Source organism: Actinoplanes sp. NPDC021490 (assembly GCF_055562135.1).
On the sequence record NZ_JBVHFW010000021.1, the window covers coordinates 185431 to 226888 of the forward strand.

Consider the following 41458-nt stretch of genomic DNA (forward strand, 5'->3'; position numbering starts at 1 on the left):
ACTGCTGCGCGGCATGGTCAATTTCACGCCCGCGCCGACGGCCCTCGAGACGATCGCCTGGCTGGCGTACGGCATCCCGGTTCTCGTGATCTTCCTCTGGCCCCAGCGGCCGACCCAACCCGCCCGTACGCACGAGCCTGCACTGAGCAAATAGGAGAACCATGCGCACCCCTCGTCTGCTCGCCCTCGTCGCGGCCGCCGCGTCGACCGTTCCCCTCGCCGCCTGCGGTGGCGACCAGGATTCGGCCGCCGGCGCCAGCGACAAGATCACCGTGGACGCGTCGGACACCGAGTGCAAGGTGGCCACGTCCGAGTCGGATGCCGGCACCGTGCAGTTCACGATCGCCAACAAGGGCGCCAAGGTCACCGAGTTCTACGTCTACGCCCCGGGCGACCGGGTCATGGGCGAGGTCGAGAACATCGCGCCCGGCCTGTCGCGCGAGCTGATCGTCGAGCTGGCCGCGGGCACGTACGAGACCGCCTGCAAGCCGGGCATGATCGGCAAGGGCATCCGGAACGGGTTCAAGGTCAGCGGTTCGGCGGCGGCCCTCACCGAGGACGCGAAGCTGGGCCAGGCCGCGACCGACTACCAGCGGTACGTGAAGAGCCAGACCGGCGCGCTGATCGACAAGACGACCGAGTTCGTGAACGCGGTCAAGGCCGGTGACGCCGAGAAGGCCAAGGCGCTGTTCCCGGTCGCGCGCACCTACTGGGAGCGGATCGAGCCGGTCGCGGAGATCTTCGGCGACCTCGACCCCAAGATCGACGGCCGCGAGGGCGACCAGGAGCCGGGCCAGGAGTTCACCGGCTTCCACAAGATCGAGAAGGACCTGTGGGTCACCAAGGACATCAGCAAGTCGGGCCCGATGGCCGACCAGCTGCTGACCAACGTGCAGAAGATCGTCGACGAGGCCAACAAGGCCACCCTCTCGCCGGTGCAGCTGGCCAACGGGGCCAAGGAGCTGCTCGACGAGGTCGCCACCGGCAAGATCACCGGTGAGGAGGACCGCTACTCGCACACCGACCTGTGGGACTTCGCGGCCAACGTCGAGGGGTCGCAGGCCGCGATCGCGGCGCTGCGCCCGGCCCTCGAGGAGAAGGACGCCGCGCTGGTCAAGACGCTCGACGAGCGGTTCGCCTCGACCGAGGCCGCGCTCGAGAAGCACCGCAGCGGGGACGGCTGGAAGCTGCACAACGAGCTCAGCCAGGCCGACCTGAAGGCGCTCAGCGACGAGATCAACGCGCTGGCCGAGCCGATCAGCAAGGTCGCCGGGCTGGTCGCCGGCAAGTAATGGCCACGGTGGCCGGGCCCGATCGGGGGCCCGGCTTCCGGCGTACGCGGGAAGGGGTCGGAAAATGCGGCGGCGCAAAGTGATCGGGCTGGCCGGTGCGAGCGTGCTGGGGGTGACGACCGCCGGGGCGGTGGCGTTGCAGACGGCCGGCGGGCATGAGGCGACGCCCGTGGCCGCGACGACCGATGCCATCAAGTTCTACGGCGAACGGCAGGCGGGGATCGTCACGCCCGCGCAGGACCGGCTGCATTTCGTCGCCTTCGACGTGATCACCAAGGATCGGGCCGCGCTGGTCGACATGCTGGAATCGTGGACCGCGGCGGCGGCCCGGATGACCGCGGGGCTGGACGCGGGCACGATCGGCGCGGTCGGCGGCATCCCGGAGGCGCCGCCCGACGACACCGGCGAGGCGCTGGGACTGCCGCCCTCGGGCCTCACCCTGACCATCGGTTTCGGTCCGAGCCTGTTCACGAAGTTCGGCCTGCGCAACAAGAAGCCGGCCGCGCTGGCCGACCTGCCCAAGTTTCCCGGTGACACGATCGACCCGGCCATCTCGGGTGGCGACATCTGCATTCAGGCGTGCGCTCACGATCCTCAGGTGGCGGTCCATGCCGTACGCAACCTCGCGCGGATCGGCATGGGCGTGGTGAGCGTGCGCTGGTCGCAGCTCGGCTTCGGGCGTACGTCGTCCACCTCGACCTCGCAGGCGACACCGCGCAACCTGTTCGGCTTCAAGGACGGCACCGCCAACCTGAAGGCCGAGGAGCCCGCGCTGCTCGACGAGCATCTGTGGGTGCGCGAGGGCGACGGACCGGACTGGATGACCGGCGGTTCATACCTGGTCACCCGCAAGATCCGCATGATCGTGGAGACGTGGGACCGCACCTCGCTGCTCGAGCAGGAGACGATCGTCGGCCGCAACAAGGGCGAAGGCGCGCCGCTGAGCGGGGGGCGCGAGTTCGACGAGCCGGACTTCACCGCGGTCGACGACGAGGGCGAGCCGCTGATCGCCAAGGAGTCACACGTACGGCTGGCTCATCCGACGGTGAACAACGGCGCGCGGCTGCTGCGGCGGGGCTACAACTTCGTCGACGGCTCGGACGGTCTGGGCCGGCTCAACGCGGGGCTGTTCTTCATCGCGTACCAGCGGGATCCGCGGAAGCAGTTCGTGCCGATCCAGACGAACCTGGCCCGGCACGACGTGATGAACGAGTACCTCCGGCACGTCTCGAGCGGCCTGTTCGCGTGCCCGCCGGGGTTGCGCGCGGCGGACGACTTCTGGGGCCGGTCGCTGTTCGCGTAGGCGGCTCACCGATCGCACAGGATTCGTCGATATGGTTTTTCGGTGATCACACCGACGGGAGGCGGCCGTCGCCGGCCCGGGCAGTTGGAGACCGAGATCATGACGGTCCTCGACGAGGCGGTGCGGCCGATGACCCCGGGCGAGGTCCGCGATCTTCTCGAACCGGACGGATCGCTCTCTTACAGCACGGTTGTGACGACTCTCACGCGTCTGTTCGAGAAGGGCGCGGTGGTCCGTCATCGGGACGGAAGGGCCTTCAGGTACGGAGCTCTGAGCGCACCGGCAGGCTTGGTAGCGGACCGGATGAGCCGTCTGATGTCGGTAGAACCCGACCGTGCGACGGTATTACGGCGATTTGTCGCCAACCTCAGCGCGGACGACGAGCAACTGCTGCGTGAACTTCTCTCCGAAGATCCCTCGGCCGACTGAAAGCGGGCGGGTGACCTCGTTCCTGAGGGCATGCTGAAAGCGGGATGCTGCCGGTAACGCATCAGTGGCAGCATGGACGTTTCCGCGCGCGCGACGACTGCGCGCCGCCCGTGACCGGGCAAAAAAGCTGGGGGAGTTCTCTCGTGACCGATCAAGCCGCCGCGCCTCCGGGCAAGCTCGACGCCGCGGTCCTCAAGATCGCCGGGGTGGTGGTCCTCGGCGCGATCATGTCGATCCTCGACATCACCGTCGTCAGCGTCGCCCTTCCGACGTTCCAGAACGAGTTCAACGCGACGTACGCACAGGTCGCGTGGACCATGACCGGATACACCCTGGCGCTGGCCACGGTGATCCCGCTGAGCGGATGGGCCGCCGACCGGTTCGGCACCAAGCGCCTCTACATGATGGCCCTGCTGCTCTTCACGCTCGGCTCGGTGCTCTGCGCCACCGCCGGATCGATCGAGCAGCTCGTCGCTTACCGGGTGCTCCAGGGCCTCGGCGGCGGCATGCTCATGCCGATCGGCATGACGATCATGACCCGCGCGGCCGGTCCCGAGCGGATCGGCCGGCTGATGGCCGTGCTGGGCGTCCCGATGCTGCTCGGCCCGATCGGCGGCCCGATCCTGGGCGGCTGGCTGATCGAGGCCGCGAGCTGGCACTGGGTGTTCCTGATCAACCTGCCGATCGGTGCGATCGCCCTGGTCTACGCGCACTTCGCGCTGCCCAAGGACGAGCCGCACCCGTCGGAGTCGTTCGACTTCGTCGGCATGCTGATGCTCTCGCCCGGCCTCGCCCTTTTCCTGTACGGCGTCTCGTCGCTGCCCGAGGAGGGCACGATCACGGCGACCAAGGTGTGGGTGACCATGCTGGTCGGCGCGCTGCTGGTGATCGGCTTCGTGCTCTACTCGTTCAAGCCCAAGCACCCGCTGCTCGACCTGCGTCTGCTGAAGAACCGCAACCTGACCGTCGCGTCGCTCTCGCTGTTCGTTTTCGTGATCGCGTTCATGGGCGCCGGCCTGCTCTTCCCGAGCTACTTCCTGCAGGTGCGGGGCGAGTCGACGCTGGACGCCGGTCTGCTGATGGCGCCGCAGGGCATCGGCGCGGTGCTGACCATGCCGATCGCGGGCATGCTGGCCGACAAGATCCCGGTGGGTCGCACGGTGCCGTTCGCGATGGCGCTGATCGCCGTCGGGTTCTTCGGGTTCACCCAGGTCGGCACGGACACGTCGTACCTGTTCCTGTGCGGTTCGCTGTTCGTCATGGGCCTCGGCATGGGCGGCACGATGATGCCGATCATGACCTCGGCGCTGCGCACGCTGCAGCCGGTCGAGGTGGCCCGCGGCTCCACGCTGGTCAACATCCTGCAGCAAATCGGTGGCTCGATCGGCACCGCGATCATGTCGGTGATCCTGACCAGCCAGCTCAACGGCTCGGCCACCATCCCGGGCGTGACCAACCCGCAGACCGGCGAGCCGCTGACCGAGGCCGGCGCGGCGATCGGGGTGCAGCAGGGCGCGCAGATCCCGCTGCCGCCCGATGTTCTTCAGCGCGGTCTGCAGTACGCGGCCGACTCGTTCTCGACCACGTTCTGGGTGGGTTTCGCGCTGGTGCTGGCGACGTTCATCCCGATCGCGTTCCTGCCGCGCAAGCGCAGGGCGACCCCGTCGGGCGCACCGGGTGAGCCGGCCGTCGACACGCCCATCCTGATGCACTGAGAATTATTCATATCTGCTTTTCGCGCCCCGTCTCCCACTGGGAGGCGGGGCGCTGTTACAAAGGCGGACAACGGGTGCCGCCAAAACGATCGATAAGGGTCTGTACACCGGGCATTCACCGGCCACAATGCTCAACCGTTACCCGAACGAGAATCGATCGTCATTCGGCATCCTTAACCTCCGGCGAATCACCTTCATCGGAGGACAATCTTCCATGCATCAATATTTACGCCGCGGCCCGTCCGCGGCGGCGCTGCGAGCGATCGGCGCCGCCACGCTCGCGACCGTGATCGGCGTCAGCCTGGCCGGACCGGCCGTGGCCGCCGAGCCGGGCGACCCGTTCCTCAGTGAGATCCACTACGACAACGCCGGCGCCGACAGCGGTGAGGCGATCGAGGTGCAGGCCCCGGCCGGCACCGACCTGACCGGCTGGCAGATCGTCCTCTACAACGGCAGCGGCGGCGCGCCGTACCAGACGGCCACGCTCAGCGGGGCCGTCCCGGCGGCCGGCGTGGTCGTCCAGACCTACCCGGCCAACGGCCTTCAGAACGGCGCCCCCGACGGCGTGGCGCTGGTCAAGCCGGACGGCTCGGTCGCCGAGTTCCTCAGCTACGAGGGCGTGCTGACCGCCGTCGGTGGCCCGGCCAACGGCCGCACCAGCACCGACATCGGCGTCTCGGAGATCGACTCGACGCCGGTCGGGCACTCGCTGCAGAAGATCGACGGCACGTGGCAGGCCCCGGCGGCTGCCAGCTTCGGCAAGCTCAACGCAAAGGCGCCCGAGGAGCCCGAGGAGCCTCCGGCCGACTGCGACACCGCCGTCACCCACACGATCGCCCAGGTGCAGGGCACCGGCGCGGCGACCCCCGTGGCCGGCGCCAAGGTCACCGTCGAGGGTGTCGTCACGGCCGACCACCGTACGGGCGGCTACAACGGCGTCTATGTGCAGACCGCGGGCACCGGTGGGGACCGCCCGGTCGCGGCCGGCACCGCCTCGGACGCCGTCTTCGTCTACTTCGGCGCCAGCGCCGCCAACGCGCCCGCGGTGAAGATCGGCGACCAGGTGCGGGTCACCGGCACGGTCGCCGAGTTCAACGGCCTCACCCAGATCACGACCGCGGCCAAGGGTGACACCGCGGTGTGCGCGAGCGGCGTGGCCCGGCCCGCCCCGGTTGCGCTGAGCCTGCCGCTGGACGACGCGGCCCGCGAGTCGGCCGAGTCGATGCTGGTCGCGCCGGTGGGGGCGTACACGGTCTCGGATATCTACAACGCCAACCGGTACGGCGAGATCATCCTGGCCGCCGGCAACGAGGTCGCCCGGATCCCGACCGACCTGGCCCGCCCCGGCTCGGCCGAGGCCCTGGCGATCAAGGCCGAAAACAGGGCCCGCCGCGTGCTGGTCGACGACGGCCGGACGACCAACCTGGCCGATGCCGGCCTCGCCCCGGCCTATCTGACCAAGGACGACCCGGTCCGGGTCGGCGACGCCGTGGAGAAGTTCGGCCCGAGCGTGCTGAGCTTCGGCTTCAGCGAGTGGCGCCTGCAGCCGGCCGACCCGGCCTCGCTCGAGACCACCTTCAAGAACACCAACCCGCGTACGCCGGCCCCGGCCGACGTCGGCGGTGACATCCGCGTGGCCAGCTTCAACGTCCTCAACTACTTCGTCCACTTCGGTGGCGAGGCGCGGGGCGCCACGGACGCGGCCGCGCTGGCCAGGCAACAGGCGAAGATCGTCTCGGCGATCAGCGCGCTGGACGCCGACGTCGTCGCGCTCATGGAGATCGAGAACTCGGTCCGCTTCGAGCCGGACGACCCCCAGGTGGCGCTGAAGACCCTGGTCGCGGCGCTGAACGCCAAGGACGGCGCGGGCACGTGGGACTACGTGCGCTCCCCGGCCGACCTGCCGGGCGCCGAGCAGCAGGACTTCATCACCACGGCGATCATCTTCAAGCCGGCCGCGGTCACGCCGAAGGGCGTCGCGCGTTCGGTGAACGACGAGTCGGTGTGGTCGAACGCCCGCGAGCCGATCGCGCAGACCTTCACCGCCGGGTCGGCCACGTTCACCGTGGTCGCCAACCACCTCAAGTCCAAGAGCGCGTCGACCCCGCCGGCCGGGGACAACGTCGACACCGGGGACGGGCAGGGCGCGTACAACGGGGACCGCAAGCGGCAGGCCGCCGCGCTGGCCGCGTTCGTGAAGTCGCTCGGCACCTCCGACGTGCTCCTGCTGGGCGACTTCAACGCGTACAGCCAGGAGGACCCGATTCAGGTGCTCGCCGACGCGGGCTTCCGGAACATTGCGGGCGCCGACGAGAAGTCGTACGTCTTCGGCGGCGAGTCCGGCTCGCTCGATCACGCGCTGGCCTCGGCCTCGCTGGCCCAGCGGGTCACCGGAGTGGACGTCTGGAACATCAACTCGGTCGAGTCGTTCGCGTACGAGTACGACGGCTACGCGCCGTTCTTCGACGCCGGCCCGTACCGCGCCAGCGACCACGACCCGGTAGTGGTGGGTCTCAAGACCGGCGCGAGCGGCCCGGTCGACCTGCAGCTGCTCAGCATCAACGACTTCCACGGCCGCCTCGAGCAGCCCACGGCCGGCAACGGAGGCGCCGCCCAGCTGGTCGGCATGGTCAACGAGCTGCGTAAGGCCAACCCCAACACGGCGTGGATCTCGGGCGGCGACAACATCGGCGCGTCCACCTTCATCTCGGCGATCGACGACGACAACCCGACGATCGACGCGCTGAACGCGGGCAAGCTGGCCGTCTCGGCGGTCGGCAACCACGAGTTCGACAAGGGCCTGGCCGACCTGCAGGGCCGCGTCTCCGCACGCGCCGACTTCCCCTATCTGGCCGCCAACGCCTACAAGAACGGCGAGCGAGTGCTGCCCGGCTACAGCGTGCAGACGCTGGGCGGGGTCAAGGTCGGCTACATCGGCGTCGTCACCGAGCAGACCGCGTCGCTGGTCAGCCCGGACGGCATCGCGGGCGTTGAGTTCCGTGACCCGGTGGCCGAAGCCAACACCCTCGCGGCGCAGCTCTCCGACGGCAACGAGGCCAACGGCGAGGCCGACGTGCTGGTACTGCTGGCCCACGAGGGCGCGGCGACCGAGAACATCGGCTCGGCGGCGGCACTGCAGGCCGACCCGGTCTTCGGCGACTTCACCCGGGTGAGCGCCGAGATCGACGCCATCTTCAGCGGGCACACCCATCAGCCGTACGCCTTCCAGGTTCCCGTCCCCGGCACCGACCGGACCCGCCCGGTCATCCAGGCCGAGGACTACGGTCTGCGGCTGGGCAAGGCGGTCCTGACGGTCGACCCGGCCACCAAGACGGTCACCAAGTCGACCGCCGAGCTGCTCAACGTGACCGGCTTCCCGGCCGACGCCGCGGTCGCCGACATCGTGGCCAAGGCCAAGGTCACCGCGGACGAACTGGGCAAGCGGCCGCTCGGCAAAATCACGGCAGACATCAAGCGGGCCTACAGCGCCGCCGGCGCCGAGGACCGCGGAGCCGAGTCGGTGCTGGGCAACTTCATCGCCGACGTGCAGCTCGACCAGACCAGCGCGGCCGGTCGCGGCGGCGCCCAGATCGCCTTCATGAACCCGGGTGGTCTGCGAGCCGACCTGCTCTACGGCGCCGACGGCACGGTCACGTACGCCAACGCGTTCTCGGTGCAGCCGTTCGCCAACGACGTGGTCACCCAGACCCTGACCGGCGCGCAGATCAAGCAGGTGCTCGAGGAGCAGTGGCAGCCGGAGGGCGCGTCCCGTCCGGTGCTGCACCTCGGCTCGTCCAAGGGCCTGACCTACTCGTACGACGTCAGCCAGGCGCGGGGCTCGCGCATCATCGCGTCGACCCTCAAGCTGAACGGCGTCGTCCTCGACCCGGCCGGCACCTACCGGGTCACGTCGAACTCGTTCCTGGCCGCGGGCGGCGACAACTTCACCACCCTCGGGCAGGGCACCAACCGCGTCACCACCGGCGACAACGACCTGACCATGCTGGTCAACTACTTCGCCGCCAACACCCCGATCACCGCCGACCCCGCGCCGCGCAGCACGCCCGGCACGGCCACCCCGGCCGACACCACGCCGCCGACGGGCTCGTTCAGGCTGGGCGCGACCGCGCTCTGGCCGGGCCAGCCGGTGACGCTGACCCAGATCGCCCTGGCCGACGACGTCAGCGCGGCCGCAAAGATCAAGCGGGTGGTCAACTGGGGCGACGGTTCGGCGCCGTCGGACAGCCTGACCCACACGTACGCCAAGGCCGGCACCTACACCGTGTCCGTCCAGCTCACCGACGAGGCCGGCAACTCCGCGGCCGCCACGTTCGAGGGCGCGGCGACCGTGCAGGTCACGGCCCAGCCGACCGGCAAGTACCTGCTGGCCCCGCAGTCCATCTGGGCCTCGCAGTTCACGGTGCTCGCGGTGAGCAAGGTGGACGGCGCCTCCAAGCTGGTCATCAACTGGGGCGACGGCGCGACCGCGAGCATGTCGGCCAACGGCAGCCTGATCTCGCACACCTACACCAGAGCCGGCACGTACGCGGTGACGGTCACGCCGCACAACGCGGCTGGTGCGGGCACGCCGGTGAAGGTCGGCTCGGTCAAGGTCACGGCCGACACGTACGCCCCGGTCGTGCGCTTCGCGGAGCCGCGCAACCCGTCGTCGGCCTCCTCGTGGCGGTCGCTGTCAGGCCTGGCCACCGACACGGGCCGGGGCGTCGCTACGGTCTCGGCCACGCTGATCCAGGAGCGTGCCGGCCACTGGCACTACTTCGACGGCGCCAAGTGGGTGCGGGCGGCCTCGCAGTCCGAGGCCGCGGCCAAGGCCAAGGTCCTGACCGACACCCCGCTGCCGATCCTCGGCGTGTGGAGCATCGGCCTCAAGGGCGTCGAGAAGGGCACCCTGAAGGTCTCCTACTGGGCAACCGACCGGGCCGGCAACTCCGCGGCCAAGCAGTCCTACACGGCAAAGATCACCAGGTAACGCACTAGAAAGCCCCTGTCTCCCGCTCGGGGGACGGGGGCTTTCGCAGAAAAGATCATGACTACGGCGACATCATCGAGATGGTCGGTTATGCTGTTGGTGTTATATTGGAACAGTGTTGATCGATTGGTCGAGCGCGTTTGATGGGTGGCTGACCGAGCTTGAGCGCCGAGCCGCCGAAGGACACGGCCGGGCATCAGAACAACTGGACCTTGTCAACGCGATGTTGGAGTACCTGCAGGACCTCAAAGACCCGCCGACGGACGAGACGCCGACCCCTGAAACGCGTCCGGCAATCCCGCGGCTATCAGGTCTGGCGGGTCTCGCACCCCTTCCGAGATGGCATCGCGATCCGTCTCATCGTCTGGTTCCCGCCGGACGCGCCGCCGGTGATCGTATTGTTCGGCAACGACAAAGCTCAGATGGGCGATGTGTTCTACAACAGCGTCGGCAGCCGCGCCGACCAGATAATCGCGGCCTATCTCAGCCTGACCGATGGAGGCGACGATGACTGACCAGCCTGCCGAGCAGCCCATCACTTTTGTCGGCACCGACGCCGCCCAGGAACGCATCGCCCGCCTACGGTCACGGCCCGGCGCCGCCGAGCGCATCGACAGCATCCACGCCGAGATGGCCGAAACCGACCGCATCTACGCCGAGAACCTCGCGGCAGTACGCAAGGCAGCAGATCTCACGCAAGTCGAGCTGGCCAAAGCCATGGGCGTGGCTCAGTCGGAGATCAGCCGCATCGAAAGTCGCCCCGACATGCTGCTGTCAACACTCGCCAGCTATCTGGCTGCCGCCGGCGACCGTCCCCGCGTAGTCGTAACCATCGCCGGACACGACATCGAAGTGGACCTCACGCCGCTGATAAGGCACTGAGCGCCCTCCAACTGCGCAAACTGTGCGACGGTCGGCAAAGACCACTTTCGACGTTTTCGGCCGCTCTATCCTTCTGAGCTACCAGGCCCCAGCAGCGCGGACGGGATTCGAACCCGCACGTGTCCCGGGTGAAAGCCGGGCGACTCTACCTTTCGTCCACCGCGCCAAGACAACAAACCAACGTAGGCCGTACGGGATTCGAACCCGTGATCTCCTGATCGAGAGTCAGGCGAGTTGACCGCTACTCCAACAGCCCTCGAAAACCGAAAAAGCCGCCCTTCCCGTACGGGGAGAGGCGGCGCAACCACACAAATAGCGGCTACCCGCGTCTGCCCCCGAAAGACCGTTCAGTGTTCGTCATGGAAACCAAATTAGGGCCGTTCCACGACCGCCGCAACGCCTTTTCAACCCGCATACTGCCTGCGTGCACGAGGAAACCAGCTCGGAACGGCTCGTCTTCTTCACCGACGCGGTCGCGGCCATCGCGTTGACGCTCCTCGTCCTGCCCATGCTCGACGTCATCACCGATCTGTCCGAGGACCATCCTGGCCTGGACGTCCTGCTACGCGAGCATCGCCTGGAGTTCGGCGCTTTCCTGCTCAGCTTCAGCGTCATCTTCCGGATCTGGTGGGCCCACCATCGGATCTTCCAGCACGTGTCTCTGGTCCGGCCGCGCCTGGTGTTCCTGAGTGCGTTGTGGACGTTCGCCATCGTCTTCCTGCCGATTCCGACGGCCCTCATTACGGCGTATCACCCGTCGCCGGGCACCGTGGGCCTTTACGGCGGAACGTTGGCCCTGGCCAGCGGTTCCCTCACACTGCTTTCGGCGTACGCCCGCCGGCATCCCGAGCTGAGCAAGGGCCGCACCCCGGTCCCGGCCGAGCAGGTGCTGGGCAACCTGACGACCTTCGGCACCCAACTGGTCGCCACCCTGATCGGCGCGATGTTCGCCGACTCGATCAACTTCTGGGCGTTCCTTCTGATGTTCCTGACCCCGCTGCTCGAACGCGCCTTCAGGGCCGCCGGCGTCCTCGGCGCCCGCTCGCCTCGAGGATCAGCAGCCGAATCAACCGGACCGGCAGAACGACCATCCAGGTGAGCAACTGGCAGTAGCCACGCCAGAGCGCGTCACCCAGCCCGGGGATCAGCCTGCGCAGGATCAGCATGAGGACGGTCGGAACGAGCAGCACCGAGGCGACACTCAGGATCAGCCCGACCAGGGCATCGCTCAGGGCCTGCACGTCAGCCTCCGAAGACGAGCTTGTCGCCGTCGACGCGGTCGCCCTGATACTTGTCGCCGGCCACCAGGTCGCCCTCGATGTGTTCGACGTGGATCGCGTATTCCATGGCCGGGTTGTCGATCGCCTCGGCCACCCGCCGGGTCAGGTCGTGGATCAGGCTGCGGTCCTCGCTGACCAGCGCCGCGCGGGCGGTTCCGGCGGTGGCGACGCTCAGCACGTACAGCGCGGGCCGGGTCAGGAGCCGCACCGCGCCGGCGGTCTGCATGACGAACGCACCCAGCAGCACGACCGCGAACACCCCCGTCAGCCAGTTCGGCACGGCGGTGCCGGCGCAGCTCAGGCACACCAAGGCCAGCGCGCCCAGCCCCAGCAGGGCCGCCGCCCTCCGGGCGTACGCGAGAAGGATCTTGGATCGGTTCGGCGTGATCTCAATGGGCCGCACCCGGGTGACCATCTGGAGGGGGTACGCCTCCATGTCGACCCACAGCATCCGGCGGCTGATCCGGAATTCCACATCCCTGTGTCTCGCCCTCATGCCTGGTTCTGACGGACACGTCCGTCAGAACCAGGCATGGGCGACTTCGTGCTGGGCGACAAGTACGGCGGTGACCGCGTGCACGGCAACAAGTTCGTGCAGCAGGGCCGGCCGGAACCGCCGCCGCGCCGGGTGATCCTGATGTTGAGCGCCAACCCGGTCGACACCCAGCGGCTGCGGCTGGACGAGGAGCACCGGGCGGTCGATCGCGCCGTGGCCGACGCGCAGGCGAGCGACCGTCTCGACGTGCGCATCGCCGACGCGGTACGCCTGGAGGATCTGCCTTACGCCCTGCTGCGTCACCGGCCGGCGGTCGTTCATTTCAGCGGCCACGGCGATCCCGTACGCGGTATCCAGGTCATCGATCAGCGCGGTCTGGCCCGGCCCGTCCCGCCGGACGCGCTGCGCGAACTGTTCCGGATTCTGGCCGACGGTCTCGACTGTGTGGTGCTGAACGCCTGCTGGACCGATTCGCAGGCCCAAGCCATCGCCGAGCACGTGCCCTGCGTGGTCGGCATGCGTCGCGGGGTGCTCGACCAGGCGGCTGTCCGGTTCGCGTCCGGGTTCTATCAGGGGCTCGCGCACGGCCGCTCGATCGGAACGTCGTTCGGCCTGGCCCGTAACGGCCTCAACCTGCACGGCATCCCGGACAGCGACGTCCCGCGCCTGATCGCCCGGCCGGGCGCCGACAGCCGTCCGGTGACGGGGTAGCCGACCTTCTACCGGCCCGGGGTGAGCACCACCCGGTAGTGCGCGTCGCCGGCCAGCATGCGGTCGTACGCCGCCTGCACGTCGCTCAGGGGCATCGTCTCCGTACGGGGTCGGATGCCCGTCAGCGCCGCGAAGTGCAGGGTCTCCTCGACGTCGCGCGCCGTGCCGGACGGGTGGCCGTGCACGGTCCGCGAGGTCGAGATGATCTGGTACGGGCTCACCTCGATCGGCGCCGGGTCCGCCCCGACCACGATCAGCTGGCCGTTCGGAGCGAGCCCGTCGAGGGCCGCGGTCATCGCGGCCGAGTTGCCCACCGTGGCCAGCACCACTTGGGCCCCGCCCAGTTCCTGCAGCCGCTTGGCTACATCGTCGGCCGCACTGTCGATGTAGTGGTGTGCGCCGAGTTTGCGGGCGTCGGCCTCGCGGGCCTCGCCGCGGGCGATCGCCACGGTCTCGAAGCCCAGCTTGGCCGCGAACTGCACGCCCAGGTGGCCGAGCCCGCCGAGGCCGAGCACGGCGACCAGCCGGCCGGGACGGGCCGCGCTCTGCCGCAGCCCGTTGAACGTGGCGACACCGGCACAGCCCATCGGCGCGGCCTCGACCGCGGTGATGGCGTCGGGGATGCGGGCCAGGGCGGTGGCCGGCACGACCAGCGCGTCGGCGTAGCCGCCGGGGTAGGCCCAGCCCGGCACCTGGAGGCGTACACAGTGGATGAAGTCGCCCGAACGGCAGGGAACACAGACGCCGCAGTTGCCGCCGAACCAGCCGACGGCCACCCGGTCGCCGGGCTGCCATTCGGCGACGTCCTCGCCCACGGCGTCCACCCGCCCGGCGATCTCATGACCGGTGACCAGTGGGAACGACACGGGGAAGGCCGCGTTGACGAAAGCCGCGTCGGTGCGGCACACCCCGCAGGCCTCGACGGTGACGCGCACCTGGCCCCGGCCGGGCTCGGGCCGCGGCGACTCGACGATGCGGAACGGGGCGCCCGGCTCGGCGACCTGGGCGGAACGGAACGTGCTCATGGGGAACCTCTCTTTCGGTTTCCTCCATGAGACGCTCCGGAAAGGGCTCGTGGGCGGCCCGAACAGGCCAGGCGCACCCTAGGAACAGCAGAACCAGGTTGGGCCTTCTTCCGGCGCCCGGGCACGTCGATACTGGAGCACGTGACCCACAATGCGGATCTCAGGGAGTTCCTCCGCTCGCGCCGCGCGCGGCTGCGCCCCGAGGAGTTCGGCCTGGGTGACACGGCCGGCGCCCGTCGTGTGCCCGGGCTGCGGCGCGAGGAGCTGGCCGCGCTGGCCGGCGTGAGTGTCGATTACTACGTACGCCTCGAGCAGGGCCGCAACCTCAACCCGTCGGAGGCGGTGCTCGACGCGATCGCCCGCGCGCTGCGCCTCGACGACACCGAGCGGGCCCACCTGTCCGACCTCGCCCGGCCCCGGGAGGCGCGCCGCCGCCCGCCGCGCCGCCCGCAGCGGGTGTCCCCGGCGACTTACCAGTTGCTCGAGACCCTCGACGAGGCCGACTCGCCCGCCTTCATCGTCGGCCGCCGCATGGACATCCTCGCGATCAACCACACCGCCCGGGCGCTGATCTGCGACTTCAACGCGTTACCGGCCCGAGAGCGCAACTACGCGCGGTTCATCTTCCTCGACGACAACGCCCGCGACCTGCATCCGGACTGGGCCGTCATCGCCGCCGAGACGGTGGCCACGTTGCGTGTCGACGCCGGCCGTCACCCCGGCGACCCGGATCTCTCGGCGCTGGTCGGCGAGCTGTCGGTGCGCAGCGAGGACTTTCGTCGCTGGTGGGCCGACCACCAGGTGCTGGCCCGCACGAGCGGCACCAAGCGCTTCCACCACCCGATCGTCGGCGAGCTCACCATCACCTATCAGGCGCTGGCCATGCCGGGCGACGCCGAGCAGACGATGTTCGTCTACACCGCCCCGGCCGGCTCGCCCGACCGCAACGCCCTGCGGCTGCTTCAGCCGGGCACGGAGACCTTGTCCAGGGTGTCCAGCGCGTCCTGATCGAGGGTGAGCGAGCCCGCGGCGAGGTTTTCGCGCAGGTGGGCGACCGAGGACGTGCCCGGGATGAGCAGGATGTTGGGCGCGCGGTGCAGCAGCCAGGCCAGCGCCACCGCCTTTCCGGTCGTGCCGAGCCGGGCCGCCACCTCGTCGAGCGCGCCCGACTGCAGCGGGGTGAAGCCACCGAGCGGCCAGAACGGAACGTATGAGATGCCCTGCTCGCCCAGCCATGCGATCAGCTTCTCGTCACCACGGTGAGCGATGTTGTAGTAGTTCTGCACTGTGACCACCGGGGCGATCGCCTGGGCCTCGGCGACCTGGTCGGCGTCGACGACGCTCAGGCCTAGGTGCTTGATCAGGCCTTCGCGGCGCAGGTCGGCCAGCACGCCGAACTTGTCGGCGATCGAACCCGGCACCGCCGAGTGACCGTCCGAGCCGCCACCGACCCGCAGGTTCACCACGTCGAGCGCGTCGACGCCGAGGTTGCGCAGGTTGTCGTGCACCTGGGCGCGTAGTTGCTCCGGTTCGCGCGCCATCACCCAGGCGCCCTTGTCGTCCCGCACCGCGCCCACCTTGGTGACGATCAAAAGCTGTTCCCCGTACGGGTGAAGCGCCTCGCGGATGAGCTGGTTCGTGATGTGCGGGCCATAGAAGTCGGCCGTGTCGATATGGTCGACGCCGGATTCGACCGCCGTCCGCAGCACGGCGATCGCCTCGTCGCGGTCCTTGGGCGGGCCGAACACGCCGGGTCCCGCGAGTTGCATGGCGCCGTATCCCATTCGCTCGACGGTGATGCCGCCGGTCATCGTGAAGGTTGTCATGACCTCAGGTTTCGCTGTCTCCGCGGCGCCAACCAGCACTCCACCGATCCTGGGAGTGACAGGGACACCTTCCTTTCCCGTACGCCGGATTACCGTGAATCGCATGAGCGAGTCCAACCCGATCGGCGAGTTCCTCCGCGCCCGCCGTGCGCTCGTTCGCCCCGACGAGGTGGGTTTGCGGACCCACGGCGTACGCCGGGTGGCCGGTCTCCGCCGCGAGGAGGTGGCCCTGCTCGCGGGCATCAGCAGCGACTACTACCTGCGTCTCGAGCAGGGACGCGACCGCAATCCGTCGGTGCCGGTGCTGGAGAGCCTGGCCCGCGTTCTGCAGCTCGACGAGGAATCCACCGACCACCTGATCGGGCTGGCCGCTCCCAAGCCGCGCCGGCCCCGGCGCCCCCGCCGCGAGGTCGTGCCCTCCGGCGTACGGGAACTGCTCGAGGTTCTGGGTCTTCCCGCTTTCGTCGAGGGCCGCTATTTCGATGTGCTCGCGGCCAATTCGCTGGCCGAGGCCCTGTCGCCGTGTCTCCGGGCGGGTCGCAACCGTCTGCGTGACGTGTTTCTCGACCCGGCCGAACGCGCCCTCTATCCGGATTGGGAAAAGGCGACGGTGCGGATGGTCGCCGGTTTCCGGGAATCGGTGGGGAACGACACCGACGACCCGGGGTTCGTGCAATTGGTCGGCGAGTTGTCGCTGGCCAGCGAGCAGTTCCGGCAGTTGTGGGCGCGGCACGACGTGCACACCCGCGAGGGTGCGCCCACGCGCATCGACCATCCGCAGGTCGGCGAGCTGACGGTCAACCGCGAGAAGCTCACCGTCGGCGGCGCGAAGGATCAGATGCTGGTCATCTATCACGCGAAGCCGGGCACGCCCAGTGGCGACAAACTCACCCTGCTCGGGCATCTTTCGCAGGCCACGGGTATTGCACCGGTCGTATCGGATGAGATTTCGAAGGGACGACCATGAGCACTCTGGGCAGCAGCGGCATCGAGGTGTTCCCGCTGAACCTCGGCGGCAACGTGTTCGGCTGGACCAGCGACGAGGCCACGTCGCATCGGGTTCTGGACGCGTTCGTCGAGGCCGGCGGCAACTTCGTGGACACCGCGGACGGCTATTCGGCCTGGGTGCCCGGCAACTCCGGCGGCGAATCCGAGAAGATCATCGGCTCGTGGCTCGCCGCCCGCGGCAACCGTGATCGCGTCGTCGTCGCCACCAAGGTCAGCCAGCATCCGCAGTTCAGGGGTCTGTCCGGCGCCAACGTCGCGGCCGCGGCGGACGCGTCGCTGGCCCGGCTCGGCACCGACTACATCGACCTCTATTACGCGCACTACGACGACACCAACACCCCGCTCGAGGAGACCGCCGGCGCGTTCGACGCCCTGGTCAAGGCGGGCAAGGTGCGTGCGATCGGCGTCTCCAACTACAGCGCCGAGCGCATCCGCGAGTGGTTCGAGGTGGCCCGGCGCAACGGGTACGCGCTGCCCGTGGCCGTGCAGCCGCATTACAACCTGGTCGCGCGGACGGCGTACGAGCGTGACATCGCCCCCGTCGCCGAGGCCGAGGGCCTGGCCGTGCTGCCGTACTACGCGCTGGCCAGCGGCTTCCTGACCGGCAAATACCGCACCGAGGCCGACCTGGCGAGCGGTCCCCGCGGCGGCGGCGCCAAGCAGTACCTGAACGAGGACGGCCTGGCCGTGATCAAGGTGCTCACCGACATCGCCGGGACCCGCGAGGTCGAGCCGGCCACGGTCGCGCTCGCCTGGTTGCGTACGCGAAAGAATGTCGCCGCCCCGATCGCCAGCGCCCGCTCGACCGAGCAGCTCCCCGCGCTGATCGCCTCGGCCACCCTCGACCTCTCGGCCGACGAGGTCGCCGCGCTCGACGACGTCTCCGCCCGCGTCACCGCGTAGGGATCATTACTCTGCGCGCTCGCATGATCCGCGAGTTGTAGTCGCCCCCGTTAGAGTCATCGACGGGGGTGACTTGTGCGGGCCACTCGAGGCGTGAGTCTGGTGTTCGCCCTCAGCGGTGCCACGCAGGCGTCCTGGATGTCCAGGCTTCCACCGATTCTCGAGCAGACCCAGGCCAATTTCGTACGCTTCGGCGCCGCCCTGCTGATGCTCGGCCTCGGCACCCTGACCGCCATGCTGCTGACCGGCGCCGCGTGCGACCGGTACGGCAGTCACCGAGTGCTGATCTTCGGGTTCGCCGTGACGCTGGCCTCGCTGCTCGCGATCGCGCTGAGCCGGTCGGCGCCGACCCTGGCCATCACGCTGCTGATCATGGGGCTGGGCAGCGGCGCCTGGGACGCCGGCATGAACGTGCAGGGCCACGCGGTCGAGACCCGGCTCGACAAGCATCTGATGAGCCGGTTCCACGGCTGGTGGAGCATCGGCAGCATGACCGGCGCCGGGCTGGGTCTCGCCGCGACCCGGTTCGCCGTCCCGCTGCTGCCGCACCTGGCCACGGTCTGCGTGCTCACGGCCGGGCTCTGCGTGTTCAGCCTGCGCGCGTTCGGCCCGGTCAAGGACAGCGAACCGGAGGAATCCCGCCCGCCGCGGCGGTGGCCGTTCCGGCGGCTGCTGCCGATCGGCGCGCTGATCTTCTGCGGCGCGATCGTCGAGGGCGCGGCCGGTGACTGGCTCGCCGTCTTCCTCAACCAGGAGCGCGGGTTGTCGCACACCGGCGCCGCCCTGGGATACACCCTGTTCGTGACGGCCATGGCGGCCGGGCGTCTGTTCGCCGAGCGGCCGCACCGCCGGGTCGGCGCGGCCGGGGTGGTCCGGACCGGGGCGGTCACGGCCGGCCTCAGCATCGGCCTGGTGGTGCTGGCCGACGCCGGCCCGTGGGCCTTCATCGGCGCGCTGGGCTGGGGCGTCGGCATCTGCTGGGTGTTCCCGGCGGCACTGAGCGCGGCCGGGAACGCCGCGACGTCGTCGGCGGTCGCCGGGATGACCGCGGTCGGTTACAGCGCCAGCGTGTTCGGGCCGCTCGGCATCGGCTGGCTGGCCCACGCCACCGGCCTGGGCGCCGCCATGCTCACCCTGCTCCCACTGGCACTCGTCGTCGCGCTGCTGGCGCCGTCGCTGGGCCGGGCCGGCGCCGCGGAGTGACCCGCCGCAGCCCGAGCCGCCGCAGAGCCTCCGCGATCGGGTCGGCCGGCCGGCGGATCGGCCGGAACCCGCGGATGAAACGGCGCCAGGCCTCCCGGTCGCGCTGCCACGCTCCGATGTAGACGACGCAGTCCCGCGGATCGATGATCTGCAGGCGGCCGCTCGCCGCGACCAGGGAGGTCCGCATCTGTTCGCGGGCCGGGTCGGTTCCGCAGCGCTGCTTGATGTCGTTGATCAGTTTCAACCGGGCGGCCAGAAACGCCTCCCAGTACGCCGCGGTCGCGTCGCCGATCTTCCCGCCGTCGTCGAACAGCGCGAACAAACCCTCGGCCAGCACGTCCCCGAACTCCTCGTCGCGGGCCCGGTCGGGGTTCGCGTACGGGTCGTAGTCCTTCTGCACCGCCACGCCCGCTTGACCCACCGGCCTTAGCGCGGTGTCGTCGATGAGGAAGAACCAGTCCTCGTTGTAGATCTCGGGGAAGAAGGAGTCGATCCGGTCCGCCGCCACGGCCATCGCGCCGCCGCCGAGGAACGTGTCCTGCGGCTCCCCGGTCTCCCGGTTGGCGTGGCAGACCACGGAGTTGTCGGGGAAGCCGTCGATCCGCAGGCCCACGGCGTCGCACGTGTCGAGGAGGGCGACCGCGCGCCGGAGGTCGTCGGCCGCGGGCACCAGGATGTCGTCGTCGAGGAAGACGACGCGTTTCCAGCCGGCCAGCCGCGCGAACACCAGCCCGAGGTTGCGCTTGGCGCTCGTGTCGGTGCGCCGCCGCAGCCGGGATTTGTCGAGGATCGTGGACGTCTCGAGCACCGGCAGCTTGGCGATCGGGGCTTCGGGGAAGTCGACAGCGACGACGTCGGCCTCGACATCCCGCAGGAAGTCGGCGACCTCCTGAGCCTTCGAGCTCTTGCTGGACAGCACCAGCAGGACGCACTTCAGCTCGGCGGCCAGGCGGGCGGCCTCACGCAGCGACACCTCGTAGCGGGCGCTCGGCACGATGATGGCGTCGACGGCTACGCCGAGGTCGCCGGAGGCCGAGGCGCTGATCAGGCCCCGGTGCGACAGATGATGGGCGCTCTCGCTCACGCCTCACCGTCGGACGACCACTCGTGCAGCCGGTTCTCCGCCTGGGTCCAGTCGGGGGTCACCGCAGCTCCGTTCGGATTGATCCGGACCCGCATCAGGAGGCTGAAAGCCTGCGCGCCCGGAAAGCGACTCCGGACAAACTCTTCGTTCCGATCCCGGAACTTCGCGTCGGTCAACGCTCGAACGGCGCCGTAGGTTCCGCGGCCATATTGGCCATTACACAGTGTTACTGTTCGGCGAGCATTGTACGGGCTTTTTCCCCGAAAGAAATAGGCGACATCTTCCACCAGGCTGCCGTTCGCCTGATCGAGGACCGGCTCGAAGGTTGTTCCGTCGGCCGACGAGAAAAAGCCCGAATCCAAGTCGCTGGGCCGCATCTGCTGACGAATCGGCAGGTCAAGGCGCTGAGTAACGTCCCGATTGACGGAGTTGAAGTCCACCCCGCCGAGTAGCACCAGGTGCGACGTGAAGTCGTCCTCGCCCATCTCCTCCGACTTGAGGACGCGCACCTCGGCCGCCGGGTTGACCGCCCGGATATGACCGTGCAATTCGATCAACGCATCCAGATCGGCCAGGCTGAATGACCGTACGTAATCGGGGTCCTTCACGTCCGTATAGGGCATGCGCTCGCGGAATCGCTTGGGCAGACTGCCGCTGACGATGATGATGGGCCGCTGATCGGGGAAAAACCACGTGCCGCCGCCGATCGTGTCGTCGCCCGGACCGGCCAGCGTGACCTGGCGCGGGCCGAACACGCCGCTCTCGTCGGGCTGGCCGTCGAACGAGCGCAGGCTCAGCAGTTCGGTGTGCAGCCCGTCGCGCAGGACCCGCTCCTCCTCAATGAGCTCGTGCTCGTCGAGCAACCGCGCGGGCTCCGGCTCGACTGTGCGCCGGCTCGCGAAGAACAGCGCGTATTGGGCGAGGCGGCTCACCGGGGGCACGACGGGCTTACGGGTGGACTCCCACGACGAGATCAGCGACAGACTCAGCGGGCTCTCGCCGCCCAGCGCCTCGGCCACCTGCTGCTGAGTGATCCGCAGGTCGGGCCAGTGCTGGTGGCGAAGCGCGCGCAGACGTCGCGCCAGACGTGTCTCGGGCCGCTCTGCCGGTTCCATGTCGCACCCTTCACTGAACTTCAGGGAACGCCGCAGAAGTTTAGGTCCGACCCGCAAGCTTGCGCTACGCAAAATGCTGAGCCGTACATACTGTGCCGAGAACGTGATTGAACGAAGATTCACGTCTTCGCTGTGGCATAGCCTTACTTCATTGAAGTTTCCTGAAGTTCAGGGGGCGCGAGATGAACCTTGAGGTCTCTCGACTGACAGCCGGCCGAACTCTTCCGACCGCCCGCCGCAGGCGCCGCCCCGACCCTCGTCGGGATCTCGCTCGGTGCCTGATGTTCGCGATCGCTCTGCTCGTCTTCGTCACCGCCTGCGGGGCCGAACCCGCCCCGGAAGCCTCCCGCACCGAACTGACCGTCTACTCCTCCGCCTGCGCCCTGACCCTCGCCGCGGTGCTGACCACCGCGGTCCCGGTCCTCCGGCTCCTCGTCGATCACGCCTTCTGGCTGCTCAAGGCCACGATCGTGGTCACCACAGTGCTCGGCGTCCTGCACATCCTGACCTGAACGCCGCCGTCACAGGCGGTACGTCGAAACCGTGCTCTGCAGGTCGGCGGCCGTGCGGGCCAGCTCCGAGGCGGTCTGCTGGGTCTCGGTGGCGCCCGAGGTCACCTGGTGGGCCGCCTGCGCCACACCGGTGATGTTCTCGGCGATGCTGCCCGAGCCCTGCGCCGCCTGACCCACGCTGCGGGCGATCTCCGCGGTCGTCGCCGTCTGCTCCTCGACGGCCGCGGCGATCGTCGTGGCGTAGTCGTTGATCGTGCCGATCACCTCGGCGATCTGCTGGATCGCCTGCACCGCGTTCCCGGTCTCGTCCTGAATGGCCGAGACCTGGGAGGTGATCTCCTGGGTGGCCCGGGCGGTCTCCTGGGCCAGATCCTTGACCTCGGACGCCACCACCGCGAACCCCTTGCCCGACTCACCGGCGCGGGCCGCCTCGATCGTCGCGTTCAGCGCGAGCAGGTTGGTCTGCTCGGCAATCGAGGTGATCAGGGCGACGACCGTGCCGATCTGCGCGGAGGCCTCGCCGAGCCGGGCCACGCTGGTGTTGGTCGACTCGGCGGTGCGGGCGGCCTCGGCGGCGACCCCGGCGGCCTCGTTGGCGCTGTTCGAGATCTCCCGGATCGACACGCCCATCTCGTCGGTGCCGGCCGCCACCGCCTGCACGCCCTGCGAGACCTGGCCGGCCGAGTCGGAGACCGTGCTCACCTGGGCCGCGGTCTCCTCCGCGGACGCGGCCAGCTGCGCCGACACCGCGGACAGCTGCTCGGATGCGGAGGCGAGCAGGTCGGAGTTGGAATGCACCCGGCCCACGGTTCCGGCCATCGCCTCCGCGGTCTGGTTGAGCGTCTGAGCCATCCGCCCGACCTCGTCCGCGCTGTCGACCTTCACCCGTACGGTGAGATCGCCCGTCCCGACTCTCTCCAGAGCTTTCACGCAGTGCGACAGCGGGCGCACGATCAACCGCGTGATGCCCAGCGAAAGCGCGAGGCCGAGCAGGCCGCCGCCGATCAGGATGGCGATGACCAGCCACTTCGTCGACTGGTAGCGGCTCTCGGCCCGGTGCTGCTGATCGGCCGCGACCCGTACGGTGAGGTCGATGAGGGTGGTCAGCGGGGTGCGAACATCGTTCATGGCGTCGGCGAGCGCCCCGGTTCGCACGGTCTGCAGCGCCGCCCGGTCGCGCAGAGCGGCGGCGGTCATCACCCGGCCGTCCAGGACATCGACGTACCCGGTCCAGGCGGTCTTGAAATCAGCTTCGGTGGCGCGCATCTCCGGCCCGATGCCCAGCCCCGCGAACGTGCGGGCGGACTCCTCGACCTGTTGCTCGGCGCCGATCAGCGCGGATCTTGCCTGGGTCCGGCCGGCCTCGTTTACCGCCAGCAGGTAGTCACCGACGGCCAGCCAGGTGCGATTGACCGCGGCCCGCAAGTTGCCGACGGCCTCCAGTTCGAGGCTGTGCTCGTACCCCGCGGCGACCTGATCGTTGGTCTCCCCGAGGCTGCGCAGCGCGACCACCCCGTCCACCACGCTGAACAGGGTCACCGCGGCCACCGCAATCATGATCTTCGTTCCGACCCGCCGGTCAGTGAGCAGACGCCGCAAACGTCCACCGTTGTTGTCAGCCGCCACAAGAGGCTCCCGATCCGGAGTTCTATGCCTCTGTCAGCGAACACCGATTTGGTACGGGACGAACCCGAAATCAGGAAAGTACGGTGCTGCCGGGTTTTCCCTGCCCCGGCAGCACCGTCATCGAAGGAAGGTCAGCAGGTCAGGTTGCCGCCCGTAGGAACGCCGAGGATGCCGGCGAAACGGGTGTAGAGGTTGACCCGGCTCTGCACCTGGCCCGTGTTGCCGCCATTGCACTCGATGCTGTTGATGGCGCGGATCGTCGTACCGAAGCCGTTGCCGTTGACCATCGCGTTGTGCGAGGTCGTGCCCGCGGCGCCGGTGCCGGTCATCCAGTACCAGAGACCGGTCTGCCACGAGATCGACGAGTTGGTGGCCACCAGGTTCGGGTTGTTGAGCAGGTCGACGCCGAGCGCGTTGCCCGCCGCGTAGTAGTTGAAGTTCCAGCTCAGCTGGATCGGACCGCGACCGTGGTACGCCGACTGACCGGCCGGGCACCCGTACGGCTGTGAGTAGTCGCAGTAGTGCGGCCAGTTGGCCTGGTTGATCTCGTCGATGTAGATCAGCCCACCGGTCTCGTGCCCGACGTTGGCCAGGAAGGCGGCCGCCTCCTGCTTCTTGACGGTGTCGCTGCCCGAGGTGGCGAACGAGGGATACTTCTTCATGGCATCGGTCAGACCGGCGTACGTGTAGAAGCCGTTCCGGCTCGGGAACATCGAGTTGAACTGGGCCTCGGAGACGACGAACCCGCTGCCACCGCCGCCGCCGTTGTTGCCACCGCCACCGCTGCAGGTGTAGGGCGACCAGTACCAGGTGCTGATGACCGGGTCGTAGCCCGGGTTCTCGTGGCTGGCCTGGTAATACTGGCCATTGGTGTAGCGGACGATCGCGCCCGCCGCGTAATACTGACCGGCGACCCAGTCCGGATAGTTGCAGTTGGTGGTCCCGCCACCGCCGCCACCGCTGTTGCCGTCGCAGGCGCCGTTGTCCTGCCAGACGTTGGAGCCGCCGGTGCTCGGCGCCTCACCCTGGGTCCACCACTTGGCGGTCCAGTTGCGGCCGTTGTAGGACGCAGTCATGCCGTTGGTGTAGACGGCGCTGCTGCTGTAGGGGGTCACGCACGCGGCGGCCGCTTGGGACACCGTCATCGGCACCACCGCGCCGACAATGCCCAGCGTCAACACAGCAAGCAGCGTCACCAGACGTTTTCTCTTCATGGCGGACCTTTCGAGCGCCGGGGGATGGTGGGCGCGCGCGACACATTGACACAAGCAAATGTCCTGGAGCCCGGTCAATATCTGTTAACAATCTTTACCCATTCGGGCAAGACAGCCCCCGCTACCTGACGCCCCAGACTCGTCGCCCCCGGAAGGCTCCCGATGCCCAAGTCGCGCCCGCACTCCCCGGGCGGCGGCGACGGCGGCGACCCACCCCCACCCCACCCTCGCTCCCGGGGCAGCGCCGGCGGCGGCAACGCCGACAGCATCGCGGCCGCCCAGGCCGAGCTGACCACCACGGTTCACGGCGGCCGAGCCGACAAGGGAGCTCCGGCGAGCGGTGGCGGGCCCAGCACGGTGACCGGGCCGGCGGCCAGGACGCCTCTGAAACCGCCCAATCCCGGACGGCACAATCTCAACAGCATCAAGCTCAAGAGCCGCAGCAACGCTCAAAACACCATCGTGCTGCCCGGCACCGATGTCCCCGGCGACCTGGCCGACATCGCCGCGGGCCGCGGCACCTGGGACGAGCCGACCAACCGCTATCAGGTCAACGGCCGGACCTACGGTGTGGAGCCCGGTGGGACGACCTTCCCGGTCGACGGCCCCGGCTTCGCCAACCTCAACCGTTCCGAATACAAGGTCCTCAAGACTGTGATCGGCCACGACGGTGACATCGCCGCAGCACGGGAGACCCTGCGCCGCGACCCGAGCGTCAGTGAGGCGGCCTGGACAATGGCCCTCGAGGTCTTCCAGCACCACAAGAGCTACCGAGGTGGCGCATGACGTACGGCATCTACTTCGACAGCAGCACTCCGGCCGAAGCGCTGCGCCAGGCACTGCACACGGTCTACAACATCGCGCCCGAGCTGATCTACATAGGCGCGTACGAGCAGCTCAACTCCCATCCCGGCCCCGACCCGATCGTGCTCATCACGCCCGCGGACGGTCCGTTCGGTCACGAGCTTGCCGCCGGCGACAAGCTGCAGGAGCTGACCCGGGCCACGCCCCTCGAGCTGGCCCAGGCCATCTGCCGGATCGCCCGCACCCGGGCCCTGCTCGACGAGGGCAGCCCGGCGCCCGACTACTGGTTCCTGGTCGCCGCCGACGGAAGCTTCGGTCGGGTAATGACCGATCCCAACAACGACGACCTGACCATCCTGTACGCCTTGGAGCCCATCCCCGGCGAGCCCGGCCTGAAGGTCGTCCCGCCACCCGACTGGGCCAAGTCCTGGTAGACCCACCCACCGTCATGTTCCGCAGGTACGCGGTTCCTACCCGGGAAAGGCGCCCGGTGGCGCCGTGAATTACGGTTTTTGGATCTTCGGTGAGCTGGATCGAGGGGCGCTCGCGGCCGCGCTCGCCGAGATGCTCTCGCTCACGCCAGAGGCGGTCGACGTCGCGCTCGAGGACCGCGACTGGGACGCGGCCGTTCTCTGCACCGTTTCGCCCCTCGCCGGCGAGCTGCATTGGCATCTTGACGCCTACCTAAGCGTGGCCGTGGTGGGGCCGCCGCCCGAGTCGGTTGCTGCGGCCTGGCTGGCCGCGCGTCTCAAGACGGTGGTCGCCTATCGGTCGCTGCCGTTGCCGCCCAGCGCCTTCTGGGTGGTCGGGCCGGACGGGCGGCGCACCCGTGCGCGCATCTACGAGCAGGACAGCGACGACAACCTGCCCGCCGCGTACCGCATCGACGCCGTCGAACATCCCGTTGCCGCGCTGCCGGGCCTGCCCGTGGCCCCGATTCCCGAGGTCATCCGCGAATACCGGATGCCGACGCCCGTACGGGATCGGCTGGTCGAGGAACTTGGTGCCGGAGCGGCCGGAAACGTGACCATGTGGCTCGGCGCGTGGGAGGGCATGGTTTCCCGCCTGGCCGAGGGCTGGCCGCCCGACGGCTGGTATCCGGCCGACTACTACCGGGAGGACCTGCGGATTCGCGACGACCTGGCGACCGCTGTCCAGGCGCGGCCCGAAGCGGCTCGTGCCCTGGCCGAAGTGGATGGTCGCTTCCGCGACCTGACCGAGGACGATGGCGGCCGGGCGCTCGCCGCCGAGACGGGCCCGCTGCCGCCCGAGGCCGGCTGGTGGTGGCATCGCGTTCCCCACCCAGTTCCCTGGCTGGACACTCCGGGGGCATGACCTGCGGTTCCTACTTGTCGAGGAGCCATCCCCGTACGGTCGTGGTCTCGTCCTCGGTGAAGGTCATGTCGACCGACTCGGCCCGGCTGAGCACGTTGTCGACGAACGCCGCCCCGATCTCGGCCGCGGTGGGCGGGGGCAGGCGGAACAGTGGGCACCCGCCGAATGCCGCGCCGCGTACGACGAAAGCGACCGCTCCCCGGCTGACCGGCACGCCCTGGTCGCGCAGCCGGTCACGCGACCAGCTGGTGCACTGGGTGAGGTTGAAGCGGTGGGTGTCGACGTACGCGGCCAGGGTCTCGTAGATCGCGGGCCACCACGTCTGCGGCAGCCTCGGCAGGTCGAGCTGGGCGGCCAGACGCTCGACCGGCTCGGGCTGGGCCGGGCTCTGCGTCGTGGTCGCGCCCGGCTCGGGGGCGGCGTGGCGGGTGTCGTCCCACAGGAAGAGCTGCGACGTCCGCAGGTCCGGCAGTTTGAGCCCGGCCACGGCGCGGGCGAAGCTGCCGAACCCGAACCAGTTGCTGTCGGTGATCGTCTGGCCGAGCTGGACCCGCAGCCGGGCGGCGAGCGATGCCATGTTGAGCGGCTCGGTGGCGGCGGCGTACTCGCCGGCCACGATCTCGCGGAACGTCTCGTACGTCTCGCCGGGCTCGGTGTCGACCGCGAACGGCTCGTCCTCGTCCAGTTCGACCGGCTCGCCCTGCACCAGCTCCAGCAGCTGCTGGCTGTCGAGCACGTGGTCGGCGATCGAGGTGAACGCCTCGGCCGCGTCGGCCGGCGACACGATCATGGTGCGCCGGTCGGAGCGGCGCAGGCGCTGCAGCAGGGGCGTCATGTCGGAGTCGCCGGACGCGATGACGAACTCGTCGTACCGGGTGTCGGCCGACAGCGCGTCGACGGCGTCGACCACGATCCGGATGTCGGCCGCGTTCTTCGTCCCGCTGTACCGGGGGCAGTCGATCACGTCGAATCCGGCGCGCACGAACCACGGCCGGAACTTGGAGAAGAACAGCCGGGTCTGCTCGCCGGACTGGTCGGTGTGATAGACCCACCCGGCCGGGTTGAGATAGCAGCGCAGCACGAGCCACCGCCGCGGCGCGTCCGTGGTCGCCGTCACCGACATCCGGCGCAACCAGCCCCCCGGATCGCTGGCGAACTGCACCGCCGCCTCCGGATCCAGCCGGAAGAGCCCGCCGAACACGTTGTCGAAGTCGAGATAGAGCGCTGCTCGGACATGACCCACGCTCGCAACCTACCAATGGGCCCGGCCCCGCGCCCGCTGTCCGACGCACCGGCCGAACGCGGAAGAGGCCCGATCCGCCGGGATCGGGCCTCTTTCTCAGTTCGGGTCGTTCAAGTCAGGCCGCGTTCTTGGCCGGTACGCGCCACAGCCGGACCTTGTTGTCGGCGCCCGCGGTGATCAGGCGTTTGCCGTCCGGGGTGATCCGCAGCGCCCACACGGCGCCCTTGTGCCCGATCAGCAGCCCGCCCACCGCGGTTCCGGTCGCGGCGTTCCACACCCGTACGGCCCCGTCGTCGCTGCCCGTGGCCAGCAGCTTCCCGTTCGGGCTGAACCGCATCGCCCGCACCGGGCCGGACGGACCGGTGAGCGGCTCGGCCGCCGGCTCACGGGTCGCCATGTTCCACAGCTGTACGGTGTTGTCCCCGCCCGACGAGGTGGCCAGAAGCTTCCCGCCGCGGTTGAACGTGAGGGCCAGCACAGGCCCGGTACTGCTGGTCAACGCCTTGCCCGCGGGCTTGCCGGTGGCCGAGTTCCACACCCGTACGACGTTGCCGCCGCCCGAGGCGGCCAGCAGCCTCCCGCTGGGGTTGAAGCTCACCGCGTACACCGGGCCGGGGCTCACGGTCAGCGGCTTGCCGATGGGCCGGCCGGTGTAGGCCTGCCAGAGCCGTACGGTGTGGTCGTCGCCGGCGCCGATGGTGGCCAGGCGCTCGCCCTTCGGGCTGAACACGACGAACCGGACCGCGCCGGCGTGACCCTTCAGGGTGCGCAGCGCGTCCCCGGTGGTGGCATCCCAGATCCGGACCGTGCCGTCGTCGCCCGCCGTGGCCACCAGCAGGCCGGCCGGGCTGAAAGCGATCGAGCGCACCGGCCCGACGTGACCGGTCAGCGACGGCGTGGCCTGCTCTCCGGTAGCGGCCTCGTAGAGCGAGACCCCGCCGTTGCCGGCCACGCCCAGCAGCTTGCCGTCCGCGCTGTAGGCGATGGAGTTGACCGGCCCGTTCGCGACGGTGACGGCCGGCCCGGCCTTGCGCCCGGCCAACGTCCACTGCCGGACGGCCCCCTTGCCGGCGGTGGCGAACACCTTTCCGTCCGGGCGCAGGGCGATGAGACCGGCCGCGCCGGGCACCACATTGCGGGCACGGGCGGCCGCGGCACTCACGGCCGGCTCGGACTGCGGGTTTGCTTGCGCGGCGGCGGCCGGGGGTGCGAGCAGCCCGATCAGAGCCACCGCGACAGCCCATCCGGCGTGCCGCCGGTGACCGCCGACCGTACGGTCACTTCTCGTGTCTTTACGATCTCTCTTGGTAGTCACAACGGCACCGTAACTACCCGGTTCGCAGAATTTTCGGCGTGTTACGGACGATTCATCCAGCCGGGTTGCGCCGGACCCGCAGCTCAGGCGGTGGTTCCGCCGTCGGCCAGCAGGGTGCTGCCCGTCATGAACGATGAGAGGTCGGAGGCGCAGAACAGCGCGACCCGGGCGATGTCGTCCGGAACCCCGGCCCGCCCGATGGGGCCGGTCATCATCAGCGCCATCTGCGAGAGCTCCTCGGCCGAGACCCCGGAAGCGGCCGCCGCGGCGATGTTGCCCTCGGTGGGGACGTGGCTCGGCGCCACCCCGAGCACCCGGATGCCCATCGGCGCCAGTTCCAGCGCCAGCTCCCGGGTGAGTCCGCGCACGGCGTGCTTCGAGGACACGTACGCCGCCAGACCCGGTGCGCTCCCCCGGAACCCCGCCGTGGAGATGACGTTCACGATGACACCGCCGCCGCCCCCGTCCGTCATTCGCCGGGCGGCTTCACGGGCGCCGACGAAGCTGCCCCGGGCGTTGACGTCGATCACCTTGTCCCAGATCTCGTCGGTCATCTCGAGCAGCGGCACGCTGGGGAAGATGCCGGCGTTGTTGACCCAGATCTCCAGGCCGCCCAGTTCCGCGACGGCCCGGTCGGCAACAGCCTGGACCGACGTCGTGTCCGTGACGTCCAAGGCACAGCCGACGGCTCGCACACCGTGGAGCCGGGCGATGTCCTCGGCGGCGGTCACGGCCAGGCCCTCCTCGATGTCACCGATCACCAGGTCGGCTCCCGCCTCGGCCAGGCGCAGGGCGATCGCCTTGCCCAGCCCGCGCGCTCCGCCGGTTACGACCGCCCGGCGACCGGCGAGGGAGATGAGGTCGGCCAGGGATTTGCTCGATACGTCGGCAGTGGTCACGGAGGTGCCTTCCAGTTCGGGTCGGGCGATGCGACTGCCGACGTTAGGTCTCCTGCGGCTAAATGGCAACAGTGTGTATACATTTGCTGGCCGACATCAGTTGGCTAGGGTCAGGACCTGATGACCGAACCGAACCGGCGCACCCGCGGGATCCAGCGGGGCCCGCGCAGCACCCAGGTGGTGGAAAATGTCCGCGCCGCCACCTTGGCCGAACTGTCCCGCACCGGGTTCGCGAACCTGACCATCGACGCCGTGGCCAAGGCGGCGGGGGTGAGCCGCCCGACCATCTACCGGCGCTGGCCTTCGAAGGCGGCGCTGCTGCAGGCGGTCGTCGAGCCGCTGCTCGAACGCTACGACACCGATCCCGACACCGGCGCACTGTCCGGCGACCTGCTCGAACTGATGACCCTGATCAGGGACAACGCGGCCCGCCCGGAAGGCCGCGCCATGATCACGGCGGCCACCACCGGGGCCGCCGAGCTGCAGGAACTGGTGCGGGCCGCGAACGCGCGCACCCTGGCGCCGTTCCACCGGGCGCTGGAGCGTGCGGTAGTCCGGGGCGAGTTGAGCCCGGCGAGCGACCCGCCGATCCTGGCCTACGTCCTCTTCCAGGCCGTGGTGATGTGGGAGCAGGTGCACGACAGCGCCCCCTCGGAGGCGGACCTGACCCGCATTCTGCACGCGGTGCTGCATGGGCAGATTCCGCGAGCCGCGGCACCGGACTGATCCCCGCCTCAGGGTTCACAAGCGTAGATCTCGACGGCCGTACCCGACGACGCCGACGGCGCTCAGCACGGCCGTCATCGCGAGCATGACCATCGTGGCCGTCATGTCAGGGCCGGTCAGCGGAACCGGGGCCAGGTGGGCGAACGGCGAGATGTCGCGCACCCAGTTCGGTGCGGCGACGCTCTCGGCGACAACCAGCAGCAGGAACCCGCCGACAGCGGGAAGGCCGCCCAGGAGTCCTGTCCAGCGGGGAGCCCAGCCGGCGGCGAAGACAGCCGCGCCGAGGCTGAGTGCCACGATCGGCAGGACGTTCCAGGCGCCTCGCAGTGCGGCGTCCACGGGAAGTTCGCCGCCCATCACGCGTACGCCCGTCCAGGTGAGCAGGGCGGCGGCGGTGACCAGGGCCGCTGCGGCTGCGGCGGTGACGGCAGTTTCCGCGCCGATCAGCCGGATCCGGGTCACCGGTTGACTCGCCAGCAGGGTCAGCCGCCGGTCGGATTCGGCGGCGATCAACGCGTTCAGCCGGACCGTGGTGAAACCGCCGATCGGCATGGCGAGAATCGCGAACAGGGTCGCGGTGAACCCGCTGATGGCGCCCAGACCGGCGAAGCCCGCCTGCGCTGCCTCACCGGCCAGAGCCGGATTGTCGCGCAGGAAGTCGGTGACCGACACGGCCGTCAGCCCGATCAGCAGGTAGTAGGCGCCGATACCGATCATCCAGCCGGTCAACGGCCGCAGCACCCGCCGGACGGCGAAGGTTTCCACACTGGCCAGCAGGAGCGTGCGAGGGCGCCGGCCGTGAGCGGCTGGAACAAGGCCACCCTGAACGTCACGACGGTCGGCCGCGAACAATGCCGCCACGGTGACGAGCACGGTGGCCACGGTGAGCACCAGCAACGGCAAGGTCCGGTTGTGGACGTACGGGCCGCTCAGAGCGAGCAGGCCGAAGGGTGACGTCCAGTGCAGCCAGCCGAGTGCGGTGATGCCGTCGCCGATCATGCGGGCCAGGAGGCCGACGCCCAGGACCGTCACGGCCGTGCCGGTCGCGGGTGACCGGGCGGGAAAGACCTGCGCGGCCAGGGCGGCCACCGCGGCGAAGAACATTCCCAGCAACCCGGTGCCGGCGCCGTGGATGATCGCCCCGGCCGCAGGGGTGCCGGCGGCCAGCAGGACAGCCGTGGTGCTGATGGCGATGGCCGACGGAACTGCCATCACCGCAGCCAGATGACGGATCACGGTGGCACGAAGCGTCAGGCGGCCGGACAGGAGCACATCCCAGCGGCCGGCGTCCTCCTCGCCACGGGTGATCCGGGTTGTGGCGAGGATCGACCAGGCGCCCAGCAAGACCGCGATGACGGTGCCGACCCGCCACACCGTGAACCCGCCGGCGGTGTCGAGCCCGGTCGGGGCGCCGAACAGGGTGCGGATGGCCGGGTTGGCGGCCAGAGCCTGCAGGCCACGGGCCGCCGCGGGGTCGGCCATCACCTGCGCGTAGGTCGCGGCGACCAGCGCGGTCATCGCGGCGGGGATGGCGATGACGATGAGACCGCTGCGTCGGATCTGCCGCACCGCGAGGCGGGTGACAGCTTGGCCGGGTGCTGCGGCAACGATCGTGCCGGCGGCCGTGGCGGGCACCGTCATAGTGGTCATCGGACGGCCTCGGAACCGTAGTAGTCGAGGAAGATCTCCTCCAGGCTGGGTTCCCGTACGGCCAAGCCGGTGACGTCGGCACCGGCCAGCGCCGCCAGCGCCGGCCCCGGTGACCCGGTCAGCGTGAACCGCAGCCGGCCCTCCCCCGGCTGCTGCACGTCCTGGACTCCGCCGACGCTGTCCAACTCCGGCGGCAGCCCGGTGTAGGTCAGGCTCACCTCGGAACGGTGCAGACCACGCAGCTCGCCGATCGGCGCCACCTGGATCAGCCGGCCGGCCCGCAGAATCGCGACCCGGTCGCACACGGCGTCGACCTCGGCCAGCTGGTGGGAACTGAGGAACACCGTCTGCCCCCGGTCGCGGGCCCCGGTGACCGCGCTGCGGAACTCACGCTCCATCAACGGGTCGAGGCCGCTGGTCGGCTCGTCCAGGACCAGCAGCGGGGCCCGCGTGGCGAACGCGGCGACCAGCGCGACCTTCTGCCGATTCCCCGTCGAGTAGGTGCGGGCCGGCTTCGACAGGTCCAACTGGAAACGCTCGGCGAGTTCAGCCTGGTAGGCCGGGTCTGTGCCGGGGCCGGTGGCCGCTTGCAGGTGCAGGATCTCAGCGCCGGTGAGCTGCGGCCACAACGCGACGTCGGCGGGGACGTAGGCCAGCAGCCGGTGGGCGCGGGCGACGTCGGCCGCGTCGACGTCGAACACCCAGGCGTGCCCGGCGGTGGGGCGAGCCAGTCCGAGCAACAGGCGGATGGTGGTGGACTTGCCGGCGCCGTTCGGGCCGAGAAACCCGAACACCTCACCAGCCGAAACCTCGAGGTTGAGATCGTCGAGGGCAGTGAGGCGCCCGTACCGTTTGGTCAGGCCGGCAGTGCGCAGCGCAAGATCGCTGGTCATGGGAAGTCTGGTCACGGGAAGTCTGGTCACGGGAAGTCCTTCGCGGTCGCGTGGATATGACCGCCGACCAGACTTCCCGGCACACCTGTGGCTCACCGTACGCCTGTCCCGGATCCGCGGGGAAGGCCCGGCACCGGGTCAGGGTCGTACGGTGTCGTCGTCCCAGAAGTCGGGGATGCCGTCGGCGTCGGTGTCCCGTTCCTCATCCGCGCACAACTGCCGGTAGTGGCGGTTACGAGCCCGCAGCACCACTGTGGCCAGAAGCGCCGAGATCAGCGACCCGGCCAGGATCCCGATCCGGGCGTGCTCGTCCTGCGGACTGCCCACGCCGAACGCAAGCTCACCGATCAGCAGCGACACGGTGAACCCGATCCCGGCCAGCAGCGCCAGACCGAGCACATCCCACCAGCTCACCCCGTCGCCGAGGGTGGCTCGGGTGAAGCGCTGCACCAGCCAGGTCGACCCCAGCACGCCGGCGCATTTGCCGATCACGAGACCGGCGATGATGCCGATCGTCACCGGGTCCCGCAGCGTCTCCCCCAGACCGCCCGCACCGGCGATCGAGACGCCCGCGGCGAAGAACGCGAAGACCGGCACGGCGAACCCGGCCGACAACGGCCGCCACCGGTGCTCGAAGTGCTCGGCCAGACCGGGACCCTCCCCGCCGCTGCGGCGCACCACCGGAACCATGAAGCCGAGCAGCACCCCGGCCACTGTGGCGTGCACCCCGGAGGCGTGCACCAGCGCCCACGTGGCCGCGGCCAACGGCAGCAACAGCCACCACGAACGGACTCGCCGTTGCACCAGCACCGCGAACAACGCCAGCGGCACCAGCGCCGCGGCCAGCGGCAGCAGGGACAGCGAGCTGGTGTAGAAGACCGCGATGATCAGAATGGCGAGGAGGTCGTCGACCACCGCGAGGGTCAGCAGGAACGTACGCAGCGCCACCGGGAGGTGGGTGGAGATCACCGCGAGGACGGCGAGGGCGAACGCGATGTCGGTGGCCGTCGGCACGGCCCACCCGGACAACGCCCCACCCTCGGCGCTCCCGTTGACGGCCACATAAATCACCGCGGGCACGGCCATCCCGCCGACCGCGGCGGCGACCGGCATCACGGCCCGGCGCGGATCGCGGAGATCACCGGCGACGAATTCGCGTTTGAGCTCGAGGCCGGCGACGAAGAAGAAGATCGCCAGCAGCCCGTCGCCCGCCCACTGGGCGAGAGTCAGGTCCAGATGCAGCGCATGCGGCCCGACCTTCCAGGCGACGAGATCCTGATAGTTCTCCGACCAGGGCGAGTTCGCCCAGACCAGCGCCAGCACGGCGGCACCGAGCAGAAGAGCTCCACCGACGGTTTCGGCACGCAGGATGTCGCCGATCCGGCTGACCTCCGGCCAGGTGCCACGGCCGAAGAGGTGGCGGGTCGGACGGGTCGGTGGTGTCGCGGTCACGGGACTCCTTCGGCAGGGCACGGCGAGAACATCGCCGACCAGCCTTCCCGGCACACCTGCCTGCAACCTACCTTGTCCGGCCGGACCCGGCAGGCAAAGGCCTGGGGCCGCCGGGCCGACAACGCCCAACGACCCCAGGTTGACTCGTGCGTTGCTCGGCATCACCCCAGCTTGGGATGCCCAGCGCTCACACGCGTGTCACTGTGTCAGTGCCGGTCGCCGCGACCGTTGTTGTCGCCACGGCCGTTGTTGTCACCGCGACCGTTGTTGTCGCCACGGCCGTTGTTGTCGCCACGGCCGTTGTTGTCGCCACGGCCGTTGTTGTCGCCACGACCGTTGTGGTCCCGGTCGCCCCGGCCGTTGTTGTCACCGCGACCGTGGTGGTCCCGGTCACCGCGGCCGTTGTGGTCCCAGCCGCCGTGGCGGCGGTCCCGGTCCCGGACCCAGTCGTTGCGGTGCGAACCGGGCCGGAAGTGCCGGAACTGGCCCGGGCGAGCCTGCCGGAACTGGCCGGCCCAGACGGGCCGGAACTGGGTCGGGAAGCCCCGGACGACCTGGAAGGGCCGGCCGAAGCCGAACGAGCCCCAGTTGTCGTAGTCGGCGACCTCGAGGGCCCACGCGCCCCGGCGCATGCCGACCCGCACGATGTTGCAGTCGTGGTCGTCCCAGGCGCCGGTCCGCTCGCCGTAGATGCCGGCCAGCTCACAGTCACGCAGCGAGCGGTAGAAGCCAACGATCTGGCTCTCGCCACGCCACATGTTCTGGCTGGCCGTGGTCTTGCTCTCCGGTGCCGCGGGCGCGGCCGGAGCCGCCTGGGCCGGGCCCATGCCAACGGTCAAGGCGGTGAGCACGCCGAACCCTCCCAGGGTGATGGCGCGGGTGAGCTTGTTCATTGCGATCCCTTTCGTACCGTATGGCGTGATGCCTTACGAGAGGAAAAACCCGATTTGGACCACATCGGAACCTGGCCTAACGGTCAACCTCGAGCGCCGAACAGATCACCGGCCGATGACCGTTCGGCAGAGCCGACCGCAGTGGAGATCGGGGAGAAACCGCATGTGCCAAGCGGCGGCGGGGACCTTGTCCCCCGTGCGAGCTACCCGCAAGTGTCCACCGCACGGTGACGATTGTGGCGGCCTGAATCCATAGGTTTCTTCATGTCCGCGGCGCCCCGGTCGCGGCCTGAGAAGGAGTCATCATGCGATTCGTCAAACAGCTTCTCGCCGTTCTCGCGGTCGCCGTCGTCGGCGGGCAGGGCGTCGCCGCCGTCGAGGGCAACTTCCTCCTCACCCTGGCCATCGGCGCTGCGACGGCCGTGCTGGGCGTGGTCGTCTACCGGTGGGTGGTGCGGCACACCGAGCGACGCGAGCCGGCCGAGCTCGGACTGGACGGCTGGGGCGGGAAGCTGGGCCGCGGGACGCTCATTGGGTTCGCCATGTTCGCGGCCGTCATCGCCAACATCGCGTTCCTGGGCGGCTACCACGTCGAGGGCCTGGGCTCGCCGACCGGAGCGCTGGGTCTGCTCGGGTTCATGGCGGCCGCAGCGGTCACCGAGGAGCTGCTGTTCCGGGGAGTGCTGTTCCGGATCATCGAGGAGCGTACGGGCACCTGGATCGCTCTTGCTCTGACCGGCGTGGTGTTCGGCGCCATGCATCTGGCGAACCCGGACGCCAGCCTGTGGGGGGCGACCGCCATCGCCATCGAGGCCGGGTTCATGCTCGCCGCCTGTTACGCCGCCACCCGCAACCTGTGGGTGCCGATCGGTCTGCACTTCGGCTGGAATTTCGCGGCCGGCGGCCTCTTCAGCGTCGTGGTCTCGGGCAACGGCGACTCGAAGGGGCTGCTCGAGGCCTCGATGTCGGGGCCGGCCGCGGTCAGCGGTGGCGACTTCGGGCCGGAGGGCAGCCTGTACGCGGTGCTGGCCGGCGTGGTGCTGACCGTGGTGTTCCTGTGGCTGGCCAAGCGCCGCGGGCACATCGTCCCGCGCCGTCGCCGCGCGGCGCAGACCCCGGCAACCGATACAGTTTCCCAGTGACAAGCCTCCGGAGGCTCCCGGAACTGTGGCGGCGGTGGCCGATCACGGTCCGGGATCTCCCGCTCGCTCTGGCCCTCGCCCTCGCGGCGGCGGTGCCGGCCCTGGAGCGGCAGGGCACGCAGCTCGGCAACCTCCCGGACCGCTCGTACGACGCGCTGACCGTCGGTGTCGTCGCCCTGCAGGCTCTGCCGCTCGCCGTTCGCCGACGGTGGCCGGCCCTCTGCCTCGCCCTGGTGTCGCTCGGCTTTCTGATCGACCAGTTCCGCGGCTATCACACCGTCGCGGGTACGGGACTGGCTGTCGCGCTCCTCAGCGCCGGCGCCCACCTGGAACGGCACCGCTGGGTCGCCGCGGGTCTCGCCTCGGCGGCGTACGTGCCCCTGGTGATCTCCCTCGACCGGCGCGGCTCGAGTGAGGGCGTCGCCGGTTTCACCACCTTCTACCTGCTGATGGCGCTTGCGTGGGGCGCCGGGGCGTGGCTGCGCCGCAACCGGGCCGTCGAGGCCGAGCGCCGCCGCCATGTCGAGGAGGCCACCCGTACGGCGGAGCGCACGCGCATCGCCCGGGAGCTGCACGACGTCGTCACCCACCACGTGACGGCGATGGTCGTGCAGGCCGAGGCGGCGCGCTACCTGACGGCCGCCCCGGACAAGCTGGACCAGACCTTGACGGCGATCACCGGCACGGGCCGCCGGGCCATCGGCGACCTGCGGCAACTGCTCGACCTCCTCAACCCCGACCACAGCACAGCCGACCCTCGTACGCCCACCGTCGTCGACCTGGACGCCCTCGTCGACCATTCCCGCCAGGCCGGGCAGCCGGTCGAGTTCGTCAGGGAGGGCACGCCGGCCGCGGCCACCGGCGGCGCCGAGCTGGCGGCGTACCGGGTGGTGCAGGAGGCGCTGACGAACGCGCTGAAGTACGCGCACGGCAGCCGCACGAGGGTTCACGTTCACCACGGAAGCAGGGAGACGACCGTGGAGATCAGCACCGACCACTCCGGATCCGCCGCCGCGTCCCCGGGAGGCAGCGGACGCGGTCTCGCCGGGCTCCGCGAGCGGGTCACCGCCCTCGGTGGCGACTTCAGCGCGGGCGCGCAGGCCGGCGGCGGCTTCCTCGTACGGGCCCGGATCCCGGCCGGAAACCCGTCGTGACCACGCCGATCCGGGTGCTGGTCTGCGACGACCAGGAGCTGATCCGCGCCGGCTTCGCGACGATCATCGACGCCCAGCCCGACATGGAGATCGTCGGCGAGTGCGGCGACGGGCGCGCGGCGATCGACCTGGCCACCCGGCTCCGGCCGGACGTGGTCGTGATGGACGTCCGGATGCCGGTGCTCGACGGCATCGAGGCGACCCGCCGGCTGGCCGGCGCCGCGGTCCCCGAGCCGGTGAAGGTCCTCGTGGTGACGACGTTCAACCTCGACGAGTACGTCTACGAGGCGCTGCGCGCCGGCGCCAGCGGCTTCCTGCTCAAGGACGCCCCACCGGCACAGCTGCTCAACGGCATCCGCACGGTCGCGACGGGCGCCGCGCTGCTGGCCCCGGAGGTGACCCGGCAGCTGGTGGGCCGGTACGCGGCCCGCATCCGGCCGGCCGAGGGCGAACCGGACGGCGGCGCGCTGACCCCGCGCGAGCTGGAGGTGCTCCGGCTCATTGCCGAGGGCCTGTCCAACAGCGAGATCGCCGCGGCCCTGGTGATCAGCCACGAGACGGTCAAGACGTACGTGTCCCGCATCCTCACCAAGCTCAACCTGCGTGACCGGGTGCAGGCCGTCGTGTACGCGTACCGCCGCGGCCTGGTGACCTGAGCCGTCCGCTCCGTCATCTATTGACACTCCTGTCCGGCCGCACCTAACCTAACGTTGTTAGAAGATCTAACGCTGTTAGAAAACCACAGAACAAGGAGATTCCCATGCGTACGCGTAACTTCGTTTCCGGTCTTGCTGCGGTAGCAACGGCTGCGGCTTTCCTGGCCGGGGCGGCAGGCTCCTCGGCGGCGTCCCCGAGGAAGCAGAATGTGCCGTCGGGGGTCGAGCATGCGCAGCCCAGCGATCGAGTGCCGACGATCGGGCGGCGCTGGGCCGCCGCGTGGATGACCACCGACACCCGCGATCTCGCTCGCCTCTACACCAAGGACGCCGTCTACACCGACCGCGCTCTCAACCTGGTGTTCCGCGGTCGTGACGGCGTCACGGAATGGGAGACCGGCTCCCATCAGCTCATCGACGACTTCGGGTTCGAGGTGACGGCCGAAATCCGCGGGCGTGACGAGGTGGTGGTGGAGGGAGTGTTCAGTGGCCACATCGTCGGCGCGCCTCGTCCGTTCGCGGTGCCGGCCGTGACCGTGCTGCGGCTGCGCGGCAACCTGATCCGGTCGAGCGCCGACTACTACAACCGGGGTGAGATCTTGAGCGATTCCGGCCTGCCCACGGACTGGACCCCGACCGGCAACTGAGGCCGTCCTGAATACAGCTCCGGCCCGGTTCCACGGAACCGGGCCGGAGCTATTTTTTGTGCCTATGCCTCTGGCGACAGGTCGGTCTGCCAGCCGCGGAGCAACGTACGCAGCGCCTCCTGGGCGAGGCGCCGGGCGCGCTCATTGCCGACGGTGCCCAGGTGGCCGAGTGACGCAATGCCGTACAACGTGCCCCAGACGATGTCGCAGGCATCGTCCAGATCGGCCAGGACCACGCCGTGGGCGTCCGACCAGGCGGTAAGCAGTTCCTTCAGGACGCCGACGGCGGGGGCGGCCGCGCGCCGGCGCTCGTCCGCGTCGACGGCATCGCCGTTCATGACCTGATACAGGTGCGGGTGCTGGCCGGCGAACCGGACGTACTCGGACGCCAGCCGCAGCGTGCGCCGATCGATGTCGGGTTCCTCGGCGGCCGGCCGGAGCTCGGACACCATCAGGCGGTGGCCGTGGGCGACCAGCTCCAGCACGAGAGCGTCCTTGTTGGCGAAGTGCTGATAGACGACGGGTGCGGAGTATTCGACGTCGGTGGCGATGCGCCGGATCGTCAGCGCCGAGGCGCCCTCCGTCTCCAGGACGTGCAGGGCGGCCTCGATGATCCGTTCGCGCGTGCTCGCCCGTTCGCGGGCCCGCCGGGTGCCGGTCGGCACAGTTGTCACCTCGCTTCGAACTTGCTCCGGGCGCCGGGCCGCGGCGCCGTCACGACACAGCCACCTTAACGACGTTAGGCGCCGCGGTGCGCCTCGAGCCATCCTCGAACTTCGGCCACGACCCGCTGGTCCGGCTCGCCCAGTTCGTCGGCGTACTTGGGCGACACGTTCATGGTGTGCCCGACGCCGGGGTAGACGACCACCTTGTGGTCCCGGTGGCCGGCCGCCGCTACCGCCGCGTCCACGGCCAGCGCCGCCCGGGCCGGGGTCTCGAGATCGTTCTCCCCGTTGAGCAGGAGCGTCGGGCCGGAGAACCGGGGCAGCGCCATCGCGACGTACGGGAAACGGCTGAGGTCTTTGATGTATCTGACCAGGAAGGGGTCCAGGCCGGGAAGGTTCGGGTACGCGTCGATGCCGGTGATCTCGCGCAGCACCGCGCCCGCCTCCGTGTCGATGGCGATCCGGCCGTCCCGGTTCCGGTCGGTGGCGGCCTTGACCTTCGCGCCGTCGAGCAGGACGGAGCGGAACAGGTCGGCGACCGGCGGCGGCTGGCCCACCAGGCCGTCGGTCGCCTCGGTGGCGGTCAGCCGGCCGTCGCCGTCGAGGTCGAACTCGTCATGCAGCTGCAGCAGCAGGCGGCCGTGGACCTGGAAGGTCAGCAACTGCTTGACAGGCTTGCCCAGGACCGCCATCGCGACCACCCCGGCCGGTTTCGGAATGCCGAAGCTCTTGGGATCGGCGGCCAGGTTGGCGGCCACGTTGGTGCCCTCGCTGTGGCCGAGCAGGAAGATCTTCGACGGATCGACCCGCGGCGACCTGGCCGCGAACCGGAGCACCGCGGCGGCGTCCTGCTGGGTGCGATGGTAGGGCTGCTCCGGCTCCAGCTGTGCGGGATCGGTGGTCCGTACCGGCCCGATGTCGGTCACGCCACGCTTGTTGAAACGCAGAGTCGCGTAGCCCGTACGGCCGGCGGCCTGCGCGAGCCCGACGAAGGTCGAGCCCTTGCCGCCCGGCAGAGTCTGGTTCATGTCGTTGCGTCCGCTGCCGTGCAGGAACACGACCACGGGCAGTCGGCCCCGGGCGGCGCTCGGATAGGTCAGTTCGGCTTTGGTGACCCAGCCCTGGCCGAGGTCGATCCGCACCTGCTCGCGGGTGATGCCGGCCCAGCCGGAGGGTGCGGCGGGCCCGGTGGCGTCGGCGATCCCCAGACCCGCGGTGATGAGGGCGATAGTCAGGAAAGCGATCTTCATGTCTCTCTTCTCTCTTCGGCAATGCCGGCATCGCCGCAGTGGGGCCGCGCCCGTCGATCATTGGGTGCGGCCCCACATGCGGCGGGATGCCGGTACGACTCAGCGGGCGTTGCAGAGGGC

At 69.7% G+C, this 41458-nt stretch carries 39 protein-coding genes and 2 tRNA genes (1 of these 41 cut by a window edge); 23 read left to right on the forward strand and 18 right to left on the reverse strand.

All coding sequences use genetic code 11. The features are described from left to right. The 8 genes from efeU to ACZ3I4_RS40640 form a co-directional block, all read left to right on the forward strand. Window positions 1–154 carry the final stretch of an iron uptake transporter permease EfeU gene (gene efeU, locus ACZ3I4_RS40605; protein ID WP_465387434.1) on the forward strand. 686 nt of this gene lie to the left of the window's left edge, so 154 of the gene's 840 nt are visible here — the last part of the coding sequence; the start codon falls outside the window, past its left edge; its stop codon occupies window positions 152–154. A 7-nt stretch (window positions 155–161) separates the two neighbouring features. After that, window positions 162–1292: an iron uptake system protein EfeO gene (gene efeO / locus ACZ3I4_RS40610; protein ID WP_465387435.1), complete on the forward strand. Its 1131-nt coding sequence runs from the start codon at window positions 162–164 to the stop codon at window positions 1290–1292. Between the two features lie 64 nt (window positions 1293–1356). After that, a complete protein-coding gene (gene efeB, locus ACZ3I4_RS40615) occupies window positions 1357–2595 on the forward strand; it encodes an iron uptake transporter deferrochelatase/peroxidase subunit (protein ID WP_465387436.1) in 1239 nt (412 codons plus the stop codon). A 42-nt stretch (window positions 2596–2637) separates the two neighbouring features. Beyond that, a complete protein-coding gene (locus tag ACZ3I4_RS40620; RefSeq protein ID WP_465387437.1) occupies window positions 2638–3024 on the forward strand; it encodes a BlaI/MecI/CopY family transcriptional regulator in 387 nt (128 codons plus the stop codon). 143 nt (window positions 3025–3167) lie between these two features. Continuing rightward, window positions 3168–4739, forward strand: a complete 1572-nt coding sequence (locus ACZ3I4_RS40625) for a DHA2 family efflux MFS transporter permease subunit (RefSeq protein WP_465387438.1) — start codon at window positions 3168–3170, stop codon at window positions 4737–4739. Window positions 4740–4953: 214 nt separating this feature from the next. Continuing rightward, the gene (locus ACZ3I4_RS40630) at window positions 4954–9729 is read left to right on the forward strand and encodes an ExeM/NucH family extracellular endonuclease (RefSeq protein ID WP_465387439.1); all 4776 of its coding nucleotides are present in this window, start codon (window positions 4954–4956) and stop codon (window positions 9727–9729) included. A gap of 161 nt (window positions 9730–9890) precedes the next feature. Further along, window positions 9891–10244, forward strand: coding sequence for a hypothetical protein (locus ACZ3I4_RS40635; RefSeq protein WP_465387440.1), 354 nt, complete (start codon window positions 9891–9893; stop codon window positions 10242–10244). Continuing rightward, window positions 10237–10611: a helix-turn-helix domain-containing protein gene (locus ACZ3I4_RS40640; protein ID WP_465387441.1), complete on the forward strand. Its 375-nt coding sequence runs from the start codon at window positions 10237–10239 to the stop codon at window positions 10609–10611. Before ACZ3I4_RS40635 ends, ACZ3I4_RS40640 begins: the two co-directional genes overlap by 8 nt. Window positions 10612–10703: 92 nt before the next feature. On the opposite strand, the gene ACZ3I4_RS40645 is transcribed toward ACZ3I4_RS40640, so the two are convergent. Continuing rightward, window positions 10704–10777 (reverse strand) — tRNA-Glu (locus tag ACZ3I4_RS40645). 17 nt (window positions 10778–10794) lie between these two features. Then, window positions 10795–10867 (reverse strand) — tRNA-Glu (locus ACZ3I4_RS40650). Between the two features lie 168 nt (window positions 10868–11035). On the opposite strand from ACZ3I4_RS40650, the gene ACZ3I4_RS40655 reads away from it, so the two are divergent. Then, window positions 11036–11710: a TMEM175 family protein gene (locus ACZ3I4_RS40655; RefSeq protein WP_465387442.1), complete on the forward strand. Its 675-nt coding sequence runs from the start codon at window positions 11036–11038 to the stop codon at window positions 11708–11710. A gap of 143 nt (window positions 11711–11853) precedes the next feature. Here the strand turns inward: ACZ3I4_RS40655 and ACZ3I4_RS40660 are convergent, their stop codons facing one another. After that, window positions 11854–12387: a DUF6232 family protein gene (locus tag ACZ3I4_RS40660; RefSeq protein WP_465387443.1), complete on the reverse strand. Its 534-nt coding sequence runs from the start codon at window positions 12385–12387 to the stop codon at window positions 11854–11856. 36 nt (window positions 12388–12423) lie between these two features. On the opposite strand from ACZ3I4_RS40660, the gene ACZ3I4_RS40665 reads away from it, so the two are divergent. Beyond that, window positions 12424–13098, forward strand: a complete 675-nt coding sequence (locus ACZ3I4_RS40665) for a CHAT domain-containing protein (RefSeq protein ID WP_465387444.1) — start codon at window positions 12424–12426, stop codon at window positions 13096–13098. A gap of 8 nt (window positions 13099–13106) precedes the next feature. On the opposite strand, the gene ACZ3I4_RS40670 is transcribed toward ACZ3I4_RS40665, so the two are convergent. Then, window positions 13107–14123, reverse strand: coding sequence for an alcohol dehydrogenase catalytic domain-containing protein (locus ACZ3I4_RS40670; RefSeq protein ID WP_465387445.1), 1017 nt, complete (start codon window positions 14121–14123; stop codon window positions 13107–13109). Between the two features lie 141 nt (window positions 14124–14264). Between ACZ3I4_RS40670 and ACZ3I4_RS40675 the strand changes: the two genes are divergently transcribed. Next, window positions 14265–15131 carry a helix-turn-helix transcriptional regulator gene (locus ACZ3I4_RS40675; protein WP_465387446.1) on the forward strand — a complete coding sequence of 289 codons (867 nt, stop codon included), beginning with the start codon at window positions 14265–14267 and terminating at the stop codon, window positions 15129–15131. Here the strand turns inward: ACZ3I4_RS40675 and ACZ3I4_RS40680 are convergent. Continuing rightward, on the reverse strand, window positions 15086–15949 hold the full coding sequence (locus ACZ3I4_RS40680; RefSeq protein WP_465387447.1) for an oxidoreductase: 864 nt from the start codon (window positions 15947–15949) through the stop codon (window positions 15086–15088). The genes ACZ3I4_RS40675 and ACZ3I4_RS40680 overlap by 46 nt on opposite strands. Before the next feature lie 103 nt (window positions 15950–16052). On the opposite strand from ACZ3I4_RS40680, the gene ACZ3I4_RS40685 reads away from it, so the two are divergent. The 3 genes from ACZ3I4_RS40685 to ACZ3I4_RS40695 all read left to right on the forward strand — a co-directional run bounded on the left by ACZ3I4_RS40685 (window position 16053) and on the right by ACZ3I4_RS40695 (window position 19063). Beyond that, entirely contained in the window at window positions 16053–16916 is an 864-nt protein-coding gene (locus tag ACZ3I4_RS40685; RefSeq protein ID WP_465387448.1) for a helix-turn-helix transcriptional regulator, read from the forward strand. Beyond that, window positions 16913–17860, forward strand: coding sequence for an aldo/keto reductase (locus tag ACZ3I4_RS40690; protein ID WP_465387449.1), 948 nt, complete (start codon window positions 16913–16915; stop codon window positions 17858–17860). The genes ACZ3I4_RS40685 and ACZ3I4_RS40690 overlap by 4 nt, the downstream gene beginning before the upstream one ends. Before the next feature lie 93 nt (window positions 17861–17953). Next, window positions 17954–19063 carry an MFS transporter gene (locus tag ACZ3I4_RS40695; protein ID WP_465387450.1) on the forward strand — a complete coding sequence of 370 codons (1110 nt, stop codon included), beginning with the start codon at window positions 17954–17956 and terminating at the stop codon, window positions 19061–19063. Here the strand turns inward: ACZ3I4_RS40695 and ACZ3I4_RS40700 are convergent. Next, window positions 18990–20147: a hypothetical protein gene (locus ACZ3I4_RS40700; protein WP_465387451.1), complete on the reverse strand. Its 1158-nt coding sequence runs from the start codon at window positions 20145–20147 to the stop codon at window positions 18990–18992. The two genes, ACZ3I4_RS40695 and ACZ3I4_RS40700, sit on opposite strands and share 74 nt — an antisense overlap. Continuing rightward, complete coding sequence (locus ACZ3I4_RS40705) at window positions 20144–21262, reverse strand: helix-turn-helix domain-containing protein (RefSeq protein WP_465387452.1); 1119 nt, start codon at window positions 21260–21262, stop codon at window positions 20144–20146. Before ACZ3I4_RS40705 ends, ACZ3I4_RS40700 begins: the two co-directional genes overlap by 4 nt. 281 nt (window positions 21263–21543) lie before the next feature. Here ACZ3I4_RS40705 and ACZ3I4_RS40710 point away from each other — a divergent pair, with 281 nt between their 5' ends. Continuing rightward, window positions 21544–21774, forward strand: a complete 231-nt coding sequence (locus ACZ3I4_RS40710) for a hypothetical protein (RefSeq protein ID WP_465387453.1) — start codon at window positions 21544–21546, stop codon at window positions 21772–21774. Window positions 21775–21783: 9 nt separating this feature from the next. Here the strand turns inward: ACZ3I4_RS40710 and ACZ3I4_RS40715 are convergent, their stop codons facing one another. Both ACZ3I4_RS40715 and ACZ3I4_RS40720 read right to left on the reverse strand, forming a co-directional pair. Continuing rightward, complete coding sequence (locus ACZ3I4_RS40715) at window positions 21784–23400, reverse strand: methyl-accepting chemotaxis protein (protein ID WP_465387454.1); 1617 nt, start codon at window positions 23398–23400, stop codon at window positions 21784–21786. A 131-nt stretch (window positions 23401–23531) separates the two neighbouring features. Continuing rightward, on the reverse strand, window positions 23532–24614 hold the full coding sequence (locus tag ACZ3I4_RS40720; protein ID WP_465387455.1) for a glycoside hydrolase family 19 protein: 1083 nt from the start codon (window positions 24612–24614) through the stop codon (window positions 23532–23534). Window positions 24615–24776: 162 nt separating this feature from the next. Between ACZ3I4_RS40720 and ACZ3I4_RS40725 the strand changes: the two genes are divergently transcribed. From ACZ3I4_RS40725 to ACZ3I4_RS40735, 3 genes are all read left to right on the forward strand, one after another. Further along, window positions 24777–25400 (forward strand): hypothetical protein, encoded by a 624-nt coding sequence (locus tag ACZ3I4_RS40725; RefSeq protein WP_465387456.1) that lies wholly within the window; start codon window positions 24777–24779, stop codon window positions 25398–25400. Continuing rightward, a complete protein-coding gene (locus tag ACZ3I4_RS40730) occupies window positions 25397–25852 on the forward strand; it encodes a hypothetical protein (protein ID WP_465387457.1) in 456 nt (151 codons plus the stop codon). Before ACZ3I4_RS40725 ends, ACZ3I4_RS40730 begins: the two co-directional genes overlap by 4 nt. 64 nt (window positions 25853–25916) lie before the next feature. Further along, window positions 25917–26753 (forward strand): hypothetical protein, encoded by an 837-nt coding sequence (locus tag ACZ3I4_RS40735; RefSeq protein ID WP_465387458.1) that lies wholly within the window; start codon window positions 25917–25919, stop codon window positions 26751–26753. Window positions 26754–26763: 10 nt separating this feature from the next. On the opposite strand, the gene ACZ3I4_RS40740 is transcribed toward ACZ3I4_RS40735, so the two are convergent. From ACZ3I4_RS40740 to ACZ3I4_RS40750, 3 genes are all read right to left on the reverse strand, one after another. After that, window positions 26764–27996 carry an NYN domain-containing protein gene (locus tag ACZ3I4_RS40740; RefSeq protein ID WP_465387459.1) on the reverse strand — a complete coding sequence of 411 codons (1233 nt, stop codon included), beginning with the start codon at window positions 27994–27996 and terminating at the stop codon, window positions 26764–26766. Window positions 27997–28111: 115 nt separating this feature from the next. Then, the gene (locus ACZ3I4_RS40745) at window positions 28112–29311 is read right to left on the reverse strand and encodes a WD40 repeat domain-containing protein (protein WP_465387460.1); all 1200 of its coding nucleotides are present in this window, start codon (window positions 29309–29311) and stop codon (window positions 28112–28114) included. Between the two features lie 83 nt (window positions 29312–29394). Continuing rightward, a complete protein-coding gene (locus ACZ3I4_RS40750) occupies window positions 29395–30210 on the reverse strand; it encodes an SDR family NAD(P)-dependent oxidoreductase (protein ID WP_465387461.1) in 816 nt (271 codons plus the stop codon). Window positions 30211–30330: 120 nt separating this feature from the next. On the opposite strand from ACZ3I4_RS40750, the gene ACZ3I4_RS40755 reads away from it, so the two are divergent. Beyond that, the gene (locus tag ACZ3I4_RS40755; protein ID WP_465387462.1) at window positions 30331–30936 is read left to right on the forward strand and encodes a TetR/AcrR family transcriptional regulator; all 606 of its coding nucleotides are present in this window, start codon (window positions 30331–30333) and stop codon (window positions 30934–30936) included. Between the two features lie 15 nt (window positions 30937–30951). Here ACZ3I4_RS40755 and ACZ3I4_RS40760 read toward each other — a convergent pair whose 3' ends face one another. The 4 genes from ACZ3I4_RS40760 to ACZ3I4_RS40775 form a co-directional block, all read right to left on the reverse strand. Continuing rightward, window positions 30952–32586 carry an ABC transporter permease gene (locus ACZ3I4_RS40760; protein ID WP_465387463.1) on the reverse strand — a complete coding sequence of 545 codons (1635 nt, stop codon included), beginning with the start codon at window positions 32584–32586 and terminating at the stop codon, window positions 30952–30954. Beyond that, window positions 32583–33509 carry an ABC transporter ATP-binding protein gene (locus ACZ3I4_RS40765; RefSeq protein ID WP_465387464.1) on the reverse strand — a complete coding sequence of 309 codons (927 nt, stop codon included), beginning with the start codon at window positions 33507–33509 and terminating at the stop codon, window positions 32583–32585. The genes ACZ3I4_RS40760 and ACZ3I4_RS40765 overlap by 4 nt, the downstream gene beginning before the upstream one ends. A gap of 108 nt (window positions 33510–33617) precedes the next feature. Beyond that, window positions 33618–34931: a Na+/H+ antiporter NhaA gene (nhaA, locus tag ACZ3I4_RS40770; RefSeq protein WP_465387465.1), complete on the reverse strand. Its 1314-nt coding sequence runs from the start codon at window positions 34929–34931 to the stop codon at window positions 33618–33620. Between the two features lie 206 nt (window positions 34932–35137). After that, window positions 35138–35824: a hypothetical protein gene (locus tag ACZ3I4_RS40775; protein ID WP_465387466.1), complete on the reverse strand. Its 687-nt coding sequence runs from the start codon at window positions 35822–35824 to the stop codon at window positions 35138–35140. 305 nt (window positions 35825–36129) lie between these two features. Between ACZ3I4_RS40775 and ACZ3I4_RS40780 the strand changes: the two genes are divergently transcribed. From ACZ3I4_RS40780 to ACZ3I4_RS40795, 4 genes are all read left to right on the forward strand, one after another. Then, window positions 36130–36966, forward strand: a complete 837-nt coding sequence (locus tag ACZ3I4_RS40780; protein WP_465387467.1) for a lysostaphin resistance A-like protein — start codon at window positions 36130–36132, stop codon at window positions 36964–36966. Further along, window positions 36963–38120, forward strand: a complete 1158-nt coding sequence (locus ACZ3I4_RS40785) for a sensor histidine kinase (protein ID WP_465387468.1) — start codon at window positions 36963–36965, stop codon at window positions 38118–38120. The genes ACZ3I4_RS40780 and ACZ3I4_RS40785 overlap by 4 nt, the downstream gene beginning before the upstream one ends. Continuing rightward, window positions 38117–38776, forward strand: coding sequence for a response regulator (locus tag ACZ3I4_RS40790; protein WP_465387469.1), 660 nt, complete (start codon window positions 38117–38119; stop codon window positions 38774–38776). Before ACZ3I4_RS40785 ends, ACZ3I4_RS40790 begins: the two co-directional genes overlap by 4 nt. Window positions 38777–38880: 104 nt before the next feature. Continuing rightward, a complete protein-coding gene (locus ACZ3I4_RS40795; protein ID WP_465387470.1) occupies window positions 38881–39423 on the forward strand; it encodes a nuclear transport factor 2 family protein in 543 nt (180 codons plus the stop codon). Between the two features lie 62 nt (window positions 39424–39485). On the opposite strand, the gene ACZ3I4_RS40800 is transcribed toward ACZ3I4_RS40795, so the two are convergent. Both ACZ3I4_RS40800 and ACZ3I4_RS40805 read right to left on the reverse strand, forming a co-directional pair. Next, a complete protein-coding gene (locus tag ACZ3I4_RS40800) occupies window positions 39486–40088 on the reverse strand; it encodes a TetR/AcrR family transcriptional regulator (protein ID WP_465387471.1) in 603 nt (200 codons plus the stop codon). Window positions 40089–40162: 74 nt separating this feature from the next. Further along, on the reverse strand, window positions 40163–41338 hold the full coding sequence (locus tag ACZ3I4_RS40805; RefSeq protein WP_465387472.1) for an alpha/beta hydrolase: 1176 nt from the start codon (window positions 41336–41338) through the stop codon (window positions 40163–40165). Window positions 41339–41458: the final 120 nt, after the last annotated feature.

Excerpts from the sequence above, each read along its gene's own strand:
- efeO (WP_465387435.1), top strand. The coding sequence starts at position 162 with ATGCGCACCCCTCGTCTGCTCGCCCTCGTCGCGGCCGCCGCGTCGACC.
- efeB (WP_465387436.1), top strand. The coding sequence starts at position 1,357 with ATGCGGCGGCGCAAAGTGATCGGGCTGGCCGGTGCGAGCGTGCTGGGG.
- ACZ3I4_RS40630 (WP_465387439.1), top strand. The coding sequence starts at position 4,954 with ATGCATCAATATTTACGCCGCGGCCCGTCCGCGGCGGCGCTGCGAGCG.
- ACZ3I4_RS40640 (WP_465387441.1), top strand. The coding sequence starts at position 10,237 with ATGACTGACCAGCCTGCCGAGCAGCCCATCACTTTTGTCGGCACCGAC.
- ACZ3I4_RS40660 (WP_465387443.1), bottom strand. The coding sequence starts at position 12,387 with ATGAGGGCGAGACACAGGGATGTGGAATTCCGGATCAGCCGCCGGATG.
- ACZ3I4_RS40665 (WP_465387444.1), top strand. The coding sequence starts at position 12,424 with ATGGGCGACTTCGTGCTGGGCGACAAGTACGGCGGTGACCGCGTGCAC.
- ACZ3I4_RS40670 (WP_465387445.1), bottom strand. The coding sequence starts at position 14,123 with ATGAGCACGTTCCGTTCCGCCCAGGTCGCCGAGCCGGGCGCCCCGTTC.
- ACZ3I4_RS40680 (WP_465387447.1), bottom strand. The coding sequence starts at position 15,949 with ATGACAACCTTCACGATGACCGGCGGCATCACCGTCGAGCGAATGGGA.
- ACZ3I4_RS40685 (WP_465387448.1), top strand. The coding sequence starts at position 16,053 with ATGAGCGAGTCCAACCCGATCGGCGAGTTCCTCCGCGCCCGCCGTGCG.
- ACZ3I4_RS40690 (WP_465387449.1), top strand. The coding sequence starts at position 16,913 with ATGAGCACTCTGGGCAGCAGCGGCATCGAGGTGTTCCCGCTGAACCTC.
- ACZ3I4_RS40705 (WP_465387452.1), bottom strand. The coding sequence starts at position 21,262 with ATGGAACCGGCAGAGCGGCCCGAGACACGTCTGGCGCGACGTCTGCGC.
- ACZ3I4_RS40710 (WP_465387453.1), top strand. The coding sequence starts at position 21,544 with ATGTTCGCGATCGCTCTGCTCGTCTTCGTCACCGCCTGCGGGGCCGAA.
- ACZ3I4_RS40720 (WP_465387455.1), bottom strand. The coding sequence starts at position 24,614 with ATGAAGAGAAAACGTCTGGTGACGCTGCTTGCTGTGTTGACGCTGGGC.
- ACZ3I4_RS40725 (WP_465387456.1), top strand. The coding sequence starts at position 24,777 with ATGCCCAAGTCGCGCCCGCACTCCCCGGGCGGCGGCGACGGCGGCGAC.
- ACZ3I4_RS40730 (WP_465387457.1), top strand. The coding sequence starts at position 25,397 with ATGACGTACGGCATCTACTTCGACAGCAGCACTCCGGCCGAAGCGCTG.
- ACZ3I4_RS40755 (WP_465387462.1), top strand. The coding sequence starts at position 30,331 with ATGACCGAACCGAACCGGCGCACCCGCGGGATCCAGCGGGGCCCGCGC.
- ACZ3I4_RS40760 (WP_465387463.1), bottom strand. The coding sequence starts at position 32,586 with ATGACCACTATGACGGTGCCCGCCACGGCCGCCGGCACGATCGTTGCC.
- ACZ3I4_RS40775 (WP_465387466.1), bottom strand. The coding sequence starts at position 35,824 with ATGAACAAGCTCACCCGCGCCATCACCCTGGGAGGGTTCGGCGTGCTC.
- ACZ3I4_RS40780 (WP_465387467.1), top strand. The coding sequence starts at position 36,130 with ATGCGATTCGTCAAACAGCTTCTCGCCGTTCTCGCGGTCGCCGTCGTC.
- ACZ3I4_RS40795 (WP_465387470.1), top strand. The coding sequence starts at position 38,881 with ATGCGTACGCGTAACTTCGTTTCCGGTCTTGCTGCGGTAGCAACGGCT.
- ACZ3I4_RS40805 (WP_465387472.1), bottom strand. The coding sequence starts at position 41,338 with ATGAAGATCGCTTTCCTGACTATCGCCCTCATCACCGCGGGTCTGGGG.